General features: G+C 64.8%; 67 protein-coding genes and 1 pseudogene (1 of these 68 running past the window's edge). 59 read left to right on the forward strand and 9 right to left on the reverse strand.

Annotation, left to right across the window (positions count from 1 at the left end; all coding sequences use genetic code 11):
• Nucleotides 1–146 precede the first annotated feature (146 nt).
• Both istA and istB read left to right on the forward strand, forming a co-directional pair.
• Entirely contained in the window at nt 147–1,169 is a 1,023-nt protein-coding gene (gene istA, locus CDN36_RS01695; RefSeq protein ID WP_053299169.1) for an IS21 family transposase, read from the forward strand.
• Nucleotides 1,166–1,951 carry an IS21-like element helper ATPase IstB gene (istB, locus tag CDN36_RS01700; protein ID WP_006397377.1) on the forward strand — a complete coding sequence of 262 codons (786 nt, stop codon included), beginning with the start codon at nt 1,166–1,168 and terminating at the stop codon, nt 1,949–1,951. Before istA ends, istB begins: the two co-directional genes overlap by 4 nt.
• A gap of 53 nt (nt 1,952–2,004) precedes the next feature.
• Here the strand turns inward: istB and CDN36_RS01705 are convergent, their stop codons facing one another.
• The 3 genes from CDN36_RS01705 to CDN36_RS01715 form a co-directional block, all read right to left on the reverse strand.
• Nucleotides 2,005–3,210, reverse strand: a complete 1,206-nt coding sequence (locus CDN36_RS01705; RefSeq protein ID WP_287495863.1) for an IS256 family transposase — start codon at nt 3,208–3,210, stop codon at nt 2,005–2,007.
• A gap of 391 nt (nt 3,211–3,601) precedes the next feature.
• Entirely contained in the window at nt 3,602–4,648 is a 1,047-nt protein-coding gene (locus CDN36_RS01710) for a phage portal protein (protein WP_039220592.1), read from the reverse strand.
• Complete coding sequence (locus CDN36_RS01715; RefSeq protein ID WP_006416670.1) at nt 4,648–6,399, reverse strand: terminase ATPase subunit family protein; 1,752 nt, start codon at nt 6,397–6,399, stop codon at nt 4,648–4,650. The genes CDN36_RS01710 and CDN36_RS01715 overlap by 1 nt, the downstream gene beginning before the upstream one ends.
• A gap of 149 nt (nt 6,400–6,548) precedes the next feature.
• Here CDN36_RS01715 and CDN36_RS01720 point away from each other — a divergent pair, with 149 nt between their 5' ends.
• From CDN36_RS01720 to CDN36_RS01805, 18 genes are all read left to right on the forward strand, one after another.
• Nucleotides 6,549–7,370, forward strand: coding sequence for a GPO family capsid scaffolding protein (locus CDN36_RS01720; RefSeq protein WP_006416683.1), 822 nt, complete (start codon nt 6,549–6,551; stop codon nt 7,368–7,370).
• A gap of 37 nt (nt 7,371–7,407) precedes the next feature.
• The gene (locus CDN36_RS01725; protein WP_006416656.1) at nt 7,408–8,427 is read left to right on the forward strand and encodes a phage major capsid protein, P2 family; all 1,020 of its coding nucleotides are present in this window, start codon (nt 7,408–7,410) and stop codon (nt 8,425–8,427) included.
• A complete protein-coding gene (locus tag CDN36_RS01730; protein ID WP_006416678.1) occupies nt 8,424–9,110 on the forward strand; it encodes a phage terminase small subunit in 687 nt (228 codons plus the stop codon). Before CDN36_RS01725 ends, CDN36_RS01730 begins: the two co-directional genes overlap by 4 nt.
• A gap of 104 nt (nt 9,111–9,214) precedes the next feature.
• A complete protein-coding gene (locus CDN36_RS01735; RefSeq protein WP_105765309.1) occupies nt 9,215–9,691 on the forward strand; it encodes a head completion/stabilization protein in 477 nt (158 codons plus the stop codon).
• A complete protein-coding gene (locus CDN36_RS01740) occupies nt 9,691–9,933 on the forward strand; it encodes a hypothetical protein (RefSeq protein ID WP_006416667.1) in 243 nt (80 codons plus the stop codon). Before CDN36_RS01735 ends, CDN36_RS01740 begins: the two co-directional genes overlap by 1 nt.
• Nucleotides 9,933–10,145 (forward strand): tail protein X, encoded by a 213-nt coding sequence (locus tag CDN36_RS01745; protein WP_006416676.1) that lies wholly within the window; start codon nt 9,933–9,935, stop codon nt 10,143–10,145. Before CDN36_RS01740 ends, CDN36_RS01745 begins: the two co-directional genes overlap by 1 nt.
• Nucleotides 10,146–10,147: 2 nt before the next feature.
• On the forward strand, nt 10,148–10,522 hold the full coding sequence (locus tag CDN36_RS01750) for a putative holin (RefSeq protein ID WP_035952833.1): 375 nt from the start codon (nt 10,148–10,150) through the stop codon (nt 10,520–10,522).
• A complete protein-coding gene (locus CDN36_RS01755) occupies nt 10,522–10,842 on the forward strand; it encodes a phage holin family protein (protein WP_006401820.1) in 321 nt (106 codons plus the stop codon). The genes CDN36_RS01750 and CDN36_RS01755 overlap by 1 nt, the downstream gene beginning before the upstream one ends.
• Nucleotides 10,835–11,635: an N-acetylmuramidase domain-containing protein gene (locus CDN36_RS01760; RefSeq protein WP_006416662.1), complete on the forward strand. Its 801-nt coding sequence runs from the start codon at nt 10,835–10,837 to the stop codon at nt 11,633–11,635. The genes CDN36_RS01755 and CDN36_RS01760 overlap by 8 nt, the downstream gene beginning before the upstream one ends.
• Nucleotides 11,632–12,123, forward strand: coding sequence for a hypothetical protein (locus tag CDN36_RS01765; protein WP_105856146.1), 492 nt, complete (start codon nt 11,632–11,634; stop codon nt 12,121–12,123). The genes CDN36_RS01760 and CDN36_RS01765 overlap by 4 nt, the downstream gene beginning before the upstream one ends.
• Nucleotides 12,120–12,530 (forward strand): phage tail protein, encoded by a 411-nt coding sequence (locus CDN36_RS01770; protein WP_006416691.1) that lies wholly within the window; start codon nt 12,120–12,122, stop codon nt 12,528–12,530. The genes CDN36_RS01765 and CDN36_RS01770 overlap by 4 nt, the downstream gene beginning before the upstream one ends.
• Nucleotides 12,530–12,979 carry a phage virion morphogenesis protein gene (locus CDN36_RS01775; protein WP_006416674.1) on the forward strand — a complete coding sequence of 150 codons (450 nt, stop codon included), beginning with the start codon at nt 12,530–12,532 and terminating at the stop codon, nt 12,977–12,979. The genes CDN36_RS01770 and CDN36_RS01775 overlap by 1 nt, the downstream gene beginning before the upstream one ends.
• 482 nt (nt 12,980–13,461) lie before the next feature.
• Nucleotides 13,462–14,166, forward strand: coding sequence for a phage baseplate assembly protein V (locus CDN36_RS01780; protein ID WP_035952850.1), 705 nt, complete (start codon nt 13,462–13,464; stop codon nt 14,164–14,166).
• Complete coding sequence (locus tag CDN36_RS01785) at nt 14,163–14,540, forward strand: GPW/gp25 family protein (RefSeq protein WP_059939075.1); 378 nt, start codon at nt 14,163–14,165, stop codon at nt 14,538–14,540. The genes CDN36_RS01780 and CDN36_RS01785 overlap by 4 nt, the downstream gene beginning before the upstream one ends.
• Complete coding sequence (locus CDN36_RS01790) at nt 14,537–15,442, forward strand: baseplate J/gp47 family protein (RefSeq protein ID WP_035952854.1); 906 nt, start codon at nt 14,537–14,539, stop codon at nt 15,440–15,442. The genes CDN36_RS01785 and CDN36_RS01790 overlap by 4 nt, the downstream gene beginning before the upstream one ends.
• Entirely contained in the window at nt 15,435–15,989 is a 555-nt protein-coding gene (locus CDN36_RS01795; protein WP_006416657.1) for a phage tail protein I, read from the forward strand. The genes CDN36_RS01790 and CDN36_RS01795 overlap by 8 nt, the downstream gene beginning before the upstream one ends.
• A gap of 2 nt (nt 15,990–15,991) precedes the next feature.
• Nucleotides 15,992–17,602: a phage tail protein gene (locus tag CDN36_RS01800; protein ID WP_006416637.1), complete on the forward strand. Its 1,611-nt coding sequence runs from the start codon at nt 15,992–15,994 to the stop codon at nt 17,600–17,602.
• A 10-nt stretch (nt 17,603–17,612) separates the two neighbouring features.
• Complete coding sequence (locus tag CDN36_RS01805; protein WP_006416672.1) at nt 17,613–18,449, forward strand: tail fiber assembly protein; 837 nt, start codon at nt 17,613–17,615, stop codon at nt 18,447–18,449.
• Nucleotides 18,450–18,492: 43 nt separating this feature from the next.
• Here CDN36_RS01805 and CDN36_RS01810 read toward each other — a convergent pair whose 3' ends face one another.
• Nucleotides 18,493–18,798: a hypothetical protein gene (locus tag CDN36_RS01810; RefSeq protein WP_233622486.1), complete on the reverse strand. Its 306-nt coding sequence runs from the start codon at nt 18,796–18,798 to the stop codon at nt 18,493–18,495.
• A 228-nt stretch (nt 18,799–19,026) separates the two neighbouring features.
• Between CDN36_RS01810 and CDN36_RS01815 the strand changes: the two genes are divergently transcribed.
• From CDN36_RS01815 to CDN36_RS01855, 10 genes and pseudogenes are all read left to right on the forward strand, one after another.
• Entirely contained in the window at nt 19,027–19,233 is a 207-nt protein-coding gene (locus tag CDN36_RS01815) for a Com family DNA-binding transcriptional regulator (RefSeq protein ID WP_209016906.1), read from the forward strand.
• Nucleotides 19,211–19,508: pseudogene (locus CDN36_RS22500) on the forward strand (site-specific DNA-methyltransferase); the annotation flags it as partial. The gene CDN36_RS01815 and the pseudogene CDN36_RS22500, both read left to right, overlap by 23 nt.
• 196 nt (nt 19,509–19,704) lie before the next feature.
• The gene (locus CDN36_RS01820) at nt 19,705–20,877 is read left to right on the forward strand and encodes a phage tail sheath protein (RefSeq protein ID WP_039220631.1); all 1,173 of its coding nucleotides are present in this window, start codon (nt 19,705–19,707) and stop codon (nt 20,875–20,877) included.
• A 29-nt stretch (nt 20,878–20,906) separates the two neighbouring features.
• Entirely contained in the window at nt 20,907–21,416 is a 510-nt protein-coding gene (locus CDN36_RS01825) for a phage major tail tube protein (RefSeq protein ID WP_006401805.1), read from the forward strand.
• 33 nt (nt 21,417–21,449) lie between these two features.
• Entirely contained in the window at nt 21,450–21,761 is a 312-nt protein-coding gene (locus tag CDN36_RS01830) for a phage tail assembly protein (protein WP_006416684.1), read from the forward strand.
• Nucleotides 21,761–21,880 carry a GpE family phage tail protein gene (locus tag CDN36_RS01835; RefSeq protein ID WP_035947244.1) on the forward strand — a complete coding sequence of 40 codons (120 nt, stop codon included), beginning with the start codon at nt 21,761–21,763 and terminating at the stop codon, nt 21,878–21,880. The genes CDN36_RS01830 and CDN36_RS01835 overlap by 1 nt, the downstream gene beginning before the upstream one ends.
• Nucleotides 21,877–24,639: a phage tail tape measure protein gene (locus CDN36_RS01840; RefSeq protein ID WP_287495864.1), complete on the forward strand. Its 2,763-nt coding sequence runs from the start codon at nt 21,877–21,879 to the stop codon at nt 24,637–24,639. The genes CDN36_RS01835 and CDN36_RS01840 overlap by 4 nt, the downstream gene beginning before the upstream one ends.
• A gap of 12 nt (nt 24,640–24,651) precedes the next feature.
• Entirely contained in the window at nt 24,652–25,080 is a 429-nt protein-coding gene (locus CDN36_RS01845) for a phage tail protein (protein ID WP_039220639.1), read from the forward strand.
• Nucleotides 25,077–26,225: a phage late control D family protein gene (locus CDN36_RS01850; RefSeq protein ID WP_039220642.1), complete on the forward strand. Its 1,149-nt coding sequence runs from the start codon at nt 25,077–25,079 to the stop codon at nt 26,223–26,225. Before CDN36_RS01845 ends, CDN36_RS01850 begins: the two co-directional genes overlap by 4 nt.
• 466 nt (nt 26,226–26,691) lie before the next feature.
• Complete coding sequence (locus CDN36_RS01855) at nt 26,692–27,072, forward strand: LysR family transcriptional regulator (protein WP_059940151.1); 381 nt, start codon at nt 26,692–26,694, stop codon at nt 27,070–27,072.
• A gap of 5 nt (nt 27,073–27,077) precedes the next feature.
• Here the strand turns inward: CDN36_RS01855 and CDN36_RS01860 are convergent, their stop codons facing one another.
• On the reverse strand, nt 27,078–27,569 hold the full coding sequence (locus tag CDN36_RS01860) for a helix-turn-helix domain-containing protein (protein WP_059940148.1): 492 nt from the start codon (nt 27,567–27,569) through the stop codon (nt 27,078–27,080).
• A gap of 75 nt (nt 27,570–27,644) precedes the next feature.
• On the opposite strand from CDN36_RS01860, the gene CDN36_RS01865 reads away from it, so the two are divergent.
• From CDN36_RS01865 to CDN36_RS01925, 13 genes are all read left to right on the forward strand, one after another.
• On the forward strand, nt 27,645–27,872 hold the full coding sequence (locus tag CDN36_RS01865; protein ID WP_226823103.1) for a hypothetical protein: 228 nt from the start codon (nt 27,645–27,647) through the stop codon (nt 27,870–27,872).
• Nucleotides 27,873–27,887: 15 nt separating this feature from the next.
• On the forward strand, nt 27,888–28,082 hold the full coding sequence (locus tag CDN36_RS01870) for a hypothetical protein (protein ID WP_006401795.1): 195 nt from the start codon (nt 27,888–27,890) through the stop codon (nt 28,080–28,082).
• Nucleotides 28,083–28,107: 25 nt separating this feature from the next.
• Nucleotides 28,108–28,299, forward strand: coding sequence for a hypothetical protein (locus CDN36_RS01875; protein WP_081068931.1), 192 nt, complete (start codon nt 28,108–28,110; stop codon nt 28,297–28,299).
• 27 nt (nt 28,300–28,326) lie between these two features.
• A complete protein-coding gene (locus tag CDN36_RS01880) occupies nt 28,327–28,575 on the forward strand; it encodes an Ogr/Delta-like zinc finger protein (RefSeq protein WP_006401793.1) in 249 nt (82 codons plus the stop codon).
• Between the two features lie 89 nt (nt 28,576–28,664).
• Nucleotides 28,665–28,859, forward strand: a complete 195-nt coding sequence (locus CDN36_RS01885; protein ID WP_012217443.1) for a hypothetical protein — start codon at nt 28,665–28,667, stop codon at nt 28,857–28,859.
• A 3-nt stretch (nt 28,860–28,862) separates the two neighbouring features.
• The gene (locus tag CDN36_RS01890) at nt 28,863–29,066 is read left to right on the forward strand and encodes a hypothetical protein (protein ID WP_006401791.1); all 204 of its coding nucleotides are present in this window, start codon (nt 28,863–28,865) and stop codon (nt 29,064–29,066) included.
• 42 nt (nt 29,067–29,108) lie between these two features.
• The gene (locus CDN36_RS01895) at nt 29,109–29,303 is read left to right on the forward strand and encodes a hypothetical protein (protein ID WP_012217445.1); all 195 of its coding nucleotides are present in this window, start codon (nt 29,109–29,111) and stop codon (nt 29,301–29,303) included.
• Nucleotides 29,304–29,307: 4 nt separating this feature from the next.
• Entirely contained in the window at nt 29,308–29,667 is a 360-nt protein-coding gene (locus CDN36_RS01900; RefSeq protein ID WP_006416680.1) for a hypothetical protein, read from the forward strand.
• On the forward strand, nt 29,664–29,924 hold the full coding sequence (locus CDN36_RS01905; protein ID WP_039220797.1) for a hypothetical protein: 261 nt from the start codon (nt 29,664–29,666) through the stop codon (nt 29,922–29,924). The genes CDN36_RS01900 and CDN36_RS01905 overlap by 4 nt, the downstream gene beginning before the upstream one ends.
• 2 nt (nt 29,925–29,926) lie before the next feature.
• Nucleotides 29,927–32,722 (forward strand): toprim domain-containing protein, encoded by a 2,796-nt coding sequence (locus tag CDN36_RS01910; RefSeq protein ID WP_039220801.1) that lies wholly within the window; start codon nt 29,927–29,929, stop codon nt 32,720–32,722.
• A gap of 448 nt (nt 32,723–33,170) precedes the next feature.
• Complete coding sequence (locus tag CDN36_RS01915; RefSeq protein WP_175835569.1) at nt 33,171–33,611, forward strand: DUF4224 domain-containing protein; 441 nt, start codon at nt 33,171–33,173, stop codon at nt 33,609–33,611.
• A complete protein-coding gene (locus tag CDN36_RS01920; RefSeq protein ID WP_080594212.1) occupies nt 33,612–34,691 on the forward strand; it encodes a tyrosine-type recombinase/integrase in 1,080 nt (359 codons plus the stop codon).
• A 407-nt stretch (nt 34,692–35,098) separates the two neighbouring features.
• Complete coding sequence (locus tag CDN36_RS01925) at nt 35,099–35,287, forward strand: glycine zipper 2TM domain-containing protein (RefSeq protein WP_150556882.1); 189 nt, start codon at nt 35,099–35,101, stop codon at nt 35,285–35,287.
• Between the two features lie 65 nt (nt 35,288–35,352).
• Here the strand turns inward: CDN36_RS01925 and CDN36_RS01930 are convergent, their stop codons facing one another.
• The gene (locus CDN36_RS01930) at nt 35,353–35,685 is read right to left on the reverse strand and encodes a hypothetical protein (RefSeq protein WP_150556883.1); all 333 of its coding nucleotides are present in this window, start codon (nt 35,683–35,685) and stop codon (nt 35,353–35,355) included.
• A 474-nt stretch (nt 35,686–36,159) separates the two neighbouring features.
• On the opposite strand from CDN36_RS01930, the gene CDN36_RS01935 reads away from it, so the two are divergent.
• The 5 genes from CDN36_RS01935 to pdxY all read left to right on the forward strand — a co-directional run bounded on the left by CDN36_RS01935 (nt 36,160) and on the right by pdxY (nt 42,936).
• Nucleotides 36,160–36,429 carry a MoaD/ThiS family protein gene (locus CDN36_RS01935; RefSeq protein WP_150556884.1) on the forward strand — a complete coding sequence of 90 codons (270 nt, stop codon included), beginning with the start codon at nt 36,160–36,162 and terminating at the stop codon, nt 36,427–36,429.
• Between the two features lie 46 nt (nt 36,430–36,475).
• Complete coding sequence (locus tag CDN36_RS01940) at nt 36,476–37,579, forward strand: WD40/YVTN/BNR-like repeat-containing protein (protein ID WP_287495865.1); 1,104 nt, start codon at nt 36,476–36,478, stop codon at nt 37,577–37,579.
• A gap of 373 nt (nt 37,580–37,952) precedes the next feature.
• Entirely contained in the window at nt 37,953–39,596 is a 1,644-nt protein-coding gene (locus CDN36_RS01945; RefSeq protein WP_287495866.1) for a methyl-accepting chemotaxis protein, read from the forward strand.
• Between the two features lie 239 nt (nt 39,597–39,835).
• Nucleotides 39,836–41,932: an elongation factor G gene (fusA, locus tag CDN36_RS01950; RefSeq protein ID WP_150556887.1), complete on the forward strand. Its 2,097-nt coding sequence runs from the start codon at nt 39,836–39,838 to the stop codon at nt 41,930–41,932.
• A 146-nt stretch (nt 41,933–42,078) separates the two neighbouring features.
• Nucleotides 42,079–42,936, forward strand: coding sequence for a pyridoxal kinase PdxY (pdxY, locus tag CDN36_RS01955; protein WP_150556969.1), 858 nt, complete (start codon nt 42,079–42,081; stop codon nt 42,934–42,936).
• A 62-nt stretch (nt 42,937–42,998) separates the two neighbouring features.
• On the opposite strand, the gene fghA is transcribed toward pdxY, so the two are convergent.
• Entirely contained in the window at nt 42,999–43,853 is an 855-nt protein-coding gene (gene fghA, locus CDN36_RS01960) for an S-formylglutathione hydrolase (RefSeq protein WP_150556888.1), read from the reverse strand.
• A gap of 285 nt (nt 43,854–44,138) precedes the next feature.
• Between fghA and CDN36_RS01965 the strand changes: the two genes are divergently transcribed.
• From CDN36_RS01965 to CDN36_RS02005, 9 genes are all read left to right on the forward strand, one after another.
• Nucleotides 44,139–45,101 (forward strand): winged helix-turn-helix domain-containing protein, encoded by a 963-nt coding sequence (locus CDN36_RS01965; protein ID WP_287495867.1) that lies wholly within the window; start codon nt 44,139–44,141, stop codon nt 45,099–45,101.
• Between the two features lie 84 nt (nt 45,102–45,185).
• Entirely contained in the window at nt 45,186–46,826 is a 1,641-nt protein-coding gene (locus CDN36_RS01970; protein ID WP_287495868.1) for a glycoside hydrolase family 18 protein, read from the forward strand.
• Nucleotides 46,823–47,032, forward strand: coding sequence for a hypothetical protein (locus CDN36_RS01975; RefSeq protein WP_287495869.1), 210 nt, complete (start codon nt 46,823–46,825; stop codon nt 47,030–47,032). The genes CDN36_RS01970 and CDN36_RS01975 overlap by 4 nt, the downstream gene beginning before the upstream one ends.
• 484 nt (nt 47,033–47,516) lie before the next feature.
• On the forward strand, nt 47,517–47,723 hold the full coding sequence (locus CDN36_RS01980; protein ID WP_150556891.1) for a hypothetical protein: 207 nt from the start codon (nt 47,517–47,519) through the stop codon (nt 47,721–47,723).
• 103 nt (nt 47,724–47,826) lie between these two features.
• Nucleotides 47,827–48,015: a hypothetical protein gene (locus CDN36_RS01985; RefSeq protein WP_287495870.1), complete on the forward strand. Its 189-nt coding sequence runs from the start codon at nt 47,827–47,829 to the stop codon at nt 48,013–48,015.
• A gap of 203 nt (nt 48,016–48,218) precedes the next feature.
• Nucleotides 48,219–48,410 carry a hypothetical protein gene (locus tag CDN36_RS01990; protein ID WP_150556893.1) on the forward strand — a complete coding sequence of 64 codons (192 nt, stop codon included), beginning with the start codon at nt 48,219–48,221 and terminating at the stop codon, nt 48,408–48,410.
• A 60-nt stretch (nt 48,411–48,470) separates the two neighbouring features.
• On the forward strand, nt 48,471–48,764 hold the full coding sequence (locus tag CDN36_RS01995) for a hypothetical protein (RefSeq protein ID WP_150556894.1): 294 nt from the start codon (nt 48,471–48,473) through the stop codon (nt 48,762–48,764).
• Between the two features lie 237 nt (nt 48,765–49,001).
• Entirely contained in the window at nt 49,002–49,697 is a 696-nt protein-coding gene (locus CDN36_RS02000; RefSeq protein WP_287495871.1) for a GntR family transcriptional regulator, read from the forward strand.
• A gap of 1 nt (nt 49,698) precedes the next feature.
• Nucleotides 49,699–50,646 (forward strand): AEC family transporter, encoded by a 948-nt coding sequence (locus CDN36_RS02005; RefSeq protein ID WP_150556896.1) that lies wholly within the window; start codon nt 49,699–49,701, stop codon nt 50,644–50,646.
• 20 nt (nt 50,647–50,666) lie between these two features.
• Here the strand turns inward: CDN36_RS02005 and CDN36_RS02010 are convergent, their stop codons facing one another.
• Nucleotides 50,667–51,749 carry a GGDEF domain-containing protein gene (locus tag CDN36_RS02010; RefSeq protein WP_244958203.1) on the reverse strand — a complete coding sequence of 361 codons (1,083 nt, stop codon included), beginning with the start codon at nt 51,747–51,749 and terminating at the stop codon, nt 50,667–50,669.
• A 904-nt stretch (nt 51,750–52,653) separates the two neighbouring features.
• Here CDN36_RS02010 and CDN36_RS02015 point away from each other — a divergent pair.
• Together CDN36_RS02015 and CDN36_RS02020 are read left to right on the forward strand one after the other, a co-directional pair.
• A complete protein-coding gene (locus CDN36_RS02015) occupies nt 52,654–52,857 on the forward strand; it encodes a cold-shock protein (RefSeq protein ID WP_150556897.1) in 204 nt (67 codons plus the stop codon).
• A 156-nt stretch (nt 52,858–53,013) separates the two neighbouring features.
• Complete coding sequence (locus CDN36_RS02020) at nt 53,014–54,009, forward strand: glutathione S-transferase family protein (protein WP_287495872.1); 996 nt, start codon at nt 53,014–53,016, stop codon at nt 54,007–54,009.
• A gap of 84 nt (nt 54,010–54,093) precedes the next feature.
• Here the strand turns inward: CDN36_RS02020 and CDN36_RS02025 are convergent, their stop codons facing one another.
• A protein-coding gene (locus CDN36_RS02025) for a bifunctional helix-turn-helix transcriptional regulator/GNAT family N-acetyltransferase (RefSeq protein ID WP_287495873.1) crosses the window boundary here: on the reverse strand, nt 54,094–54,323 show its end. 751 nt of this gene lie beyond the right edge of the window; the window shows 230 of its 981 coding nt (coding positions 752–981); the start codon falls outside the window, past its right edge; it ends in the stop codon at nt 54,094–54,096.

Below are 54,323 nucleotides of genomic sequence, written 5' to 3' on the forward strand. Positions count from 1 at the left end.
GATCTCATGTCGGTTGCTTGCATGAATCCGAGTTGAGGGTGGTGCAGAAAATTTCAAGTGCGCAAGGGCCGGATCAATAATACTGACCCCTGGCGCCGAGGTAAAACTGACCCCCTGGGCGATGATGGCGGCTTTTGGCCGCCAAGATGTTGACCCAGGAGCAATCATTGGAGATTCGAGTACTGGCCCGTCAGGGCCACGGCATCAAGGCGATCGCGCGAGAGTTGGGCGTGTCGCGCAACACAGTCAGGCGATACCTGCGCGGTGAGGCGACGCCTCCCAGCTACGGCCCGAGGGCTGCGCGGCCACGCAAGCTGGACCCGTACACGCAGTACCTGCGAGATCGCATCGAGGCGGCCCATCCGCACTGGATTCCGGCGACGGTTCTTCTGCGCGAGATCCGTGAACACGGTTACACGGGCGGCATTAGTCAGTTGAAGGCGTTTCTGGCGCCGTTGAAGGTTCGTCCCGCCGAGCCTGTGGTGCGGTTCGAGACCCCACCCGGCAAGCAGATGCAGGCCGACTTCACGACGATACGGCGAGGCCGCCATCCGCTGAAGGCCTTCGTCGCCACGCTGGGCTACAGCCGCGCCACCTTCGTGCTATTTTCCGAGAGAGAAGACAGCCCGGCTTGGCTACGCGGCTTACGTGAAGCATTTGTTTATTTCGGCGGCGTGCCCGAAGAGGTTCTTTTCGACAACGCCGGTACGGTCGTCACCGAACGCGATGCATACGGCCAGGGTCAACATCGCTGGCACCCAGCACTTGCCTCGTTGGCCGATGAGTTTGGCTTTCGTCCCAGGCTGTGTCGACCCTATCGAGCCAGAACCAAGGGCAAGGTCGAACGGTTCAACGGCTATCTGAAGAGCAGCTTCGTCACCCCGTTGGCTGCGACGCTGAAGACGGCCGGCCTGCTCCTCGATGTCGATACGGCCAATGCCCATATCGGCCGCTGGTTGGCAGAGGTGGCGCAGCAACGCATCCACGGCACGACGGGTGAGAAGCCCGAAGTGCGCCTTGCTCACGAGCGACATAGTTTGATGAGCCTGCCCAGGGCGTTCGCTACGCCGCCGGCCGTTACCGTAAAAACTGCAGATACGGTGATTCCGCACGAGAGCCTGCAGCACCCGCTGTCGGTGTACGGCGCCTTACTGGAGCATGCCGCATGAACCTGCAGCACGCACGCATCGCCGAGCTCTGCATCCAGCTCAAGCTCGAGCGCATCGCGGCCGACTGGGCCCACCTCGCACAGCAAAGCGCCGACGAGCAAGCAAGTTTCGCCGATTTCCTGGAGAAGATCCTGAGCGGCGAACACCAGGCAAAACTGGAGCGCAGCCGCTCGACCTTACTGAAGATGGCAACGCTGCCAGCAGTCAAGACGCTGGAGCAATACGACTTCGCCTTCGCCAGCGGCGCACCCCGCGCGCAGATCCAGGAACTGGCCAACCTGGCATTCATCGACCGTGCCGAGAACATCGTCTTGCTCGGACCCTCCGGCGTGGGCAAGAGCCACGTGGCAATTGCCCTGGCATATCGCGCCACCATGGCTGGCGTGAAGACCCGCTTCATCAGTGCCGCCGATCTCATCCTGCAGCTGAACGCGGCACATCGGCAAGGACAGCTCAAGCAGTACTTCAATCGAGCCGTGCTTGGCCCACGTCTGCTCGTCATCGACGAGATCGGCTACCTGCCCTTCGGGCGCGATGAAGCAAATCTGTTCTTCCAGGTGGTCGCCAAGCGCTACGAGCGAGGCAGCATCATCTTGACCAGCAACCTGCCCTTCCCTCAATGGGCCAGCGCCTTCGCCGACGACCAGACGCTCACGGCAGCCATGCTCGACCGCCTTCTGCATCACGCTCACATCGTGCAGATCAGTGGCGAAAGCTATCGGCTCAAGGACAAGCGCAAAGCCGGCAACAGCCCGGCTCGGGCTCGGACTGCTGCCCAATAACCCTTCAACCCCAGGGGGGCAAATTTACTTCGGCGCGAGCGCCGACAAAGGGGTCAGTTTTCAACCGGCGTTGACACATGCGCAGCACTTCCCCAATTCGCGGTGATGTTGCGCAAGGCCAGCCAGATGAGTTTGGTGGCGGCCTCGTCGCTCGGGAAGTGACCACGGGTCTTGATGATCTTGCGCAGCTGCGAGTTGATATTTTCAATCGCGTTCGTCGTGTAGATAATCTTGCGCACGCCCGGCGGAAACGCAAAGAACGGGATCACGCGATCCCAGGCGTTGCGCCACGCGCTGCTGACGGTCGGAAATTTCTGGCCCCACGGCCCATCCGCAAACGCATCGAGTTCGGCCTGAGCCGCTTCCGCGCTGGGAGCGGCGTAGATCGGCTTGATCGCCGCGGCCAAGCCCCGGCGGTCCTTCCAACTGGCGTAATCGAGGCTGTTGCGGATAAGGTGGACGATGCAGGTCTGCAGCGTGGTGGCCGGGAACACGGCGGCCAGCGCTTCGGGCATGCCCTTGAGCCCGTCCGTGACGGCAATCAGGATGTCGTGAACGCCGCGCGTCTTCAGATCGTTGAATACCTTCATCCAGAATTTGGCACCCTCTGTATTCTCGATCCACAGGCCCAGGATTTCCCGCGTGCCGTCAGGCAGCACGCCCAGCGCCAGGTACACCGCCTTGTTGCGCACGACGGCGTCTTCGCGAATCTTGACCCGCAGTGCGTCGAAAAACACGACCGGATACATCGGCTCGAGCGGTCGGGCCTGCCAGGCGGTTACTTCGGCCATGACCTCGTCTGTCACTGAGCTGATGAAGTCGGGCGAGACCTCGGTGCCGTACTGTTCCAGCAAGAAGCCCTGAATCTCGCGTACGGTCATGCCTCGGGCGTACATGGCGACGATTTTGTCGTCGAAGCCCGTGAAGCGCCGTTCGTGCTTGGGAATCAGGATGGGTTCGAAGCTGCCGTCGCGGTCACGCGGCACCTCGATACGGATCGGACCGTCTTGGGTCAGAACCGTCTTGGCCCCTTTGCCGTTGCGCTGATTCGTGGCGTTGGCCGGCTTGGCAGCACCGGGTGGGTAGCCGAGATGATGGCTCATCTCGCCGCCCAGTGCCCGTTCGATCAGCGCCTTCTTGAGCGCCAGCGTTGCGGCATTGATGGCTTCAGCCGTCATCGGACCGTTGCCGAACTGCTCAAGCAGCTCGGCAGGAATCGCCGGCAGAGCCGCCGGCTGGGCTTTCGGTTTGCGAGGCATAAACTCTCCTTGGGAGCATGTTATGCCTTAAACACAAAATTCCTGACAGGCCCAGGTACTCCCGCACACTCATCGCTCGCGGCTGCTGCGAACTACCATCGCTGTTGACCATGTAAATCTTGGCGGTGGCTTGTTCCGCCAGTAGGACGACCTGAACAGTTTTACTGCTGACAACTGTCTGCATGCACACGGTTGTCATTGCTCCCTCCTGGTGAAACCGACTTTACGCTCGGAACAGCATGCTGTTATAACTATGACAAAAGGCCCGGCGTATTATCAATCTTTTGGAGTACCACCTCGAGACCGGCGCGACCTAAGATTATTTTTCTGCCCCTGTCTCTTCAGTAGGAGTGGGGCAAGCGCCCCACTCCTAATATCGGCCACGCAAAAGCTATAGGACCGGCGTGTGCCGGCGAAAGCGGACGACCTCGACGCCTAGCCAGTCGTTCACCTCCTGCAGCCGCGCTTTTAGCGGCTCGATCTCGAGTTCGTTGAACACCTCCGCCGCCTTACGAACGTCACCGAACCCTCCAGCGTTCGACGGGATGATGCCCATCAGCTGCGGCGGCACCCGGTGCGCCGCGAGCTGATCTTCTACCGTCACCTTCTTGATGTTCCAGAATTCGTCCTTCGCCGCGACCTCGCCGATCGGCAACAACTGGATGCCGTCCTTCTTGCCCTTGGGCGCGTACATGAACAGGTTCCGGAAGTTGCCCGGCCCCTTCGCGTTGCGCAATGCCTCGCGCAGATTGTCGACGTCCTCCTGCTTCTCAGCCGCGTCGGTCATGTACAGGATGAATCCCGCATGGCTGCCGTTCTTGTAGTACCGCCGTCGGAACAGTGTCGCGCTCTCGTTTAGCCACGTCGAATTCAGCGCCGAAAGGTATTCGGGCAGCCCGTAAATCTCCTGGTTCAGATCCGGCTCGTATAGGTGATAGACCGCGCCCGCGGGAAACGCGTGCGGCTCGCGCACGTTCGTCACGAACCAGTACTGGCCCGGCTCGATCCCGACCCGCGTGTATTTCGCGAGCGAGCATTTCAGAGCCATCGGCTGGCCGAGCCGATTCGTGCGCAGCTCAAGGTAGCTGTTCGCGAAGACCAGGTACTCGAGCACGAACCGGCTGAAGTCCGCGCGCGACAGCAGCGGATGTTCGATGTAGGACTGCACGAGGATGTTGCGCTTCACGTAGATGGCCGAGCTGTGATGCGGCGCTGCGCGAAACGACCGAGCGAGCCCGTCCAACGGCAGCGGCGGCTCGTACCAGTTCCCCATCTGCATGCACTCGGCGTAGTCGAGCAGCTCACGTCGGTCGAGCACGGCAACCGGGTCACCGAACGAGAACACTTCCGCGTGCGCCGGCGCTGACTGCATGTCGCCAGCCGGCTCGCTGCGAGCGTGTGCGCGGCGCGCGGCGCCGCGTCGATACTTGCGTGACATCAGAAAATCTCCATGAATCCGGTGTTGGTACCTGTCGCCCCCTCGAGCGGCTCGTTCGCGAGCGCGTGCATGCACGCCCAAGCCAAGTCGCCGTGGCTCGCCTCTTCCGAGCGGCTTGCCTTGTACGTGACCTGCAGGCCGCTCGGCGTGATCGTCTTCTTGATCGCCATGAACGACGCGGCGAGATCCTTCCAACCCGAGTCGAATTCGAACCGGCCCTTGCGGATCACGTTCTGCGCCTTCATTACGAGCGCCGTCTTGATCTCGACCGAATAGTGGAACGGCGTCGCGGCCGGGAAGAACTTCGTGACGAGCTGGTAGACGCCCTGCCCGATCCCGGTCGTATCGATGCCGATGTAGGTGACCCGATAGCGCCGGGTCAGCGCCTCAATCTGACCGGCCTGCGCCTCAAAGTCGAGGCCGTGCCACTGGAACCGCTCGAGCACACGAAACTTCCCGCCCGGATATTTCGGCGGCGCCACGACGACGCAGCCGGCGCTGTCGCCTGTATGCGACGGGTCGTAGCCGATCCACACCTCTTCGTCGCCGAATGGGCGCAGATACAGCGGCTTGAAGTCGTCCCACACTTCCCAGGTATCGACCATGCAGGGCTGCAGCGCCGACAGCGGAAACACCGACAGCGAGTCGTCGATGAACTGACACAGCAGCAGGTTCGCGTATTCGTCGGCGCTGTATTCGAGTTTCAGGCGCTCGAGGTCGAACAGGTTGCAGCCGCCGCGCACGGCGTCCTCGACGGTCACGATCTGCCGCCACTGGCCGTCGCCGCACGCGCGGCCCGCAGTGAGCGCGGCATTCGAAATATCGATCGACACGCGCTGATCCTTCGGGCGGCCGCGATTGAACAGCGCGCCAGACCAGAACGGATACGCGTCGTGTGCGAGGCTCGACGGCGTCGAAAAATACGTCTGGCGCCACTGCGAGTGGATCGCCATGCCTGACGCGACCTTGCGCAGGTCCTGAAAGCGCGGCACCCAGAAGTACTCGTCGAAATACAGGTTGCCGTGGTAACTCTGCGCGGTGCGCGCGTTCGTACCGAGGAAGTACAGCGTCGCGCCGTTCGGCAGCACGATCGGGTCGCCCTTCATCTCAACGCCCACCGTGTCTTTCGCGAACTGGACGATGTACTGACGGAATACGTGCGCCTGCGCCTTGCTGGCCGACAGGAAGATTTGATTGCGGCCGGTGTTCAGCGCGTCGAGCAATGCCTCGCGCGCGAAGTACCAGGTCGCGCCGATCTGCCGGCTCTTCAGGATGTTGCGGATCCGTTCCTTGAAGCCCGCGCGATACCACGTGCGCTGATAGTCGAAGATCGATTCGAGGAATGCATCGTTCAGCTTCTCGATCTGCTCGTCGGTGAATGCGTTGCGCTCGTCCGCGCTCCGCGACCGTCTCGCGCTGCCCGCGCTCCCGGATTGGCTCACCTTCGCGTCGTTCGCCGGGCGCGCGCGCAGCCGGTCGAGCTGACGCGTCAGCAGGTCGATCTCTTTGAAGTCGCGCCCTTCTTTCTTCTCCTTCACGACGAGCCGAATCAGCTGCGCCTCGATCGACAGCGCGACGCGATCAACCGGCTCGGTCTCGTCCCATCGATCGCGCCGTTTCCAGCTGTACAACGTGGCCGGCTTCTCACCGAGCATGTCGGCGATGCGCGCGATGCGATAGCCCTGCCAGTAGAGATCACGCGCACGTCGGCGTGGATCAACGTCGGATGAATCGATGAGAAGTGCAGTCATGCGGCAAGGCTACCGACGCGCGCGCGCGAGTCCTACTGCCACCGGTTGTACTCGTTGCATACACAACCAATGTTCATTGCGACGCCACCGCGAACTGCCGACACTGAAATCCCTGAATACAGCTCCCCGCCCTCTCAGAGGTTTCGCACATGGCACAGGACACGAAGAAGACGAAGTTTTTCCGGATCGCGACCGAAGGCGCGACCACGGACGGCCGCACGATCGATCGCGCGATGCTCGAACAGATGGCCCGCTCGTACGACCCCGCGGTGTACGGCGCGCGCATCAACATGGAACACATTCGCGGGCTTTATCCCGATGGCGCGTTTCGTTCGTATGGCGACGTGATTGCGCTGAAGGCCGAAGAGCAGGACGGCAAGATGCGTCTGCTCGCGCAGCTCTCGCCGACCAAGGATCTGATCGCGATGACCACCGAGCAGCGCCAGAAGGTCTACACGTCGATGGAGGTCGACCCGGACTTCGCTGGCACCGGCGAGGCGTATCTGGTCGGTCTGGCCGTCACGGACAACCCGGCGAGCCTCGGCACGGAGATGCTCGCTTTCAGCGCGAAGAACCGTGCGTTCGACACGCGCAAGCTCCGCCCTGAAAACCTCTTCAGCGCCGCGGTGGAAGCCGACATCGAGCTTGAGGACGACGCCCCGGCGCGCGCACGCGACGCGGCGCGTTCGCTGTTCTCCAAGGTCCGCAGCCTGCTCAATCGCAAGGAAGCGTCCGACGATCAGCGCTTCTCCGATCTCTCGCAGTCGGTCGTGGCGGTCGCCGAAAGCCAGAGCCAAGTGCTCGATCAGGTCGAGCGGTTCAGCAACGAGCTGGCCGATGTGAAGCGCGCGCTGAAAGACGCTGAAGCGCGTCATTCCGATCTGGTGCAGAAGCTCTCGCGCACCGATAGCGATCGGCAGCAACGGCCGACGTCGACGGGCGGCGACAACGCCGTGCTGACCGACTGCTGATCGACCTCACCACCCATTTTCGTAAAACGGAGAATCCATGCGGAACGACACCCGCGCGCTCTATAACCGCTACGTCGAGCGTATTGAACAACTGAACGGCATCAGCGATGCGACGAAGAAGTTTTCCGTCGTGCCCAGCGTGCAGCAAACGCTCGAAACGAAAATTCAGGAATCGAGCGCATTCCTCTCTCGGATCAACATCCACGGCGTCGAGGAAATGGAAGGCGAGAAGATCGGCCTTGGTGTCTCCGGCCCGATCGCGAGCCGCACCGATACGACCAAGCGCGCGCGTGAGACGCGCGACGTCTCGGCGCTCGACAACCAGAAATACCGCTGCGAGAAGACGAACTACGACACCCATATTCGCTACCAGCAGCTCGACGCGTGGGCGAAGTTTCCGGACTTCCAGGCGCGTGTGCGCGATTCGATCATTGTGCGCCAGGCGCTCGACCGCATCATGATCGGCTGGAACGGCGAGCGCGTCGCGGCCGACACCGACCTCGCAGCAAACCCGCTGCTGCAGGACGTGAACATCGGCTGGCTGCAGCAGTATCGCAACAACGCGAAGGAACGCGTGTTCTCCGGTGCCAAGGTGGGCAAGGGCGAGGAATTCAAAAACCTCGACGCCGTCGTCACGCTCGCGCGCAACGAGTTCCTCGACCCGTGGTACGCGGAAGACCCGAATCTCGTCGTGATCTGTGGGCGCGAGCTGCTGCAGGACAAGTATTTCCCGCTCATCAACCAGGCGCAGCCGTCGACCGAGACGCTCGCGACCGACATCGTCGTGTCGCAGAAGCGACTCGGCAACCTGCCGGCCGTCACCGTCCCGTACTTCCCGGCTCACGCGCTGATGGTCACGCGACTGGACAACCTGTCGATCTACTGGCAAATCAGCGCGCGCCGGCGCTCGCTGAAGGAAGTTCCCGAGCGCGATCGCGTCGAAAACTACGAAAGCTCGAACGATGCGTACGTGATCGAGCAGTACGGCGCCGGCTGCGTGGTCGAAAACATCCAGCTCGTCGACGACGCACCGGCTGCTGCGCAGGGTGGTGCATGACGAACCCGTTCCGCCAACACTTCCAGCGCACTGTCGCGGCGAAGGCCGCGCGCGGCACGCCGGCGGGCGTCGGCGGGCTGCGCGACGACTCGGCGTACACGCTGATGCTGGCGCAGCTCGACGAGCATCGCCGCGCGCTGAAGGCCGTCGAGTCGCTCGAGCGCAAGGCCGATCTGAAGCGGCAATTCCTGCCGACGTACGACGCCTGGGTCGCGGGCGTGCTGGAGGGTGCCGCCGGCGCGCAGGACGACGTGCTGATGACGATCATGGTCTGGCGCGTCGACGTCGGTGACTTCCGCGGTGCGCTGGAGATCGGCGCGTACGCGCTGCGGCACGGCCTGCCTCTGCCGGACCAGTACAAGCGCAGCACACCGTGCCTGCTCGTCGAGGAATTCGCCGAGGCCGCGCTGCGCGCGCATCGCGCAGGCGAGCCGATCCAGGTCGAGCCGCTGCTCGAAATCGAGCAACTGACGACGGGCGCCGACATGCCCGATGAAGTGCGCGCGAAGCTGCACAAAGCGATCGGCTACGGGCTCACCGCCGCCGAGCCGGCGCGTGCCCTGGACCACCTGCGCCGCGCGCTGCAGCTCTTCGCGAACGTCGGCGTGAAGAAGGACATCGAGCGGCTCGAGCGCGAGCTGAAAAACTCTGCCAGCGGGGGCCAGCGCGGCCCCGATGGCTGAGACCGAGCGTACCCCGCGCACCGGGCGGCACGGGGCCGTAGCCGGCGCTGGCCGCGCGAAAGCCCCGTCCACCGCCTCACCTTTTCAACATGACGAGCCCGACCATGTCCTTTGTCTCGACCCCGCCGCTGGCGCAGCCGCCGCATACGGCGGCGCCGCCGATTGCGAACGACGCGTTCTACCCGGACGTGTCACTCGAACACGCACGCGACACGATGCGCCTCGACGGATCTGTGACCGATGCCCGTTTGCGGCACGAGCTGCTCGCGGCGATCGCGAGCGTCAATGACGAATTGCGCACGGCGCGCACGGCGTGGCGCGATGCCGGCTTCGCCCGGCTCGCCGATGTACCGGCCGACCAGCTCGACGGCGAAAGCGTCCTGCTGCAGCACTACCGGCGCGCCGTGTACTGCCTGGCGAAGGCGACGCTCATCGAGCGGTACCGCGATTACGACACGACCGGCGACGGCGCACGCCGCGCCGACGATCTGGAGCCTCAGAGCGACGAACTACGCCGCGATGCGCGCTGGGCGATCAGCGACATCGTCGGCCGGCCGCGCGTGACCGTGGAGCTCATCTGATGCGAGCAACGTACCGAATCCGTCGCCTGCCGCAGGACCGCGTCATTGATGGCCGACACGTCGCGGCACCGTTGCAAGTTCAGCGCCGCATCGCGGGGCTCTTCTGGCGCGAAATCGCTCTGTGCTCCGACCTCGACACTGCGTCGTTGATGCTGCGGGCCGCAGTACGCGCGCGTCGGCTGGCGTCATTGAAACCGCGGCTCGTCGCCCATTACGGTGCGGACGGTCAGGAGCTGTCCTGATGTGGGTGCGCGCGCTCCAGGGCGAAACCGTCGACGCACTGTGCTGGCGCGTGCTCGGCCGCACGCGCGGTGTCGTCGAGGCGGTGCTCGAGCTGAACCGGGATCTCGCGCAGTACGGCCCGATCCTGCCTCACGGGCTGCTCGTCGAGCTGCCCGACGAAGTACCGCAAGCGGCGCAATCCGGCGCCGAGCGGCTCCAGTTATGGGACTGAGAATGGCTGAACCTATTTCCACGTCGTCCGCGACGGCCGCGGCGCTCGGTGTCGCGACGCTGTCGCTGTTTCCCGGCGTCGACGCGAATGTCGTCATGGGCGCCTTCGCCGGCTCGCTGCTGTTCGTGATGACCGCGGCCGACCCATCGATCCCTAAACGGGTCGCGTTCTTCGTGATCTCGTTCGTGGCCGGATGCCTGACCGCGGACCTGTTCGCAGCCGGCCTCGACGTCGTGCTTCCCGCGCGAATCGTAGTTCACGCCGGCATCGGCGCGCTGATCGCCTCGGCACTCGTCGTGAAGCTGCTGCTGTGGCTGATCGCGCAGGCCGACGCGCCCGACCGGTTGCTGAACGTGTTCAAGGGGAGGGAAAAGTGATGCTCACGGCCGTCTACGTGCTGCTGTGCGCCGCGCTCGCGCTGCGTCTGGTGATTTTTCGCCGCGGCACGAGCGCCCACCGACCGCTCGCGTCGTGTCTCGCCTACGCACTCGCGGTTGCCGCCGGCGCCGCGCCCATTCGCGCCGCGTTCGGCATGCTGCCGCCGGCAAATGTGGCTGACACCGTCCTCGTCGGCGTCTTGTGCCTGGCCGTGTACGGCGTGCGCGGCAACGTCGTCGAGCTGTTCCACCGCGGCAATCCGCGCGACTCGCTGATCGCGCGTGTGCTGCAGTTCAAACCGTGGGGGCGCCATGTATAAAACCCTGCGCCTGGGCGACCGCGGCGCCGACGTCGCCTACCTGCAGCGTCAACTCATCGCGGCCGGCGCGCGCATCAACACCGACGCAATCTTTGGCAGCGCGACGCGCGGCGCCGTGGTTGCATTCCAGGCGTCGCACGGCCTGGTCGCCGACGGCATCGCCGGCCCGAAGACGTGGGCGGCACTGGCAGCCGGCCGGCGCGATCCGCGGCACCTGACTGATGCGGATCTACAGCGCGCGGCCGATCGGCTGAAGGTCGATCTCGCGGCCGTGCGTGCAGTCAACGAAGTCGAGTCGCGCGGCGCCGGCTTTCTGCCGGACGGCCGCCCCGTGATCCTATTCGAGCGGCACGTCATGTATCGGCAGCTCGCGGCCGCCGGCCTGGACGCCGACGCGCTCGCGGCGAAGTATCCGGGCGTCGTCAACTCGAAGCCCGGTGGCTACGCCGGCGGCACGGCGGAATACGCGCGCCTGGCGACTGCGTCGCAAATTTCCGCCGCGTGCGCACTCGAAGCGGCGAGCTGGGGCGGGTTCCAAATCATGGGCTTTCACTGGAACCTGCTCGGCTATCCGGACGTGTTCGCGTTCGTCGAAGCGATGAAGGTCAGCGAAGCCGAGCACCTCGAGGCGTTCGTGCGCTTCATCCTCGCTGACAAGGCGCTGCTCGCCGCTCTGCGCGGCCGGAAATGGGCGAAGTTCGCCGAGCTGTACAACGGCCGCGATTACGCCGATCACCTGTACGACGTAAGGCTCGAACGGGCGTTCGACCGCTACAGCCGGGCGGCCGCATGATGGCCGGCACCCGCATCCTCATCGGCAGCTGCGTCGTGCTGACCGCTGCGTCCGTCGTCGTCACGATTCAGCATGCGCGCCTGGTCAGCGCTGGTCAGCACATCGATGCGCTCGAGCGCGACGTGCGCGAACGGATAGCCGAGCGCGACGCGGCGCGTCGCGACGTGAAGATCGTCACGCGGTACGTCGACCGTGTCCGGGTCGTCCGCGAAAAGGGCGACACCATCGTCAAGGAGGTACCCGTTTATGTGGATCGCGAAGCTGATCGCGCCTGTGTTGCTCCTCTCGGGTTTGTGCGCGTGCACGACGCAGCCGCCGCCAATGTGCCGGTGGGACATCCCGGAAGTACTGATGCGGCCGCCGCGGGCGTTGCACTCTCTGCCGTCGCCGCGACCGTCGCCGATAACTACACCACCTGCCACGAAAACGCCGAACAGCTGATCGCTCTGCAGGCGCGCGTGCGTGACATCGAGAAGGAGGCGCCGTGAACAAACCGAACAGCCTGCGCGCAGCGCTGACGGCCGCCCTGCCCGAGTTCGCGCGCGATCCGGACCGGCTGCACATCTTCATCGAACACGGGTCGATTGCCGTCACCGCAGCGAATTCGCTGTCGTTCGAGTATGCGTACACGCTCGACATCGTCGTGACGGATTACGCCGGACATTCGGATCACCTGATGGTGCCGATCATCGCGTGGCTGAAGGTCCACCAGCCCGAGCTGCTGCTGAACCGCGACCTCTGCCGCGATGGGTTCAAGTTCCAGGCCGAGTTGCTCGACAATGGGAAGTCCGATGTCGAAATCCTGCTGAAGCTGACGGAGCGCGTCGGTGTCGCCGAGCGGCCGGACGGATTCGAGATCCGCCACTTTGGCGAGCCGCCGATCGCGGGAACGTGATGGCCGATCGTCTCTCGCGCGCTGAGGAATGGGCGTCCGGCCTGCTGGGCCAGCTCACGAGTGCGCAGCGTGCGCGCCTAGCGAAGGAACTCGCGGCCGAACTGCGCCGGCGCCAGTCGCGACGCATCGCAGAAGCCCGCAACCCAGACGGCAGCAGATACACGCCGCGCAAGCCGCAGGCGCGGCGCAAGAAGGGCCGCATCCGGCGCGCGATGTTCTCCAAGCTGCGCACTGCCCGCTTCCTGAAAACCGCCGCGAGCGCCGATGCGTCGGTGCTGCATTTCACGCGCGACGTCGAGCGCATCGCACGCGTGCATCAGGAGGGCCTGCGCGATCGGGTGCAGCGCAACGGGCCGATCGTGCAGTATCCGGCGCGCGAGCTGCTGGGTCTCGCGGACGCCGACGTCGAGCGCATCGCGGACATCGTCCTCGATTTTCTGGCGCGGTAGGTTTCGCGCGGTTGCGCAGCGGCGAACCCTCATTGCGCTACACCGAGAAAACATGTTTCATGCTGTCAACGCAAACGCACCCGCATACTTCCGGACTACTCCCGACACGTCGAAAAACGTCTGAATATTGGCGTGCATTACGTGCTCATCTGCAAATACGACGGTGTGATCATGTACCCACACGATTCCATAAAGAAGGACTTAGTACATATCAGAAATGCAATCCGGATTCTTCGCGCGTCACGAAACCAGTTCGCGTCGGAAACCCGGATTGCTGAACCAAAGTACTGGCGCAAGAGGCTCTACGCCATTCGCGATTTGGCCGAATGCCACAATTTGCGAACACTGCAGCTCGAAGCAGACGAACTGATACTTCAGACTGAAGAGCTCGAACGTTAGGTGACGAACAGCAGTGGTTGTCACAGGTTCCTGCACAACATCCAGTGCATGACCATCTCCCGCGCGCGCGGCATCCTTGCCGCATGGATGATTTTGCTGATCTGAATCGCCGCCTCGAAAGCCTGTTGCGCGAGGGCACCGTGATCGAGGTCGACCACGATGCCCGTCGCGTGCGCGTCGAGTCAGGCGGCCTGCAAACTGACTGGATTCGCTGGCTCGCGCAGCGCACCGGCGACAGCATCGTGTGGGATCCGCCATCGATCGGCGAACCCGGACTGCTGCTGTGTCCGTCGGGTGAACCGACCACCGGTCTGTTCCTGCCTGGGGTGTACTGCGACGGTCACGACGCGCCCAGCTCGAATCCGCACGAACACGTGCGCATGTACGGCGACGGCGCACGTATCGCATACGACTTCGCGGCGCACGCGCTCACCGCCACGCTGCCCGCCGGCGCGACCGTGCATGTCGTCGCGCCGGGCAGCGTCACGGTCGAAACCAACAGCGCAACCGTCAAGGCAAAGACCGTCACCCTCGACGCCGACGATACGACCGTGACGGGCGCGTTGCTTGTGAAGGGACCACTCAAATTCGAGTCCGGCGCCACAGGCAAGAATGGAGGCGGCACGGGCACGCGCGCCGTGATCGAGATCGAGGGCAGCGCCCACTTCACCGGCGTCGTGTCAGCAGACGTCGACGTGCAGTCGCAAAACGTGAGCCTCGTGAAGCACCCGCACCAGGCGCAAGGCGAATTCGCGCAGACCTCGAAACCGCTCGCGGGTGGCGCATGATCGGCATGAACGCACGCACTGGCCGCGCGATCGCCGGCCAGGCCCACATTGAGCAATCCGCCGCGGACATCCTGTTCACGCCGCTCGGCACGCGCATCATGCGGCGCGACTACGGTTCGCTTCTGCCTACGCTCATCGACGGGCCGGTTAATCCGCTGATGCGCATGCGGGTGATGGCGGCGTCCGTCATGGCGCTGGCCCACTGGGAGCGGCGGATTCAGGTCAATCAGGTTGATTTCGCCGCCACCGGCATCGACGGCGGTGCCGTGCTGGAGCTGCATGGCGAGCGCACCGACGGCCCGCGCGCCGGCACGCCTTTCTCCATGCGCCTGCCCACGACGAGTGGCCGCATTGCAGGTCGAGGCGCGGAATGAGAACGACGCCGATCGACCTGTCGCAGCTGCCGGCCCCGGACATCGTCGAAGAGCTGGACTACGAGACGATCCTCGCCGAGAAGAAGGCCCGGCTCATTTCCCTGTACCCAAAGGAACAGCAGGACGAGATCGCGGCCGCCCTCGAGCTCGAATCCGAGCCGATGGTCAAACTGCTGCAGGAAGGTGCCTACGAAAAAATGTTGCTGCTCGCGCTGGTGAACGAGAAGGCGCGCGGCTTGCTGCTCGCTTACGCGAAGCGCACGACGCTGGAGCACATCGGCGCGCTGTTCGATGTCGAACGTCTGCTGATCTCGGCCGGTGACCCGGACAACGGCATCGATCCGGTCTACGAGGACGACGACAGCCTGCGCGAGCGCATCCAGCTCGCGCCGCGCGGCTTTTCGGTAGCCGGCCCCGACGATGCGTACGTGTTCCACGCACGCGCGGCGGATGGGCGTGTGAAGGCGGCAACCGCCTACAGCCCGTCGCCGTGCGTGATGATCGTCACGATCCTATCGCGCGAAGGCGACGGCACGGCCAGCGAGGAACTGCTCGGCATCGTCCGGAAGAACCTCGAAAAGAAGCGCCCGCAGGCCGACGAGGTCATTGTCCAGAGCGCGAAGATCGTGCCGTACGCGATCCGCGCGACGCTGCGCTTCTTCAACGGACCGGACCGCGCCGTTGCGATCGCTGCGTCGCGGAAGAACGCCCAGCAGTTCGCAGATGCCATGCACCGTCCTGGTTCCGAGATCACGCTGGACGGCCTGTATGCATCAATGCGCGTGGCCGGCGTCCAGAAGGTGCTGCTCGACACGCCGGCCAACGGCGTGCCGATCGCGATCGACGAGGCGCCGTACTGCACCGGTATCGAGCTGATCGACGGCGGGGTAGCCGATGAATAAACCGACCCGTTCACTGTTGCCGCCGAACGCGACGGCGCTCGAGCGACGCCTGGCCGAAGCCAATGCGGACCTGCTCGACATCCCGGTCGAGCTCGACACGCTGATGGACCCGGACCGGATCCCGCTGCGCTTTCTGCCGTGGCTCGCGTGGCACATGGGCGTGGACACGTGGCGCGACGAATGGCCCGAGCAGGTCAAGCGCGCGCGTGTGAAATCGGCAATTCGCATCGCCCGCAAAAAGGGCACGGCCGACGCCGTGCGCGACGTCTGCGCGTCGTTCGGCGCGAACGTCGTGATGCGCGAATGGTTCGAGATGACGCCGCGCGGCGTGCCGGGCACGTTCGAGATCGTGATGACGGTAGGCAGTCGTGAAGGCGTGCCGGCCACCGCGCAGTACGTCGCCGACATTCGCGCCGAAGTCGATCGGGCGAAGCGGGGAACCGCGCACTACATCTTCAAGCAAGGCTACAGCGCGATCGGCACGCAGCACGTCGGCGCGGGTGCACGCGCCGCGGTCTATCGCCGGCTGTCCCTCTCGGAAACCTGAACATGGCTGGAAACCTCATCAACATTACCGACGCCGGACGCGCGGCGCTCGTCGCAGCTGGCAATACCGGCACGGTTGCCCGCCGCGTGACCGAAGTCGGTCTCGGCACCGCGGCATTCACCTTCGACAAGGGCATGAAAACCATGCCCGCCGAGCGCAAACGCGTGACCACGTTCGGCGGCGAAAACGTCGCGCCCGATACAGTGCATGTCGTCATCCAGGACGACACCGACGATCAGTATTCGCTGTTCGCGTACGGTCTGTACCTCGACAACGGTGTGCTCTTCGGCGTCTACGTTCAGGACACGCCCATTCTGGAAAAGTCTCCGGCGGCGATGATGCTGCTTGCGAGCGACATCGTATTCAAGTCGATCGACGCATCGCAGCTCCAGTTCGGCCCCGCCACGTTCCTGAACCCACCGGCGACGATGGACCGCAAGGGCGTCGTCGAGCTCGCGACGACGGAAGAGGTCGCCGCAGGCACTGACGCGACGCGCGCCGTGACGCCGGCTACGCTCAAGCCACGGCTCGACGCGAAGGCCAATCTTTCCGGCGCAGACTTTACGGGCCGCGTCAGCACACGGGACGTCGTGCATCTCGCGTCCGCACCGGGCGGAACCGGCGCGATTCTCGGCGCCGGCAATGGTGATGGCGCATCCGCCTCGACGACCAACGTCGCGTTGCGGTCGTGGTATGGCATCGGGTTCGCGCCAACGATCGACGGCATGCCCGTACCGCGAACAGAGTTTTCGCACTGGTTCGATACGCGTACCGGCAATACCGGCTTTCGCGGCACGCTCGACGTCGGCGGCCTCATTACGGCGCAAACGCCGCCATCGGGCGACGCATCGAAGCGCGTGCCAACGACCGAATGGGTTGTCGCAGCGATCGCGTCGGCCGGCATCGGCACGATCGTGTTCGAGCCGCGCACCAGCGTGCGCGCCGGCTTTCTGAAATTGAACGGCGCGCTCGTCAACCGCAGCGACTATCCCGCGCTGTGGGCGTACGCACAGGCGAGCGGCGCGCTCGTCGCCGAGTCGGCGTGGGGGCAGAACAATTGGGGGTGTTTCTCGACGGGCGACGGCGCGACGACGTTCCGTCTGCCCGAGCTGCGCGGCGAATTCTTGCGCTGCTGGGACGACGGCCGCGGCGCGGATTCTGCGCGCGGGATTGGCACTTTCCAGAGCTTCCAGAACGCATGGCATGCGCACGGGGCATCGTCGGCAGCCGTCGGCGACCATACGCACGGCGCCTGGACGGACGCGCAAGGCTGGCATGGTCACCACGGCTGGACGGGCGGCGGCGGCGGACACAATCACAACAACGGGATTTTCAGCCGCTTACTGCGGCCGCCTTACGGTGGGTCGCTAACCGGTTCCGACCAGGCCGGTAGCGGCTCCGAGCAGGCGGTCGGTGCAGGCGATTCGGCCGACATCGCGTGGTCCGGCGATCACGCACACGAGTTCAATACCGAAGGCTCCGGCACGCACAGCCATAACGTCGGGATCGGCGGCGCCGGCGCACACGCGCATGCCATTACCGTGAACGGGGACGGCGGCAACGAGGCCCGTCCCCGGAACATCGCCATGCTCGCCATGATTCGCGCTTACTGAAACGACACCTATGCTCATCCATCAATACGACGCCGAAACCGGACAGTACATTTCCAGCCATCTCGCCGACGTGGATCCGAAGAACCCGAATCGCTGGCTCGTGCCAGCGTTCAGTACGCTCGATCCACTGCCGGAGCGCACGCCGCGCACCTGGCCGTTTTACCGTAACGGTGCATGGACTCTCCTGCCTGATCACCGCGGACAGGTTCTGTATCGACAGGACACCGGCGAGCCGGCCGAAATCCTCGCGGCCGGCACGACGCCCGAAGCACAGGGGCTCACCGAAATTCCACGTCCGTCGCCGGAGCACGTGTGGCGCGACGGCGGCTGGGTCCTCGATCCCGCGCTCGTGGCTCAACGAGCACGGGAAGCAGCGATGGTCGAGTTCGAATCACGTATGGCGCGCGCGCGTCAGATGAACGCCGGCAAGGCGGACGCGTATGCGGCAGGGCTGTTGTCGATGGAGGAGGTGTATTACTTCCGCGCATGGTCGGCCTATCAACTCGATCTGGTGCGCGCGATTCAGTCGGACGGCTTCCCCGACACCGTGCATTGGCCCGACGATCCGGTCCCCTTCGAAGTCGCGTGCGAACCGGCGCTTGCGGAATTCGAGGCGCGAATGGCGAAGGCAAAGAGCTTTATCGACGGGAAAGCCGACGCGTATGCGGCAGGCGAGCTGTCGGACGAAGAGCAGTACAACTATCGCGCATGGTCTGCGTATGCCGATCGGCTCACGCATACGCTGAATCGCGAAACGTTCCCGAATGTGGTGTGGCCGAAGGAGCCGGCGCCGTATGTTGCGCCGTCGGTGCCGAGTGCGACTGCTGATGATGAAGGCGTGGCGTAAGCGCTCTGGAAGAGAGGCGGTCGGCGAGTGACGCCCCAAGTCGTTATTTGCCGTTCTTCTCCCACAAGCTTGCCCAGGCACGCATCTCTTCGAGGTTTACGCAAACATCGCGCAGCACGCCGTCGGCTCCCCCGGGATGCAACTGATGCTTGCGCACACTGTAGAAGTCTTTGGCGAGGGAAATAATTTTTGTCGTTCGTTCAAAGCAGTAGCCGCAGTGAAGACGCATGCGGCTATGCAGTACCTCGAGCTGAGCCAAAGCGAGAGGATTGGGCTCTGCCAACTCATTGTTGCGAAAAACATTTTCTATTTCGTTTGCGATTTCACGGATAACTTTCGATGTTTTCATTTCCCCTTCCGTTTATTGCGGAACGCTAAGTTTGTGGCCAAATAGCAGGCAATGTCACGGCACGTCGAGCCGACAGTGATTGTACGTTTCGTTAAGGCTCAGCGCATATGTGTCTTAATTCGCAATCGTTTTACGGACACGTTTTTTTTTAACTTTCTATCCCTTTATCTAACGACGACGTCACCACGCAGTAACAACCGCCGCTGGGAGCACATCCAGACTTGCCAGATGGTCAATCGAAGCGCGTGCCCCATACAGGACATCCATTGCGGAAGCTGTAACCGAAAACTCGGAGCCGGCGAGTACATCCGGCTCACCATCAAATGCCCGCGCTGTCGGGCTATGAACGTGTTGAGGGCCGAGCGCCGCTTACCCGCAGGCCGCCGAGTCTCCGCTACGAGGGGGTCGCTCCATGCAACTACTCATTTCCGCTGACCTGATCAACCGCATTCACCAAGCCGACGCACCGAACGTGCTCGCGCGCTACCTGATAGTTGTGTCGATCTGACCTCCACGGATCCGCCCTACTCGTCCGGCGGCACGACCGGCGCCTCGCGCGGCCAGTCGCTGTCGAGCAAGTACATCTGCGGGGCGTGAAGACGATCTACCCGGAGTTCCAGTACGACAGCAAGGTTCAACGGTCGTGGTCGTTCTGGTGCATGACCCGGCCCGCCGAGGTCTATCGCGTCAGTCGCAATGAAACAGAACTGGATCGGATGTGAGCCGGAGCCCACCTACCACCAGGTCGCGACGCCACGCCTTGCCGGGCTCAACAAACCCACCGTCGCTGCATAACGCCATCCTGCAGCGGTTTCGGTTGTGGCCGACCGCTGCACAACCACGCGGGCGTGATCTGCGCGCGCGCGAACGGCAATCTTTTCGGGAGCCTCACTTCCGGGAGATTGCATGCCCTCTGATTACCACCACGGCGTACGCGTCATTGAGATCAATGACGGTACGCGCCCCATCCGCACGGTCAGCACGGCCGTGATCGGTATGGTCTGCACCGGCGACGACGCCGATCCGACCACCTTCCCCGAAAACCGTCCCACCCTCATCACGGACGTGCAGGCCGCGATCGGCAAGGCCGGCACCAAGGGCACGCTCGCGCGCGCGCTCGATGCGATCGCCGCGCAAACCTCGCCGATGATCGTCGCCGTGCGGGTGCCGACCGGCAAGGATGCAGACGCGACGACCAGCAACGTGATCGGCACCACGACGACCGACGGCCAGTACACTGGCATGAAGGCGCTGCTGGCCGCGAAGAGCCGCCTCGGGGTAAAGCCGCGCGTGCTCGGCTGTCCCGGCCTCGACACGCTGCCGGTTGCCGCCGAGCTCGCCACGATCGCACAGAAGCTGCGCGGCTTCGCATACGTCAGCGCGTTCGGCGCGCAGACCAAGGAAGAGGCGGTCGCCCACCGGGCCAATTTTGGTCAGCGCGAGTTGATGACGATCTGGCCGGACTTCGTGAACTGGAACACCGCAACCAACGCCGAGGACATCACGTGGGCGACGGCGCGCGCTCTCGGCATGCGCGCGAAGATCGACGAGGAAATGGGCTGGCACAAGACGATCTCGAACGTCGTCGTGAACGGCGTCACCGGCATCAGCCGCGACGTGTTCTGGGATCTGCAGGATCCGAATACCGATGCCGGCTACTTGAACGGCCACGACGTCACCACGCTCGTGAACTCGGACGGTTACCGTCTATGGGGATCGCGTACCTGTTCCCAGGACAAGCTATGGGCCTTCGAGAACTACGTGCGCACCGCGCAGGTGATCGCCGACACGATGGCCGAGGCGCATATGTGGGCGGTCGACCAGCCGATGAGCCGCACGCTGATCAAAGAGATCGTGGACGGTGTGAACGCGAAGTTCCGCGCGTGGAAGACGGCGGGCTACCTCATCGATGGCGAGTGCTGGTTTGATCCCGCCGCCAACGAGAAGGATTCGCTGAAGGCCGGCCAGGGCTTCCTCGACTACGACTTCTGCCCGACCCCTCCGCTCGAAGACCTGACGTTCCGCCAGCGCATCACGGACCGCTACCTGCTCAAGTTCGCGCAAAGCATCGCGGTCTGACGTCACGGCACTCACCATAGGGAAATGCAATGGCTCTGCCATCCAAACTGAAGAATTTCAACGTGTTCGAAGACGGTGTCTCGTTCGTCGGCGAAGTGCCCGAAATCCAGCTGCCGAAGCTGTCTCGCAAGATGGAAGCGTATCGCGGCGGCGGCATGAACGCCGAAGTCGACGTCGACCTCGGCATGGAGAAGATGGAGCTCGGCCTCACGATGGGCGGCTTCATGAAGGAGATGTTCAAGACGTGGGGCACGTCGAAGATCGACGGCGTCACCGTGCGCTTCGCCGGTTCCTACCAGCGCGACGACACCGAAGAAACGGACGCGGTCGAAGTGTATGTGCGCGGCCGCTACAAGGAAATCGACCCCGGTAAGGCCAAGGCCGGCGACAACGCCGACCAGACCGGCACGATGTCGCTGTCGTACTACCGCCTCGTCTGCAACGGCGAGACGCTGATCGAGATCGACATCCCGAACTTCGTCGAGATCGTCGGCGGTGTCGATCGACTCGCGCAGCAGCGCCGCGACATCGGCCTGTAATCCTAATCCATTCCCTCTCTCAGGAAACACACCATGCAATCCAAGCAATCCGCCGTCATTACGCTCGATACGCCGATCAAACGCGGCGAGCAGGAAATCACTGCCGTCACGCTGATAAAGCCGCTCGCCGGCGCGCTGCGCGGCGTCGCGCTCACCGACGTGCTGCAGCTGGACGTGATCGCGTTGTCGAAAGTGTTGCCGCGCATCAGCGATCCTGTTTTGACCACGCAGGATGTGCTGCGCCTGGACCCGGCCGATCTGGTGCAGCTCGGCACGGAGGTGGCTGGTTTTTTGGTGCCGAACTCGTCGAAGGCGGACGTCTCCCTCGAACCGTCGACGACGTGATGGCCGACATCGCGCTCGTGTTCCACTGGTCGCCCGACGTGATGGCCGCCATGCCGCTGTCGGAGCTGATGGACTGGCGCGAGCGCGCACGTGAACGCTACGAGCAGGGTAACGAATGAGCGATCGTTCGCTGCGCCTCGAGGTCGTGCTCAAGGCGCTCGACCAGGCGAGCCGCCCAATTCGCGAGATCACCGGGCGCAACCGCGCGCTGGTGAAAGACCTGCGCGACACGCGCACGCGGCTCAAGGAACTCGGCGACACCCAGAAGCGTATCGGCGAGTTCCGGGAGTTGCGTCGCGGCATGCAGGAAACCGAGGCGAAGGCGCGCGCTGCGCAGGAGCGCGTGCGCCAGCTCGCGCAGCAGATGAAAGCGGCCGAGTCGCCAACACGCGCGCTCACTCGCGAACACCAGCAGGCCGTACGCGCGGCGAAGGCGCTTGCCGGCCAGCTCGATCAGGAACGTCAGCGACTCGACGGCGTGCGCTCGAGTCTCGCCGCGAGCGGCGTCAGTACACGCAATCTCGTCGAACACCAGCGGGCGCTACGCTCGAGCATCGCCGAAACGAACGCGACGCTGACGGAACATGCGCGGCGCTTGGACGCCATGAACAACCAACAGCAGCGCATCGCGGCCGCACGCACGAAGATGGGCGCCATGCGTGGCGCCGCGGCTGAGATGGCAATCGGCGGGTATGCTGCGCGCGCAACGGGCCAGCACATTCTTGCCGACCTGCGTGAGCCTCTGGCCGAGGCGAAGAAAATCCAGAATGAGCGCGGCCGCATCCTCGGGCTCGGCCTCGGCGAACGTGCGACGCAGGATGCGGAGCGCTACGTACGCGCGATGCAAACTCCGGGCGTGGCGATCGCCGACAACATGACGCTGATGCGCGACGCGATGTCGATCTTCGCCGACGAGCATCACGCGCAGATGGTCATGCCAACGCTCGCGAAGATGAAGTTCGCGAACGAGGCGATGTTCGGCGCCGACCAGGGGCACGAGAACGAAGAGAAGTTCATGAACATGCTGAAGGTGATCGAGCTGCGCGGCGGCACGAAATCCGAGGCAGCGTTCATCAAAGAAGCGAACATGGTCCAGCAGGTGCTGACCGCGACGGGCGGGCGTGTCGGCGGCGACGAGTGGCGCAACTTCATCCAGACCGGCAAGGTCGCTGCGAAGCAGATGCGCCAGGACGCGTTCTATTACCAGATGGAGCCGCTCATCCAGGAAATGGGCGGTCACGCGGCCGGCACCGGCGTGCAGGCGGCGTACAGCAACCTGATGCAAGGCAAGACGACCGTGCGGGCGGCCAAGCGCCTGGTCGAGCTCGGGCTCGTCGACAAGAAGTCGGTCGAGTACAACACGATCGGCAATGTGAAGCGGATCAAGCCCGGCGCGCTGATTGGCGGCGATCTCTTCAACGCCTCGCCATTCGAGTGGATGGAGAAGGTGCTGCTGCCGAAGCTGAAGGCCAAGGGCATCACGTCGGACGCCAAGATTCTGGAGGAATTCTCCACGATCATGACGAACGGCAACGGCGCGAACCTGTTCGCCACGATGTACATGCAGCGCGAGCAGATTCACAAGAATGAGCGGCTGAACCGCGGCGCGTACGGGATCGACAAGCTGCATGCACTCGGGCAGCAGCAAACCGAAGGGAAAGAGCTGATCGCGCTGGAGAAGGTCCGCAATCTGCGCACCGTGATCGGCGAGCAGGTCCTGCCCGTGTACAACCGCGCGCTCGAGCTGACCACCAGTGTGCTCGAGCAGCTGCTCGGCTTCGCGAAGGAATATCCGACGTTCACGCGCGCGGTGGCGATCGGCGCGGCCGGCCTCGGCGTGCTGCTCGCCGTGCTCGGCACGCTGACGATCACGCTCGCGGCCGTGCTCGGGCCGCTCGCGATCGTGCGCTTCAGCATGTCGATGCTCGGCATCCAGGGCAGTGTCCTGGTGCGCGCGCTCGGCGCCATCGCGCGGACGTTGCTGTTCGTAGGCCGCGTCGCGCTGACGAGTCCCATCGGCATCGTGATCGCCGGCATCGCGCTTGCCGCGCTGCTCATCGTCAGGTACTGGGAGCCGATCAAGGCGTTTTTCTCGGGCTTCTGGCAAGGGCTGGCCGATGGCCTGAAGCCGCTCGCGCCGCTCGTCAGCCGAGCCTTCGGGATACTCGGCGCCGCGTTCGCACCGCTCAAACCGCTGTTCGTCTGGCTGATGGGCGCTGCGAAGGGTGTGCGGGACTGGCTCACACGACTACTGCCGCCCGTCGACGCAAGCAAGGAAAGCCTCGACGCCGCAACGGGCGCCGGCCGAGCCTTCGGCGCCTGGCTGGCCGACATCATCCGCGGCCTCGCTGATGCGTCGACGCGCTTCGCTGAGTTCGGATCGAACCTTATGTCCGGGCTCGTCGACGGGATCACGAACGGCCTGGGCGCCGTGAAGACCGCGATCCAGCGCGCTGGCGACAGCGTTGTCAGCTGGTTCAAGGAGCGGCTCGGCATCCACTCGCCGAGCCGCGTGTTCGCCGCACTCGGCGGCTTCACGATGGCCGGCCTCGAGCAGGGGCTGCGCAACGGCCAGGACGGACCGCTCGCGACGGTGCGCGAACTCGGCAAGCGCATCGTCGCCGCCGGCGCAGGCATCGGCCTCACGGGAGCGGCAATCGCGGGCAGCGCACCGCTTTCCGTCGACAACCGGCCGCCGCTGATCGCCGCAACGGCCGCGCGCGCGCCGGCATCGGCGCCCGCGCCGATCACGATCAACGTGTACGCGTCGCCAGGCATGGACGCGAATGCGCTCGCGCAGAAGGTGCTGCAGGTGATGCGACAGGAGCAAGCCGCGCAGGCCGCGCGTGAGCGCTCGCGCCTGCGCGATCGGGATTGAAGGGGGATTGTCATGATGATGGCGCTCGGGCTGTTCGTGTTCAGCCTGTCGACGCTGCCCTACCAGGAGTTGAAGCGCCGGCGCGGCTGGCGCTACGCGAGCAACAACCGTGTCGGCCGGAAGCCGGCGCGGCAGTACGTTGGCGAAGTTGACGAAACGATCGTCCTCTCCGGCGTGCTGCTGCCCGAACTGACCGGCGGCGATCTGTCGCTGTCGGTGCTCGAGGCGATGGCCGAGCAACACACCGCGTGGCCGCTGATCGAGGGCACCGGCCACATCTACGGCATGTTCACGATCGACGACATCGATACGGCGCGCACGCTGTTCTTCCCGGATGGCGCGGCGCGCCGCATCGACTTCACGGTGGCGCTCACGCGCAACGACGACATCGACATGCTGGGCATTGTGACCGACGCGATCAAGGAGGCGATCTCGCTATGAATCTGGCCGACCTGCCCGGCGCCGAGCTGGTGCAAAAAGCGGCGCTGGCTGACGATCGCGTGCCGCGTGCGATCTATTCGATCACGCTGGCCGGCAAGGACATCACGCACAAGTTCGACGGTCGGCTGATCTCGATGACGCTGCAGGACAACCGCGGCTTCGAGGCCGACCAACTCGACATCAGCCTGGACGACTCGGACGGCGCGCTGGAGATCCCGAGCCGCGGCGTGAGATTGAAGGTGGCCATCGGTTGGGCCGGGGCTGCGAATGGGCTCGTCGATAAAGGCGAGTTCGTCGTCGACGAGGTGCGGCACACCGGCACACCCGATGTGCTGACCATTCGCGCGCGCAGCGTCGATCTGCGCGCGGGCCTTTCGATCAAGAAGGAACGGTCCTGGCACCGGCAAACGGTCGGTGCGATCGTGCGCGCGATCGCGAGCCAGAACAAGGTAGAGGCGCGTGTCAGTCGTGCGCTCGACGGTCAGCTCGTCGACCATATCGACCAGACTGCCGAATCCGATGCCAATTTGCTCACGCGCTTGGCCAAAACGTTCGACGCCATCGCAACCGTGAAGAACGGGAAGCTGCTGTTCATCAAGGCCGGCGAAGCAACCACGGCGAGCGGCAAGCCGTTGCCGCCCGTCACGATCACCCGCGACGTCGGCGATCGCCATGAGTTCGGTGTCGCCGATCGCGACGCATATTCCGGCGTGCAGGCGTTCTACCTGAACACGCGCACCGCAAAGAAGCAGTCGACCACCGTCAAGCGGCGCCGGCGGCGCACCACGAAGAAGAAGCCCATCGATAAGAGCGGCGACGTGCTGTTTGGCACGGCGGAGAACGTGAAGGTGCTGCGGCACACGTACGCGAACAAGAGCAACGCGACGCGCGCGGCGAAGGCGGAATGGGAGAAGCTGCAGCGCGGCGTCGCGGAGTTCAGCATCGTGCTCGCGCTCGGCCGGCCCGAACTCATGACCGAGCTGCCTGTAACCGTGCGCGGTTACAAACGCGTCATCGACGACTGCAAGTGGATCGTCGCCCGTGTTACACATACGCTCGACGGTAACGGCGGATTTACATCAGACCTCGACCTAGAGGTCAAGGCGACCGAGGTGCCGGAGTTCGACACCTCGGATGGAGCATGAACTACTGCATCAGCATGCGGTGGATAGCGGACAGGCTCGCGAGTGAGCTTGTGACGAGCTGCACGAGATCAGCATGCTCGGCAGGGGACAGCGTTCGCAGTCGGCGCCCTGCGCGCTTCTTCCTGGGCGGATCAGCGGAACGCATCCTTTGTGTAGTCGGGTTCGCTTCCGCGCAGCGATCGATGGCCCCGTCGATCGTTGTTTCAATGGCATCGAGTTGGTCTTGCTTCGTGTTACGCACTACGGATACCTCTTCGGATATTGTGAACCACGTTACCGCGTGAAACGACATTCACGCGTCAAGTAACGCGGCCCTATTTTCGTGCGTTACGAATGAAAATGAAACGTAGGGAAAAGGCTTTCGAAAGTTAGGTAAAAACCTACGTCTGCCTCGGTCCCGGCGGCCAGATTGAGCGGTGTTCGCGACACGCTGCTAGATTGCGTCATGCCCACATTGCGCAATCGTATGAATCCGTCCACGAGGCCGACACAATTCAACTGGAACCTTCTCAGGGCCTTCGCGGAGATCGCCCGTTACCGCAGCATCACGGAGGCCGCGCACGCGCTTGGCGTGCAACGGCCGACGGTCAGCCAGAAGATCACCGAGCTCGAAAAGATATTGGGCCTCCCGTTGATGGAGCGGCGTTCCGGTAGCGATGGATTCCACCTCACTCAGTACGGGAGACGACTGCGCATGATCGTGTCCCGCTTCGATCAGGAGTTAGCGGCGCTGCGCGGGCAGCCGGAGTGCTCGCCATCCATGTTGGATGCGGCAGACATTCTGGGGCACGTGGAAGACGCGATGGCGGCGCTCAAGCGCGCCGCGGATACCCTGCGCCGGTCCTAAGTAAGTCAGTCTTGACTGATCTGACCGCGTTTACGAGATACGCGTTGTCGCTTGGTCTGCTCCACACTGGCTTGTGCCGCCTTCACTTCCTCCTCAACGAACGCGTCCAGCTTCGCCATGCGATTCGCCGCGATCCGTGGAATCCGCTTTGAAGGTTGGCCAGACACGGTCATCTCGCCAATGTGCAGGTAACCGTTGATCGCGCCTTGCACAGCGGCGCGGCCGATGTCGTTCAGTTGCAAAAAGCTGTCTACCAGGTCAGCTACGTCAGGCGGCAATTTCGATTGAGTCGCACGCTCGCCAGTAATCACGTACAGCACGTCAACGCCGATCTTGGCGAGCGCCGCCAGGTAGTTCGCGTCTGGTGATCGCGTACCGGATTCGTAGTTCAGTTGCGCCTGCTTTCCCAGCCCACCCAGCGCAGCGAACTCTGCCTGGCTTAGTCCGATGCGCATCCGTTCCTCCTTCAAACGGTCGCCAATCGTTTTCTCTACCATCTTGAAGTTTCGTTTTGAGTACCTTAAACTTCACTCATCCCTAGTGAAGCACTGTCCAAACTGAGTATAACCGCCATGACAACCCCTCAAGGCCCCCGGCGCGCACCGGCCGGCGTCATGTCCAGCAAGCCGGTTTCCCTGCGCCTTCTGCCCGCCGAGCGCAGCCAGCTCGAACAGCTCGCCCGACGTGAGCCTCGCTCTCTTGCGAGCCTCACGCGCCTGATCTATCTCGAAGGGCTGCCGCACTACCTCGCCAAGGTGTCCTCGTTCGAGGACACGTCCGCCAAAGTTTCCGCCAGCTGACCGGAGGTGATCATCATGTATCCCGATCCCAAGCGCGTCCGCGACAACCGCCTGATGCTGCGGTTCGACGACTACGAATACGCGCTCATCACCGCGCTTGCTAACTATCAGGGCGAGCAAACCGCCACGCTGATTCGCCAGATGGTTCTGCGAGAAGCCGCCGAAGCCCTGTTGCCATCGAGCAATGTAGCTCGCGACCAGGCCCGATAGCAGCAGCCTTGGAGCAGCCGATTCAATGCCCGAACTCGAAATCACCTTCACCGAGCAGGACGCCGAATTACTCGAGCGCGTACGGCAACAGCAAGGCCTCGCGTCGATTCAGCAAGCGGCGGAATGGCTCGTGAAGCGACGGCTGCGCCTCGGCGCACGTCGCCTCACCGGACGAGACCGGGCGCTCTACGTCGTCCATAACAACAGCCGTAATTGACGCGGCCATTTCCGACAGGAAGTCACGATGAAATTGAAGTGCCATCACTGCGGCAGCCGCGCCGTCATTCGGACCAGCCGTCCGCTGTCCGTCCTCGTCCGGGAGGCGTACTGCCAATGCACCAACATCGAGTGCGCGACGACGTACAAGATCCATATTGCCGCCGTCCACACGATCGCGCCGAGCCTCAATCCGAACCCGATGGTCTACCTGCCCGTCGGCAAGGTTGACCGGCTACCGCAGGACCCGCGTCAGCTCTCGCTGATCGACGCCTAACCAGTAACCGCAATTCTTGTTTCACACCCATCGCACCCGCCTCGCGCGGGCGCGGGGGACTCCTTTTGCCTGAAATTCTGGAGAGACTCATGCAAACGCCGACTCCCGCCCACGTCACCACCCTCACCTCGTCGCTCGACTTCAACCAGCGCGTCGCCTACCTGCAGAAGCTCTGCGCGACTGACGTCCGCGCCGACGTATTCGTCGCATCCGCACGCGCACTCGGTTTCGCCGTGTCGTGGGATCTCGCGCGCGGCACGCCGCTGCTCGCCTGGATGCACTGACCGATGCGCGCGCCGCTCACCGACGTCGACCTGCGCGCGGCATGGCATCGCCTGCGCATGGTCGGTGATTTCGACACGTCGATCCGCCATCGCGCCGTACGCCTGGTCGTGGAATCTGCGGCGCGTGCGATGCAGGACCGAGAACAAGCCCGGTCGCGGCGCAGCTCCGACGCGAAGCGATGCGCTGCGAACGACTTCGACGAATGACGAATCCGCGCCGATGCCGGCGCACTTACCTGGAGCCAAACCATGAAACCCTACGTTTTCGGCATCAGTGTGCTGCTGATGCTCTCGCTCTCCCTCACCGGTGCGTACTACCTCACCACCGACGTCCTGCGCCTATTCGACGTCCGATACGCACGCCCGATCGCCTTCGTCGGCGGCGTCGCGGTGATGGTTGCGCTCGTCGTCGCGCTCGGATGGTCCGTTCCGCCTCGGGGGTGATGTGATGACGATCGAATCCGCTATCCGCTATGAGCTGCTAACCTCGGCCGGTCTCCGCACCGTCACCGGGGAGCATGTCGTCATTCCGAACGACGTCGGCGCGACTTTCGGCATCCACGCCGAGCCCTATCTGGCCGATGGCCATCCGGAAAAGTGGGTCGTCACGCACCTGGCCTCGGGCATGCAAGCCGGGACGGGCACATCCCGCACCGCAGCCATCACAAACGCGACGACGAACGTCGAACGCAATCGGCCCCGACTGCGCACTATGCTCGACGAGGCGACTGCAGCCCGCACCGATCTGCAGTTCGCCACCTATCAGCTCGCGCGCAATCGGCTCGCGATCCTGGGGGAAGCCGCATGAGCCGCCTCGATGCTTCATCGCACGATGCGACGCTCCGGGCCGCGATCGTCGCGGCCGCAAATCCTCTGCACTTCAACAACCGCCCCGGCAGCGTCGCTCGCCAGTGTGCGCTCGGCCTGTTCGTCGCGGCATTGAGTGATCGCCTCGCGCTCGACTTCCCCGAGTCCGCCGACGCGCTGCGCGCGCTCGTCTTCTCGCCCGCGACGCCGGACAACCCGGCTGTCAACACCCCGCAGCAACCTGAACAACAGCAATAACAATGGCCTCGATCGACGAACTGAAACAACGCATCGACCTGCACGACCTCGCCGATCGCCTCGGTCTCAAGCGCGGCCGCGGCGGCAACAAGGCGCTCTACCACTCGCCGCAGCATGAGGACAAAAACCCGTCCCTGTCGATCTACGTGAATCACCCGAAGCATGGCACGGGCTGGCGCGATCACAGCGCCGGCGTCGGCGGCTCGTGCGTCGATCTGGTCATATATGTGCGCGGCGGCACCGTCTCGGACGCTGTGCGCTACCTGCACGACGCGTACGGCATTCCGCTCGACCGGCCGACGCCGACCGAGCGCCGTGAGAAAACGACCGTCGAATACATCGCCGATCGGTGCTTCGCGGAGCGCGACCAGGTCCGCGAATACCTCGGCGGCCGCGGCATTTCGGCCGCGGCGATCGACGCCGCGATCGCCGCACGCACGCTCGGCTTCAACACGTGGACGAGCTCGAAAGTTGCCGCCGGCGAAGTCGGGCACGGCGGGCCTGCCGCCGCGTTCATCGTGCGGGCGCCGGCCGACGGCCGCGTCGTCGCCGTCGACATGCGCTACGTGGATCCCGCGCTCAACGGCGGCGTCAAAACGCAGACGCAGGGCGACAAGGCGGGCTACGGCTGGACCGCGGATCCCCGGCGGCTGGAGAAGGCGAAGCGCGTATTCATCGTCGAAAGCGCGATCAACGCGCTGTCGATCGACACGTGTGCGCTGCCCGGCGCGGCCGCGCTCGCGCTGCGCGGCCTCGGCAACGTTGACACGCTGGATTTCACTCCGTTGCGAGGCAAGCAAGTTGTGATCTGCATGGACAACGACGAGCCATTCGCTGACGGTCATCCGCGCGCCGGTCACCGTCCCGGCCCCGAAGCAGCGTGGGCGCTCTACGAACGGCTCACCGCCTTGAACATCAGCGCCGTGCTCGTCGACCAGGCTGACTGGCTCGCGGACCTCGCGGACGGCGAGAAGCAGCAGAAGCCCATCAACGACGTCAACGATTACCTGCAGCTGCGCGGCCCGCTCGAACTCGCGCGTGCGCTCGAGCAGCTGGAGCCGTGGCTGATCGCGGGACTCGCCGGCGACGCCACGCGCCGCGGCCGGCCGCGCATCTTTCTGCCGCCGCACGACTTCGCACAGTACTGGCGCTTCCGCGTGCGGCCCGACTTCACCAGCTACATCACGAAGATGGACCGCAACGAGGAATCGGGCGTCGAGACACCGGTGATGACGGATCTGTGCGGTTTTCGCATCGCCGGCATGAGCCGCGTGTCGGTCGCGAGTGCGACGTCGACGATGACGGGCGACGCCGACCAGGCGCCGACCGTGTATTTCGCCGTGTCGGTGCAGGCGCCGCGCCACGGCGCGCAGCTCATTCGCCGCGTGATGCTCGACGACCAACTGCACAACGTCGACCAGTGGGCCAAGTTTGGCCCGATCTGGGCGCCCGCGCCGTTCAAGCGCATGGTCAATATCCTCGAACGCGGCGCCGACCTCGGCGCGCGTCAGGCGGCAAACTTCGTGGGGCTCGCGTGGCGCGACGGCCGGCTCATCGTCAACGAAGGCCCGGATTGTTACTTTACCGAAGCGGACAAGCAGTGTCCGTATCACAACCTCACGTTCCCGAGCGGCCCGATCAGCGACGCGCGCCGCGTCATCAGCGCCTACCAGACAACGTTCAAACAGAACGCCGCGACGATCCCGCTCGTCTGGGCTCTCGGGGGCCACCTGAAGGCGCTACTCGGCTTCTGGCCGCACATCACGATCCAGGCGAACAAGGGCGCTGGCAAATCGACGCTCATCAAGCGTCTGGAACGGTCGCTCGCGTTCACGATGTTCTCGGGCCAGTCGCTGCAGACCGAGTTCCGCCTGCTGACCAGCATCAGTCACACGAGCCATCCGGTCGGCTGGGAGGAGCTGTCGGCACGCCGGCAGGACGTGATCGACAAGGCGGTCGGCCTGCTGCAGGAGAACTATCAGTACACCGTCACGCGCCGCGGCGCCGACATGACCGAATACCTGCTGTGCGCGCCGGTGATGCTCGCCGGCGAGGACGTGCCCGTGCGCAGTCTGCTCGGCAAGCTCGTACGCACGACGCTCACCGGCAAGCGCGGCCCGCTGCTGCCCGACGACCTGCCGCGCTTCCCGGTACGGCAGTGGCTCGAATTTCTCACCGGGCTCGACAAGCGCGCCGTGCTCGACCAGTACGCGACGCTGCGCGACAAGGCGCTGGCCAACTGCCGCGCGAGCGGTGAGGACGACGGCGCGAAACGCATGGCCGGCAACTATGCGGCCGTCGCGCTCGCGTGGCGCTACCTGTGCGAGTTCGCCGGCATGGATCCGACGGAAGGCGACTTCCCGCGCGATCTGCTCGCTGAAATGAACGGCCACATCGCCGAAACGAGCGCCGATCGGGAACCGTGGGTCTGGATCATGGAAACCGTGCTGTCGGAAATCGACGGCGGCAACTACAAGCACCCGTACACGTTCGACATGGTCGACGGCGAGTTCTGCCTACTGCTGCGCACCGGGCACGTGATGGACCACATCGCGCACACGAGCGCGCTGCGCGACAAATGGAACGCCCTGCCGGTGAAGTCGGACCGCGTGTTCAAGGCGCAGCTCAAGCACGCCGGCGTCGTGGTTGGCGAGAAGGAAGTCGAGCGGCGCATCTATACCCGTCGCGTGCCGTACCTCACACCAATCTCGCTCGAGCGCCTGGTCGGCTTCGGGCTGCACGTGTCGGTTCGCGAAGATCTGGCGACCGACGCGGCCGAGCAGCGAGGCCGCGCATGATGCCCTCCCAGCCAATGCGACCGCCGTGCAGCACGCTGCCCCCCGTGTCCGTCGCAAGTCGAACCTGCCGGGCGAAAGCGCCGGCCCCGATGAAAGCGGGCCGCGCGAGCCGTTTTTTCCATCGGGAAGGGGCAGGCAGCGCACGCGAATCGTGGTTTTCGAGGGCGTCCGTTCGTAAGTCTTTGATTGTTGAGAAGAGTACCGCCATGTGTCGCCCTCCATTCGCCATTAGTCGGGGCGTTTTTGCCACTAGTCCGATTTTCGCGCCGGCGCCCCTCGTGCCTTTCTCTCTTCTCTCTAATTCATTGAAAAAGAAGAGAAAAGAAAGCAGGGAAGAAGCAATACAAGGCCTGAATCGAGCGCCACGAGTCTTGGGCTTTTTGCCACGGGTTTGCGCCTGTGCCTATTTTTTGAGCCACGAGTTTTCAGGCGCATCCACGGGTAACTCATGGCAATTGATGGCAAAAAATCTGCTTATAAATCAGCGCGTTACACCAAAAACGAGCGCAAACCACGAATCCACGAGTTGCGCTGCGTGTGGTTCCTTTTTGTGACAGTGATTGCGATGCAGAATCTTGACCAGACACCGTCGAGCCCTCGCTACGCGGCGGCGAACGTGTTGCCACCTTTCCTAACGGATGCCGAGCTACGCCGAATCGCCGAGCCGCTGCGCCAACCGGCCGCGATCATGCGGTGGTTCAGACGAGCGGGTTTTGAGGTGAAAAAGAAACCGAACGGAATGCCGCTCGTATCGCGCGCGCATTTCGAGCAAGTCATGTGCGGGCGAGCAGTCGCAAGCGATATCGATCGCGGAACGGGTGATTGCTCGCCGGATACCGCTGCATTGCTACAACGGTTCGCACGCAGCAACAAGAAGAAGGCAAATTAAATGGGGCGCAAACGAAAAAGTAACGAATTGGGACTGCCCGACCGCGTTTACCCGAAACATGGCGCGTTTTACTACGTGCATCGCGACGGGCGCTGGGAACGCCTTGGTACTGACCTCGCTGAGGCGAAACGAAAAGGCAACCTGTACAACGACCCTGATTCGACCTATGGCACGATGTCTTACTTCCTCGACGAATTCGTCGTCCACTGCGAGAAGCGGGTACAGCTGGGCTACCTCAAACCCCGGACATACGAGGACTATAAGCGGGATGTCGAACCGCTGAAGGTGTACTTCGGCCGTATGACGCCGGCCAGCGTCGAACCGAAACACATCGGTGCCTACCTAGACCTCTGTGCGGAAAACGGTCGGCCCGTACGCGGCAACCGGGAGAAGGCATGCTTGTCGTCATGCTTCACATGGCTTATTCGAACCGGCAAGGGGAGCGTTAAGCTGAACCCGTGCCTTGGCGTCAAACGAAACAAGGAGACGAAGCGGGAAAGGTATGTTGAACACGACGAGTATCGCGCCGTGTGGGCGGTCGCGGCACCTCAGGTACGCGGCCTGCTTGATCTGACGTATCGGACGCTGCAGCGCCCAGAGGACATTATCGCGTGGGGACCAGCAAACATCGTTCAGAAGCGCGAACCTGACGGGTCAGTACGCCGTGTAATCCGCAACGACCAAGGGAAAACCGGCGCCATCGTCGATATCGCGGTAACACCCGAAATCGATGCAATTCTGAACTATCTGAAGGCTACCGGTCCCACCCCCGGGCCTGGGACAACGTGGATTCGCAAGCGCAATGGCCAACCTTACAGTTACTCCGGGCTCACATCAATGCTGCACCGTTATATCGGGAAGGTGAACCGCGCTCGCGAAACGAAGGGGCTTACTCCGTTTCAGTCGTTCGGACCTTACGACATGAAAGCGAAGGGGGCAACAGATATGTGGCTCTCTGGCGTGCCGCTCGAGCGCATCCAGGTGTTGTGTGGGCACGACTCTGTGACGACTACCGAAATTTACGTCAAGTGCCGATGGCGAGGCACGATCGAGCCCAACCGGCAGCAGGCTGCCGTCTAATAACGCGGGACAAACCGCGTCAGAGCAGGCCCCAATTGGCTCCGACGCGGCTTGATTATTAGACAGGCCACGAACGTAAGCCGTTGAAAAAAAAAGAAATTTGTTACGAAACGCAAGCGGGACTCTTAATCCGTAGGTCGAGTGTTCGAGTCACTCACGCCCCACCAGAGGTAGCGCAAGGGCCGCACGACGTGCGGCCCTTGTTGTTTCCGCCCGCACTCGTGCATCTTCCTCCCCCGTCACCACGCACGGACGCCGCCCCCCATGGTGCGCGGCGGCGCGCCAAACTGTCGTCCAATTCCTACACCCGATTCAGTCGTGGCCGATATTGCGCCTCCGGTGCGCCCGCTAAGCTGGACTCATGCCGGCGTGCGTCCCACGTCGGTCCTCGCAACAGGAGACTCATCATGAAAGCGACGAAGTCGATTCTCGTTGTCATTACCGCGCTCGTCATGGGTTCGTCCATCTTCGGCTGCACACTCGGCGGCGCCGCGGCCGGCGGCTACCTCGGCCACGAAGCGACCGGCGGCAGCACGGCCGGCACTATCGGCGGCGCCGTCGTGGGCGGCGTGATCGGCCACGAACTGGGCAAGTAAGCTGCAAGTCAATCCCTGGTCTGCCCTCCCCCACGGTATCCGGCGCGAACGCCTCGTTCGCGCCGTCACTTCCCCACGATATAAAGCGGCCAGTTCGGGCCATATCCGTACATGATCAGCACGTCGCCCGGAATCGCCTCGGCCGCTGCGCGGGCCTGCGCCACGCTGTCGTAGCGTTTGGCCTGCGAGGTACAGGTCACGTAGTGCCGTAGCCCGCCTCTGAGCGTGCCGTCGTCGCGGCCGATGAACGCTGCCTGCCGCAACGTCCACACGAAGTGCCCTTCGCACTTCGCCCGCTCCGGCGGACGCGCCACCTTTGGGTCGTCCGTCTGCGACGGCTCGCCCGCCTTGTGCAGCTGCATCTGCCGCCGGATCGCCGCGTCAGACCAACTCCCCATGCCAATGTCTCGCCCCTTGCCCTTCGCCATGGTCTCCTCCGAGTGATCGCCTGCGGCACTGCGCGCGCGGGCACTCCGATAATGGTGAACAATAACGAGGTGAATGGGATTGGGGAGTGTCCGATATGCGATACCCCACCCCACGACGACGCTCCACGGGCGCCGAGACTCGCAGCTCGTCATGCAAAGGGCGCCGAATCGCGTCTTGCGCATCGGGAGATCCGCCAACGGCGTGGGGAGCCAAGCGCCCCGGCGCATCTTCGATGCACCGCACCATGCCTCACGGCGCGCGCTGTCGTGCGGAACATGCCGTAGGCCGCACGGGCGTTATCCCCGCCGCGACATAGCGCAGCAAGCGCGCAACAGTGGTGCAACGCCCAGTGTACGAATGGTCCTCATTGTCTACACTGGAAGCCTTACGCTCATCGGAACGCACAGACCCGGTTGCCTTCATGGCAATCGCAACGCAAGGGCATGGCCACCGTCACGTTTGCACCCGCGATCCAACGACACGTGCCGATCGACGAACAACGCGTCGACGGCGCCACGGTGCACGACGCGCTCGCGCGATGCATCTCGCGCGCCCCGGCGTTGCGCGGATATCTGTTCAACGACCAGGGCCGGCTGCGCCCGCACGTCGCCGTCTTCGTCGACGGCAGGCTGATTCGCGATCGCCGGGCATTGAGCGACGCACTGGGCGATGCAAGCCACGTCTACGTGGCGCAGGCGCTCTCGGGGGGATGACCGCGCGGGTCTCGAAGCAGACGCGAGCGAGCCAAGGAGAAAGACCGTGGAGCACATCAACGGCGCGACCCTGCTGGTCGCCACTCGCAAGGGATTGTTCACCTGGCGGCGCGAAGGTGATGCGTGGCACATGGCGTCGAGCACGCCGGACTTTCCGGGCGAACCGGTGAGCATGGTGCTGCACGATGCGCGCGACGGCACCGACTACGCCGCGCTCAACCTCGGGCACTTCGGCGTCAAGCTGTGGTGCCGCGGGCGCGAGGCGAACACCTGGACAGAGCTCGCGCCGCCCGCATTCGATCCGCAGACGCCAGTCCAACCCGACACGCCCGCCCCGTCCGTCGACCTGCTGTGGTCGCTCGAAGCAGCCGGCCCCGACGCACCCGGCGTGTTGTGGGCAGGCACGATCCCGGGCGGACTCTTTCGCTCCGGCGATCATGGTCGCAGCTGGCAACTCGTGCGCAGTCTGTGGGATCGTCCCGAGCGCGCCGAATGGATGGGCGGCGGCTACGACCACGCCGGCATTCATTCCATCTGCATCGACCCGCACGATAGCCGCCAGGTGATGGTCGCGGTGTCGACCGGCGGTGTCTGGCGCACGCGCGACGACGGCCGGACGTGGACGCTCGCGGCCTCGGGCATGGAGGCGGACTACATGCCGCCGGAGCGCCGGCTCGACCCCAACGCGCAGGACGTGCATCGGCTCGTGCAATGTCGCGACGCCCCGAATGCCTTGTGGGCGCAGCACCACAACGGCATCTTCCGCTCGCTCGATTACGGCGCGTCGTGGCGGCGCATTCATGCGTCGCCGTCGAGCTTCGGCTTTGCGGTCGCCGTGGATCCGCACGACCCCGACGTCGCCTGGTTCGTGCCGGCGCAGCGCGACGCCTGCCGCATTCCGGTCGACGCACGTCTGGTCGTCACGCGCACGCGCGACGGCGGCGAATCGTTCACGTCGCTCTCACAGGGACTGCCCGAAGTGCCGTCCTACGACCTCGTCTATCGCCACGGCCTCGACATCGACGCCACAGGCCGCCGGCTCGCCATGGGGTCGACGACCGGCGCGCTGTGGATCAGCGAAAGTGCAGGCGAACGCTGGCAATGTGTGTCCGCACATTTGCCCCCCATCTACGCCGTCCGCTTCGTCTGAGTCGCCTGAGTCGCCTGAGTCATCTGAGCCGGCTCGCTCGTCCGACACACCCGCCGCGTCGGATTCGCCCGCTGTCTGTGTAGGAATCCGACGCGTCCGTCGCGTCGGACTTCCGCTCGCCGCCCCGTCGGAGACCTTCAGATATCGTATTCCAAGTCGTATACGAAGGTAGACGGACAGGCTTTATCGAATCCCCGTCACGCGTCGCCGGGCACCTCCAACGTATCGAACTCGGCGCGTGGGCCAATGGCGCGTCGTGCGTCACTCCTCGTTTCGACGCGTTGCACGGCAACCGGCGACCACTCCGCAACGCCGGCGACGTCACGTCTCGCGTGTCGTCCCGGCATCAAACCACTCAATGGAGTCTTTGCTCATGCGAATCGCCGACCTGAAAATCCGGACCCGACTGTCCATCGGATTCGGTACCTTGCTGATCCTTCTGCTTGCCATGCTCGCCATCACGCTGGTGCGCTTCGTCGCCATCGAGCGTGCGAACGAAATGCTCATCACGAGCGCCTGGGCCAAGGCGGACGCCGCGCACACCATCAACGCCATGGTGCGCAGCAACGCGCGCCGTCTGCTCGAGGCGGTCAGCGCGACGCACGCCGCACAGCGCGACGCGTTCGATCGGCACATCGACGAGAACCTGGCGGCCATCGGGCGCGCCCAGGGCGTGCTCGACAAGTACGTGAGCTCGGCGCAGGGCAAGGAGTTGCTCGCGGCCATCCGGCAACACAACACGACGTTTCTCAAGGCACGCAACACCGTCATCTCGCAACTGAGAGCGGATCAGCGAGAGGCCGCGCTCGCCACCGCGGAAAAGGACGCGCTGCCCGCGCTCGACGCGATGCAGGCGGAATCGGTCGAACTCGTGGCGCTGCAGCAAAAGATCGTCGACGCGACCGGGGCCTCGACGAGCGCCGACATCGCGTTCGCCAAGTGGCTGCTCGCCGCCATTGGCGGCGCGGCGGCTGTCGTCGGCATCGGTGCGGCGTGGTCGGTCACGCGCAGCATCACGCGCCCGATCGCCCACGCCGTGCAGGTGGCCGAACGCGTGGCGCAAGGCGACCTCACGAGCCGCATCGAAGTGACGAGCCGCGACGAGACGGGTCAACTGATGGCCGCCCTCAAACACATGAATGAAAGCCTCGATCGGATCGTGCGGCGCGTGCGCAGCGGCACGGCGGCGATCGCCTCCGCGTCCGGAGAACTGCTTGCGGGCAACACGGATCTGTCGGCGCGCACCGAGGAGCAGGCGGCCTCGCTCGAAGAGACGGCGTCGTCGATGGAGGAGCTCACGGCAACGGTGCGCCAGAACGCCGAGAACGCGCGTCAGGCGAGTCAGCTCGCGATCAATGCCTCGGAGATCGCCGGCGAAGGCGGACGTGTGGTCGAGCGCGCGGTGACGTCGATGCAGGAGATCGCGGCCAGCTCCGCGAAGATCAACGACATCATCGGCGTGATCGACGGCATCGCCTTCCAGACGAACATCCTTGCCCTCAATGCGGCCGTGGAAGCCGCACGCGCCGGCGAGCAGGGTCGCGGCTTCGCGGTGGTCGCCGGCGAAGTGCGCACGCTCGCCCAGCGCAGCGCTGCCGCCGCCCGGGAGATCAAGGCGCTCATCGAGACGTCGGTGAGCCAGGTCGAGGACGGATCGTCGCAAGTGCGCAATGCCGGGCGCACGATGACCGATATCGTGCAGGCGGTGCAGCGTGTGACCGACATCATGGGCGAGATCTCGGCCGCCTCTGCCGAACAGTCGGGCGGCATCGAACAGGTCAACACCGCCGTCATGCAAATGGATCAGGTCACGCAGCAGAACGCCGCACTCGTGGAAGAGGCCACCGCGGCGGCCGGCTCGCTCGAAGACCAGGCGCGTCAGCTGCGCGAGGCGGTTGCCGTCTTCCGGCTGGCCGGCTACGACGAGGCGCCGGCTTCGAACGAGGGCGACACGCAGGCCGCCCGAGGTCCGCGCGGCGCCGTGCTCGACTTCGCGCGTCCGCGCAACGCCGCCTGAGAACGGCCGGCGGCGCGCACGGACGCACGCCCATGCAGGCGTGCATGCAGGCGGTCCATGCAGACGCCAGTGCGGCGCCGCCGCCACCACGCCGACGCGCCGCGGCGCCGCCAGCACGCGCCGAAAACCCCGTGGCTGCTGGTCTTGGGGGCGATGCCGAGCCCAGCGCGGCATTGCGACATTGGAGTATGATGGCTGCTGCTATGCTTTTTCCCCACCGTCTGGAAAAGAGGTGTACTGTGGCCCGAAAGACCCCCATCGAGCGCTACCGAAACATCGGCATCAGCGCTCACATCGACGCTGGCAAGACGACGACGACAGAGCGCATCCTGTTCTACACCGGCGTCAACCATAAGCTCGGCGAAGTCCACGAAGGCGCTGCCACCATGGACTGGATGGAGCAGGAACAGGAGCGCGGCATCACCATTACGTCGGCCGCGACCACCTGCTTCTGGCGCGGCATGGCCGGCAACTATCCCGAACATCGCATCAACATCATCGACACGCCGGGCCACGTCGACTTCACGATCGAGGTCGAGCGCTCGATGCGCGTGCTCGACGGCGCGTGCATGGTGTACGACTCGGTCGGCGGCGTGCAGCCGCAGTCGGAAACCGTCTGGCGCCAGGCCAACAAATACAAGGTGCCGCGCATCGCGTTCGTCAACAAGATGGACCGCGTGGGCGCCGACTTCTTCCGCGTGCACAAGCAGATCCACGAGCGTCTGCGCGGCAACGCCGTGCCGATCCAGATCCCCATCGGCGCCGAGGACAACTTCCAGGGCGTGGTCGATCTCGTGAAGATGAAGGGCATCGTCTGGGACGAGGCGTCCAAAGGCGTGAAGTTCGAGTACATCGACATTCCCGAGAACCTCAGGGATACCGCGCAGGAATGGCACGAGAAGATGATCGAGGCGGCGGCCGAGGCCGATGAGGCGCTGCTCGAGAAATACCTCGGCGGCGACACGCTCAGCGAAGCGGAGATCAAGGAAGGCCTGCGCAAGCGCACCGTGGCGGGCGAAATCGTGCCCATGCTGTGCGGCACCGCGTTCAAGAACAAGGGCGTGCAGGCCATGCTCGACGCCGTGATCGATTACCTGCCCTCGCCTGTCGACGTGCCCGCCATTGCCGGCCACGACGAAGACGACAAGGAAGTCGAGCGCCATCCCTCCGACGACGAGCCGTTCTCGGCTCTGGCCTTCAAGATCATGACCGACCCGTTCGTCGGCCAGCTGATCTTCTTCCGCGTGTATTCCGGCGTGATCGAGTCGGGCGGCACCGTGCTCAACCCGCTCAAGGGCAAGAAGGAACGCCTGGGCCGCATTCTGCAGATGCACGCGAATACGCGCCAGGAGATCAAGGAGGTGCGCGCGGGTGACATCGCCGCGGCCGTGGGCCTGAAGGAAGCCACGACCGGCGACACGCTGTGCGATCCGGCGAACGTCATCATTCTGGAGAAGATGGAGTTCCCCGAGCCGGTGATCTCGCAGGCCGTGGAGCCGAAGACCAAGGGCGACCAGGAGAAGATGGGCCTCGCGCTCAATCGTCTGGCACAGGAAGATCCGTCGTTTCGCGTGCAGACAGACGAGGAATCGGGACAGACCATCATCTCCGGCATGGGCGAGCTGCATCTGGAAATTCTCGTCGATCGCATGCGCCGCGAGTTCGGCGTGGAGGCCACCGTCGGCAAGCCGCAAGTGGCCTATCGCGAGACGGTGCGCAAGAAAGTCGAGGACGTGCAGGGCAAGTTCGTCAAGCAGTCGGGCGGACGCGGCCAGTACGGCGACGTGGTGATCACGCTCGAGCCGGACCCCGAAAAACCATACGAGTTCGTCGACGCCATCAAGGGCGGCGTGGTGCCGCGAGAGTACATTCCGGCCGTGGACAAGGGCATTCGCGACACGCTCAACAGCGGCGTGGTGGCAGGCTACCCGGTCGTCAACGTGAAGGTCACGCTCACCTTCGGTTCCTACCATGACGTGGACTCGAACGAAAACGCGTTCCGCATGGCCGGCTCGATGGCGTTCAAGGAAGCCATGCGCCGCGCCGACCCGGTGCTGCTCGAGCCGATGATGGCCGTGGAAGTCGAGACGCCCGAGGAATTCATGGGCAACGTGATGGGCGACCTGTCCGGGCGTCGCGGCATCATGCAGGGCATGGACGACATCGTGGGCGGCGGCAAGATCGTGCGCGCCGAAGTCCCGCTGTCCGAAATGTTCGGCTATTCGACGTCGCTGCGCTCGCTCACCCAGGGCCGCGCCACCTACACCATGGAGTTCAAGCACTACGCCGAAGCCCCGAAGAACGTGGCCGACGCGATCATCTCGGCCAAGAAGTAAGCGGCCGAACGGCGGGAGCGTCGCGGCGTCGCACACGCCGGACATTCCCGCCGACGCGCCCCACGACGCCCGCGCCCGGCACGGCCTCGTCCTCGGATGGGAACGCGCCGCTCGCGGGCGTCAATCTTTGCCTCGCTCTCGTCATGATGAAAAACATCCTCAGCATCCAATCGCACGTGGTGTTCGGCCATGCCGGCAACAGCGCCGCCGAGTTCCCGATGCGCCGTCTCGGCGTCAACGTCTGGCCGATCAACACCGTACAGTTCTCGAATCACACGCAATACGGCAAATGGACGGGCCAGGCGCTGCCCAGCGACGAGATCCTGCGCCTCGTGCAAGGCATTGCGGACATCGGTGAGCTGGGCAATTGCGACGCCGTACTCTCGGGCTACCTGGGCGCCCCCGAGCAGGCCGGCTTTGTGCTCGCGGCGGTGCAGCGCGTCAAGCAGGCCAATCCGGCGGCCATCTACCTGTGCGATCCGGTGATGGGGCATCCCGAGAAAGGATGCCGCGTGAAGCCGGGCATCGAGCAATACCTCGTCGACCACATGCCCGAGGCGGCCGACATCATGGCGCCGAATCACCTCGAGCTGGAAAAGCTCGCGCAGCATCCGGTCAATACGTTCGACGACGCCGTGCTGGCCTGCCGCGCGCTGCTCGCGCGCGGGCCGAAGGTGGTGCTCGTCAAGCATCTCGAATTTTCGGGCAAGCCGGCGGATCGTTTCGACATGCTCGTCGTGACCCGCGAAGAGGCGTGGCACGGCTCGCGCCCGCTCTACCCGTTCGCGCGCCAGCCGGTGGGCGTGGGCGACCTCACCTCGGGTATCTTTCTCGCGCGGCTGCTCAGGGGCGACTCGATTCGCGCCGCGTTCGAGCACACGCTCGCGGCCGTCGACGCGGTGCTCAACGTCACGCATCTCGCCGGCCGTTACGAACTGGAGATCGTGCAGGCGCAGGACCAGATCGTCGCGCCGCCGCGCCACTACGAGGCGCGGCCGGTCTGAACCGACGCTGCGTCGCCTGGAGGCATTCCGGGCAGAAGTCCGGGCGCGCGCGCCCCGGCCGGTCAGTACGCGCGCAGATGTTCGGCGTGATGCGAGAGATGATCGGCCATGAACGTCTGGATGAAGTAATAGCCGTGGTCGTAGCCGTCGTGACGGCGCAGATTGAGCGGTTGCCCCGCCTCGCGGCATGCACGCTCGAAGAGGTGCGGATGCAGTTGCGCCTCGAGAAACTGGTCGTTGAGTCCCTGATCGATCAGAATGCCGCCCGGGAACACCGCCCGCCCCGCCTGCGCGATCAACTCGCTCGCATCGTACTGGCGCCAGGCCTCGCGATCCGCGCCGAGGTAACGCGTGAATGCCTTCTCGCCCCACGGACACTGCATCGGCGCGGCAATCGGCGCGAATGCCGACACGGAACGGAATTTGTCAGGATTGCGCAGGGCGAGCGTCAGCGCGCCATGGCCGCCCATCGAATGACCGAAGATGCCAATGCGTTGTGCATCGATGGGCAGCGTGCGCGTCACGAGCGCGTAGAGTTCGTCGGCGACATAGCTGTACATGCGGTAGTGCGTCGACCACGGCGCCTGGGTCGCATCGAGATAAAAGCCCGCGCCGACACCGAAATCCCAAGCGTCCGTCTCGCCGGGAACACCCGCACCTCGCGGACTGGTGTCCGGGGCGATCAGCGCCACGCCATGCTCGGCGGCGAGCCACTGGGCGCCGCCTTTGATCATGAACGTCTCTTCCGTGCATGTGAGTCCCGCGAGGTAGAACAGCGCCGGCACCGCGCGGTCGTCGCGCGCTTGCGGCGGCACAAACACCGAAAAGCGCATTGGCAGGCCGATGGCTGTCGAGTCGTGACGATAGAAACGTTGCGCGCCACCGAAACAGCGGTGTTCGGAAATGAGTTCGAGCATGGCGAAGTCCGGGAGTGTTCGAGAAGTGGGTCCTCAGCGCCTTGGTCGCAACCTGCGTGGCAGACGGTGGTGGATGGCGCCGGATGGCGTCTATCTTACCTCGCACCGCGGCGCGTGACACCGCCCGGCACGCGACGAGCGAGGCGTGCGCGCCATCGCCGCTGCGGCACGTTCGCCGCGGTCAAAGGCACGGGTCGCGCGTACCTTTGATGCGCTTGTTGCCTTGCGACAGGCGAACGCGCATGGCTACGGTTGGCCTCCCGGATTCCCGACAAGGAGCGCGCCATGCCGATGTCACCTTTCAATCTCGACGAAGTCACCAATCTCGTGCAACGCGACGGCATCGCGGCACGATTGTCCGAGCAGGAAAAGCGTCTGCTCTTGCTGCTCTCGGCGCGCGCCGGCACCGCATGGGGCAAGCGTGCGCTGATGGAGGCGCTGTGGGGTCGCCGTGCGCAATGGATGGAAGACGCCGCGCTCGTGCAGCTCGTCTCGCGCCTACGACGCTCGCTCGCCCCGCTCGGCCTCGAGCGCACCATCGTGACCGTCGCGCGCGTGGGCTACCGCTTCGACGCGCCGCGCGCGGATGGGCGATCGCACACGTCGCCGGCGCGATGCCCCGCTTCCGGTGTCGCCGCAGACGGTGACCGGCACGATGCCCTGCACGACGGCTCGGCTCGGCCCGATCACCGAACCGATCACCGAACCGACCACCGGACCGACCATCGGACCGACCGGCGGCTCGACCAGTGGACCAACGCGCGGGCCGACCCGGGGGTCGACCCGCGGGCAGACCATTTCGCGACGGCGTCGCCTGACCATGCGCTGCAGCACTGCGTGGCGCGCGACGGTCACGGCGAAGTGCATCGTCACGGCGTGGCCGTGCGCATTCCGCAGATCGAGTACCGACTATGGTGCGCGCTGCACTCGCCGCCCGGCGTCGTGCATGACAAACGTGCGCTCATCGCGCTGCTCTGGCCCGACCGCCCCGACCAGGACGACACCAATCTCATGCAGGTCGTGTCACGGCTGCGCCGCAGGCTGATCCCGCTCGGTCTGCAGCGGCACATCGTGACGGTGCCCCGCCGGGGCTATCGCTTCGTGCCCTGCAACGACATGGCTTGTGCCGCCGCGCCTGTCACCGGCGCCCGCGAGCCGCGCCGCCTCGTCTGGCTGCGTACCTGCCGGCGCTCGGCAAGCGCGTGGCTGACGTGCCTGACACGCCGTTTGCGCTGGCCGGGGCGCTGAACCGCCGCGACGCTGATCGTGCCACTGCCGCGATACTTGCGCCGCGGCCACGGCGCCGATCCACTCACTCTCAGGAGTCATGCCATGTCCGACACCACGATGCAGGGCCGCCCGCGTGCGGCCACCCTTGCCGACACCGTCACCAACAACGTCACCGGCACCGCCGCACCGCTCCCCCCGCAGCCCCCGCTGCGCGGCGCAACGCCCGGCGAACTCGTGTACGCCGCCGATCCTCACGATGGCGCCACGCAGACGACTTACGCACAAAACGGCTTCGATCCGTCGACGAGTACGACACAACTTTCGTACACCTCCGCGCGCATGGCGCGCCGCGTCTACAACCGCTACTCGAAGAACGCCTTCGAGCTGTCCGGCTACTACACCGACTGGTCGCAATACGACGGGCGGCTCGACGGCGACTTCAGCAACGAAGCCGCGGGCCGCGGTGTCGACCTCATGCTGCTCGACCCGTTCGCATACGACCGGCTGATCGTCGGCTTCGCCGGCATTGTCGGCGACGCGGGCGAGAAGGCGCAGACGATCGCGCGCGCCGCCGTGGATTTTTCCCGTCGCCCCGATCAGGCGACGTTCGTCGACAGTTGGGGCGACGTGCTCGCCTACCGCAATTGCGGCTTCTCGGGCTGGGTCGGCAACGACGTGATGCCGATGTTCCAGCAGTCGCGCGCCCAGGGCGTGCTGGGCGGGCTGCGGCTGCTGCACGCGAAGAACCCGGCGCTCAAGCTGGCGCTGGCCATCGGCGGATGGACGATGAGCCAGGCCTTCCACGGCATGGCGGCGAGCGCTTCGCGGCGCAAGACGTTCTGCGCGAGCGTGGTCGACCTGCTCAAGCGCTTTCCGATGTTCAGCGAGATCAACCTCGACTGGGAATACCCGGGCTCGCCAGGCAACACGGGCAACGTCTACGACGACTCGGACGGCGCAAACTACGCCGCGCTCGTGGCTGACCTGAAGAAGGCGCTCACGGCGGCCGGCCGCAAGGACGTGCAGATCTCGATTGCGGCCTCGGCGAGCGTCGCCGACATGGAGAAAGCGAACTTGCCGGGCCTGCTGGCCGCAGGCGTGTCTCGCATCAACCTGATGACCTACGACTTCTTCGGCACGCCCTGGGCGCCGACGCTCGGGCATCACACCAATCTGCACGACACCGATCCCACGGCGGCCGACCGTTTCTCGATCGACCGCGCGGTGAACTGGCTGCGCCAGGCCGGCGTGCCGCTCGCCAAGGTGCACATCGGGTACGCGGCGTACTCGCGCAACGCCTGCCAGGCGCAGATCGCGCAGGTGTCGCCGCTGGCCGGGACCTACTCGCCCGGGGACGGCATCACGACCGGCACCTTCGAATCGGGCTCGACGGAATACTACGACGTGCTGACGAACTATCTCGATCTCGAAGGCGGGGCCGCGCGCAACGGCTTCGTGCTGTACACCGACACGATCGCCGATGCGGACTTCCTGTACCAGCCCTCGAGCGGGCTGTTCATGTCGCTCGACACGCCGCGCACCGTGCGAGCCAAGGGAGAATACGTTCGCCGCAACGGGCTAGGCGGTCTGTTTACCTGGACCATCGATCAGGACAACGGGGTGCTCGCCAACGCGGCACACGAGGGTCTGGGCCAGCGCGCGAGCGTCTCGAACATCGACATGTCCAGGTTCTACTTCAGCGGCAGGACCACGCTCGACGCGCCGCCGGGAGACGGATCATGAGCTTCATTCTCTCGCGGCTGCTCGAGCCGTCAACCTGGGCGGGAATCACGGGACTGGCCGTCGCGCTCGGCACTTTGCCTGACACGATGCATGAGATCGCGCAGGCCGCCGCGGCGCTCGCCTCGCTGGCCGCCGTGGCGCTGCCGGAGAACGCCCGGCGGCGCGGGTCGGGCGCGCGCGCCGATGGCGTCTCGCCCCAACCCTGACCCTGAGCTGTAAGGCGGGCCGCTCTCCGGGAGGTTCCGGCGGGCGGCCTCGCCTTTCGCGACGGCGCTGGCGCCTCGCGTTCGCCCGGCTTTCATCTTGCGTTCGTCCTGCGTTCGCCGCGCGGCCGTGAAATGAAAAAAAACTGTCACGATTTCTAAACTTTTCGCGGCGGGCGTCGCTATACGTTAAAGGGCGGGATGCCGTGGCGACCTGAGCGTTGATGAAATTTTTTACCGCCACCAGCGCTGTCATAATCGCCGGCTATGATGCGTCGCGCATGGCAGAACGCCGCGCAGCCGACGCACCGGCATTCGCCCGGCCACGCCACTCTGTAGTCCTGTAGTGCAGTCCCGTAGTGCGGTTCCATTCGTGCAAAAACAGAAGCATCGCGCCATCGCCGGCACGCTCGCCGTTTCGAGAGCGGCCAGGACGAGGGCGATGCATGACATCGATCAGATACCAGAGATTCACCCGGGGGCCTTTATGAAGCTGATTCTGCTGGCGCTTGCCGCCTCGCTGTTTACGCTCGTCATGATGGTGCAGGCGCGCAGCGAAGCGACCGGCGCCGCTATCCCGTCCGCGCACGCGCAGCCCGCGGATATGAGCGTGAACGAGCGCGTACCGACGCGCAAGGACATGGCCATATGGAACGCCCGGCGCAAGATGCACGCCGTGCGGCAGGACGACTGACGCGTCATTGGCGGCGCCGCAACATGCTGCACAGCACCAAACTTGGGCATCCCTCGCTGCCGTCCTATAGTGGAATGGCAATTCAGGCGAGGAGACAACAAAGATGCCCACATTCCACTTCAATCTTTACGACCTGACGTTGTTCCTGCCGATGGCAGTGGCCGGTGCGCTACTGGTCGGCGGTATCCCGGCCACCACCCGTGCAACGCGCTACAGCCTGCGGGCGGTGGGCGCGATGGTCGGGGCTCTCGTGGCCTTGCTGGTCGTGGAAGCGCTGCCCGTGCTCGTGTAGCCTGCGCACGCTTGGACGCACGTCGACTAACGGAATGGCTGCTGGCGGGCGCACCGGGCGCACCGGGCGCACCGGGCACACTGGGTGCTTTTTCCGAAAAATGTCGCGGCATGCGAACGGCCCCGCCGAACCCCGGCCCGGCCGCCCGAGCCCCTCCCCCCGAACAGGCTTCGTGCGGACGGCAGCGTCCCGACCCGACGGTCATGCCGCTGTCATCACCCCGGCCTAAGCTGATCGACGGCAACTTCGGTTGCGCTGTCACCCTCTCTGTTGCGCCGCCGACCCCGCTCGGCGGCATTTTTTTACGTGACGAACCCGCCAGTGGCCGTCATCGTTTTATCCGGACGCCCCGCGCGCGCATCGCCTACAATCACCGGAAGTACAACGCCATGTGAGTGCCGTCGATTTGCGACTTGCCGCCGGCATTGCGCACCGCCGTCAGAGGAGGCTTTCGCATGTCCGACGCGTTCTCCCGCGCCTTCGCCGTCGTCATCAATCAGTACCGCTCGCCACGTCAGTACACCGTGTCGGTCGAGCGCGCAAGCGAGATGATCGCCAAGAACATCGGCCTGTTCTCCGACGGTTTTGCCGGCGAGGGCCACCTGGTCGTCGGCCTGTTCGAGCGCGAGGCCGACGCCTGGGCGCTCGCGCACCGGCTGCAACGCACCCGCACGACCATGCAGGCCTTGCTTCAGGTTCCCGCGCGCGCCGCGCCCATTTCGCCGCCGGAGCTCGATCCGAGCGAGTAATCCGCCGAGCGAGTCATCGCAGCAAAGCGAGGCGTCGCGACTCGTCCGCCGCCCCCACGGTCCCGCCGTCTTTCCCTTCTCGCAAAAAATCGTCCGGTTTTTCGTCTATCGGCGTAGAATTCGGAATTCCAGATATCACACCAACCGGCGGACTGCCGGCCGCCCATGTCAAATCCCGCGCCCGCCGACCCTCTCCCTGTCGATGCTCCTGCCGCTTCGCTATCTCCGCTCGAGCCCTTGACGCCGCTAGCGCCGTTGGCGAGCACGCCGGTCCTGATCGACCAGGTGTACGCGCGCCTGCGCGACGCCATCGCCGATCTCACACTGGCCCCCGGCGAGCGCATCCGACAGGCCGAGCTGGCCGACTCGCTGGGCGTTTCGCGTCAGCCGGTCAGCCATGCGTTGCAATTGCTCAAGCGCGACGGCCTCGTGTGCGACAGCGGTCGCCAGGGCCTCGAAGTGGCGCCAATCGACGCCGACCATCTGCGCGCGCTCTATCAGGTCCGCACGGCACTCGACGGGCTGGCAGCGCGCCTTGCGGCCACACGCATGGCGAGCGGCACGCTCGGCAACGCGGAACTGGACCGTCTGCGCGCCGCGGTCGCCGCCGGCATGGCCGTGACGCGAGGCACGCCAATGGCCAATCAGGTCCGCGTGGAAGTGGCTTTCCATACCGCGCTGCACGACGCCTCGGGCAACCCGTTGATCGCGCAGACGCTCGCGCCGCAATGGCCGCACATCATGCGGGCCATGGCCGCCACGCTCGACGCCATGCCGATGCAGGAGGTCGTCTGGCACGAGCACGGCGAAATCGTCGCGCGCATTGCGGCAGGCGACGTGCAAGGCGCCGAGACCGCGGCACGCGAGCACACCGAGGCCGACGGCGGCAACGCACGTCGCGAATGGCTCGCCCGCCTGGCGGAGTCACGCTGACATGCAAGCCGTCATCTCCGCCGCCCTGCCCGTTTTCGGGTTGATCTTCCTCGGCTACGTGTGCGCGAGACGCGCATGGCTGAGCGAGACCGCGCTCGACGCGCTTAACCGTTTCGTCGTCTATCTCGCGCTGCCCGCCGTGCTGTTCCAATCGATGGCGCAGATCACGTGGGCCGAGCTCGTGAACCCCGGTTTTCTCGGTGCGTTCGGCGGCGGCATGGCCGCCACCTTCGCGCTCTCGTTCCTGCTCGACCGTGCCGTGCGCGGGCGGCTGACGGACGCCAGCATCGAAGGCATGGGTGCGGCCTATCCGAACGCGGGCTTCATGGGACTGCCGCTGTGTCTGGTGGCGTTCGGACCTGCGAGCGTGCCGGCGGTCGTGGTGGCCATGCTGCTCACCGCCACCGTACTCTTCGCGATCTCGATCGCAATCATCGAGACGGATCTGCAGGCCACGCCGAACTGGCGTCGCACCGCGGGCTTCGTCTCGCGCGCCCTGGCGCGTAACCCGCTCGTGGTCTCGCCGCTTGTCGGCATGGCGGTGGCGGCCGTGGGCATTACGCTGCCCGATTCAGTCGTGCATTTCACGACCTTGCTCGGCGGCGCGGCCAGCCCCTGTGCGCTGGTTGCCATCGGCATGTTTCTAGCGCAAAGCAGCGGCGCGGCCCGGCAGCCGCGCGTCTCACGGGCCGTAGGGCGGCTCGTCGGCCTGAAGCTCGTGTTTCAGCCCGCGATCACCGCCCTGCTCGCGTTTCGCGTGTTCGATCTGCCGGCGGTGTGGGCGCATAGCGCGCTGCTGCTCGCGGCGCTGCCCATCGGCACGGGGCCTTTCATGCTGGCGCAGTTGTATGGGCGCGAGGCGGCCGTCGCATCGCGCGCGATTCTGGTGTCCACGGTGCTCTCGGTAGTGACGGTGTCGCTGCTGATCGGCTGGCTCAGCACGCAATAGCGGCGCGCCGGGGGCGCGGCTCAGCGCAAGCTCGCCGCCGATGCGACGACGACGCGATCGCGCCCGCCGCGTTTGGCCGCATACAGGGCCGCGTCGGCGGCGCCGAGCAGGCGCATCGGAAGACTTTCGGGGTCGGCGATGTCGCGCGGGTCCACGCTCGCCAGTCCGATGGAGATGGTGAGCGGCACGAGCGCGCCTTCGTCGTCCGGCACTTCGAGACGCTTGACCGCGCGGCGCACACGCTCTGCCACCGTTCCCGCCCAGTTCTGCTCGGTCTGCACAAGCAGCGCGGCGAACTCCTCTCCGCCGTATCTCGCGAGCGTATCGGTCACGCGCAACTGCGCCCGCATGCACACGCTCGCGGCGCGCAACGCACGGTCGCCCGTTGCGTGGCCGTGGCTATCATTGACTCGCTTGAAATGGTCGATGTCGATGAGCAGGCACGCCAGCGGCGCTCCATAGCGCGCGCCGCGCACCACTTCCTCACGCAGACGCTGATCGAAATAGCGGCGGTTCGACAAGCCGGTGAGCGGGTCCGTGAGCCCGATGCGCTTCAGGCGCTCGCGGTTCCACATGTTCTCCAGGCACACCGCCACGACAGCCCCGAAGCGCTCGAGGAAGTCCGTGGCCATGTCGGGAGCGAAGCGTCGCGCATCGCGGCTGCCCAATGCGATCACGCCCATGCAGCGGCCATTGCGGGCAAGCGGCATGACCACGGCGCTCGCGGGCGGGCGCGCGCCGAACAAGGCCGCGTGGCGCTCGCGCGGGGCACCGATCCAGAGTTGCCCGTCGCCACATACCGCCTGGAACGTGTCGGGGTCCTGGGCGATGCACAGGCCGGCATCGAGGGCGCGGGCGCCCTCGGCCGTGTCGATGAGGTCGCGCAGCGTGTCGTCGACCTCGGCGAGCATCAGCCATACGCCCATGAGGTCGAAGTCGTGACGCAGACGATTGAGCACCACTTCCAGGAACTGGCCGAAATCCGGCGCGCCCATCAGGGCCAGTTCGATGTCCTGAAAACGTTTTAGCGAACGCTCGTTGCGCTGAACCGTCGCCAGCAGCGATTGCAGAGAGTCGAGCGTCGGTGCCTGGTTGGTTGCCACGGAAGGTCTCGGAAGACGCGCGGCACTTCGCGGCCGCATCGCGTGCTTGCCCGGCATCGTGCTTTTGCACCCAGTGATGCCCCGGGTCGCATGCACCGGACCGGAAGACACGCGCCGCGTGCACTCCTGCCCGAGATGAAGCCATGAGGCCGTTAACGGCATTGGCTCACCGAATTTAAGGGTCGCGAGAAAGCATTGTGCCGCCCGCAAATCAAGTCGTGGCGCGGTTTGCGCCGAATCCTAGGGAAAATACCTACGTTGCGTGTACGCCGCATGAAACGGGTGCCGCATCGCACAAATCTCGTGCCGCCCGCTCACCCATGATGCGCCGTCTGCCGCGCGCTCGGCCGACGGCTTGTCATGACGCGCGAGCGCGCGCATGAAGTTGTGCCGCGTCATAGTGAACCACGGCTGCCCCATCGCCACGCCGTGACGTCACCCGCCGATTTGCGACTGGCCGCGTGGCGCAGTGACATCTCGATGGAACTCCGGCAAGTCGTTGTGCGCGTCGTCGGGATCGGCGGCATGCTGCCCGACAATGGGCCTGCGGCGCCCGGCATCACATGGCGCCCCGTTCCGGCACATCGGAAGCGATGCGAACGCCTAAACGTCGTGCATGACATCTCGATGTCGGCAAGACCGGTCGTCCGGCAATACCAACTGAATGTCGCATTGCAGCGAAAGATGGCCGGAAACCGGCGTGGATCAAGGATTTAAAAGTTTCCCTGCTTGACACCTTCCCACCTTTCCCGTAAAAAAAGGGGGTGCATGAACGTTGTATGGCGAGTCTTGTGTTCATCTAATGTCGCCCTCTGCGTCGCCTCGGTTGTACCTGATCAGCTTTAATGTCATGCGCTCGCTGAGCTTCTCGCTCGCTCATTTGAAAACTTTAAGGATTTAAGAAATGGCAACTGGTACCGTCAAGTGGTTTAACGACGCCAAGGGTTTTGGTTTTATTACGCCGGACGAAGGGGGTGAAGACCTCTTCGCACACTTCTCGGAAATCCAAGTGAAGGGCTTCAAGTCGCTTCAGGAAAACCAGAAGGTGAGCTTCGAAGTGAAGATGGGACCGAAGGGCCGCCAGGCCAGCAACATCCAGCCGCTGTAAGCCTCGGATGATTCGCTGAGCGGTCGCGCTTGCGACCCATGCACCTCGGACAGCGCCTCGGGCGCGTCCGAAATGAAAACCCCGCTCAGGCGGGGTTTTTTCGTTTACGGGTATGCTGAAGCCTTGTCTCTCTGTGCAGCCATCCGGAGGTACGCAATGGGTTTGTTGGTCGATGGACAGTGGCACACCGACGGATACGACACGCGCGCGAGCGGCGGGCGCTTCGAGCGCCGCCCCGCCACCTTCCGGCGCTGGGTCACGCCCGACGGCGCACCCGGTCCGAGCGGCGACGTCGGCTTTCCCGCCGAGCGCGATCGCTACGTACTCTACGTCAGTTACGCCTGTCCCTGGGCGCATCGCACGCTGATCATGCGTGCCCTCAAGGGCCTGCAGGACATGGTGCCCATCGCGGTCGTGAACTGGTTGATGCTCGACGACGGCTGGACGTTCGACCCTGGCCCCGGAGTCACCGGCGATCCGGTGCGCAATGCCCGTTTCCTGCGCGACATCTACCTCACCGCGGACGCGAGGTTCACCGGACGCGTGACCGTCCCGGTTCTGTGGGATATGCGAAGCAGCACGATCGTGAGCAACGAATCGTCCGAGATCCTGCGCATGTTCAACAGCGCATTCGACGGTCTCGGCGCCATTCCGGGCGATTACTACCCGCTCGCCTTGCGCGAGGAAATCGACGGGCTCAATGCACGCATCTACGACGCGCTCAACAACGGCGTCTACAAGGCCGGGTTTGCGACGACGCAGGCAGCCTATGAAGAAGCCGTCACGCCGCTCTTCGAGACGCTCGACTGGCTCGAGGCGCACCTCGCCACGCGACGTTTTCTCACCGGCGAGCGCATGACCGAAGCGGACATCCGTTTGTTCACCACGCTGATCCGTTTCGATGCCGTCTACGCCGGTCACTTCAAATGCAACCTGAGACGGATCGCGGACTACCCGAATCTCTCGGCCTACACGCGCGACATCTATCAACAACCCGGCGTCGCCGCCACGGTGAATTTCGCGCACATCAAGCGCCATTACTACGAGAGCCATCGCGCGATCAACCCGACCGGCATTGTGCCCACCGGACCGTTGCTGGACTTCGATGCGCCCCATGGCCGCACGCAGATGATCACGATGGAGCGGCCCTGAGACAAGACGCCGCGCCAGCAGGCAGCACCGCTCATGCCTTCGCAAGCCCGGACGCGGCGACTTCGCCGGGCGATGGCGCCTGAATTACGGCCGGCCCCTTACAAAACGCTGTTCCAGCACCGCCTTGCCCCATTGCTCGCCGGCCTTCTCCTCGACGAGCACAAAGCCCCTCGTCTCGTAGAGATGTCGCGCCGCATGCAGACCGGAGAACGTCCAGAGATGCGTCTGCGCAAACCCCTTCTCGTCGACGAACGCCATTGCGGCGTCCAGCAGCTTCTGCCCCAGCCCCGCGCCGCGCGCGCCGTCGTCGATGA

The sequence above is a fragment of the Pandoraea sp. CB10b_02 genome (genome assembly GCF_002216225.1).
Classification (GTDB): domain Bacteria; phylum Pseudomonadota; class Gammaproteobacteria; order Burkholderiales; family Burkholderiaceae; genus Pandoraea; species Pandoraea nosoerga.

Coding starts and splice junctions, on each gene's coding strand:
- istA (WP_053299169.1), top strand. CDS start 147: ATGTTGACCCAGGAGCAATCATTGGAGATTCGAGTACTGGCCCGTCAG.
- istB (WP_006397377.1), top strand. CDS start 1,166: ATGAACCTGCAGCACGCACGCATCGCCGAGCTCTGCATCCAGCTCAAG.
- CDN36_RS01705 (WP_287495863.1), bottom strand. CDS start 3,210: ATGCCTCGCAAACCGAAAGCCCAGCCGGCGGCTCTGCCGGCGATTCCT.
- CDN36_RS01710 (WP_039220592.1), bottom strand. CDS start 4,648: ATGTCACGCAAGTATCGACGCGGCGCCGCGCGCCGCGCACACGCTCGC.
- CDN36_RS01715 (WP_006416670.1), bottom strand. CDS start 6,399: ATGACTGCACTTCTCATCGATTCATCCGACGTTGATCCACGCCGACGT.
- CDN36_RS01720 (WP_006416683.1), top strand. CDS start 6,549: ATGGCACAGGACACGAAGAAGACGAAGTTTTTCCGGATCGCGACCGAA.
- CDN36_RS01725 (WP_006416656.1), top strand. CDS start 7,408: ATGCGGAACGACACCCGCGCGCTCTATAACCGCTACGTCGAGCGTATT.
- CDN36_RS01730 (WP_006416678.1), top strand. CDS start 8,424: ATGACGAACCCGTTCCGCCAACACTTCCAGCGCACTGTCGCGGCGAAG.
- CDN36_RS01735 (WP_105765309.1), top strand. CDS start 9,215: ATGTCCTTTGTCTCGACCCCGCCGCTGGCGCAGCCGCCGCATACGGCG.
- CDN36_RS01740 (WP_006416667.1), top strand. CDS start 9,691: ATGCGAGCAACGTACCGAATCCGTCGCCTGCCGCAGGACCGCGTCATT.
- CDN36_RS01745 (WP_006416676.1), top strand. CDS start 9,933: ATGTGGGTGCGCGCGCTCCAGGGCGAAACCGTCGACGCACTGTGCTGG.
- CDN36_RS01750 (WP_035952833.1), top strand. CDS start 10,148: ATGGCTGAACCTATTTCCACGTCGTCCGCGACGGCCGCGGCGCTCGGT.
- CDN36_RS01755 (WP_006401820.1), top strand. CDS start 10,522: ATGCTCACGGCCGTCTACGTGCTGCTGTGCGCCGCGCTCGCGCTGCGT.
- CDN36_RS01760 (WP_006416662.1), top strand. CDS start 10,835: ATGTATAAAACCCTGCGCCTGGGCGACCGCGGCGCCGACGTCGCCTAC.
- CDN36_RS01765 (WP_105856146.1), top strand. CDS start 11,632: ATGATGGCCGGCACCCGCATCCTCATCGGCAGCTGCGTCGTGCTGACC.
- CDN36_RS01775 (WP_006416674.1), top strand. CDS start 12,530: ATGGCCGATCGTCTCTCGCGCGCTGAGGAATGGGCGTCCGGCCTGCTG.
- CDN36_RS01780 (WP_035952850.1), top strand. CDS start 13,462: ATGGATGATTTTGCTGATCTGAATCGCCGCCTCGAAAGCCTGTTGCGC.
- CDN36_RS01785 (WP_059939075.1), top strand. CDS start 14,163: ATGATCGGCATGAACGCACGCACTGGCCGCGCGATCGCCGGCCAGGCC.
- CDN36_RS01790 (WP_035952854.1), top strand. CDS start 14,537: ATGAGAACGACGCCGATCGACCTGTCGCAGCTGCCGGCCCCGGACATC.
- CDN36_RS01795 (WP_006416657.1), top strand. CDS start 15,435: ATGAATAAACCGACCCGTTCACTGTTGCCGCCGAACGCGACGGCGCTC.
- CDN36_RS01800 (WP_006416637.1), top strand. CDS start 15,992: ATGGCTGGAAACCTCATCAACATTACCGACGCCGGACGCGCGGCGCTC.
- CDN36_RS01805 (WP_006416672.1), top strand. CDS start 17,613: ATGCTCATCCATCAATACGACGCCGAAACCGGACAGTACATTTCCAGC.
- CDN36_RS01810 (WP_233622486.1), bottom strand. CDS start 18,798: ATGAAAACATCGAAAGTTATCCGTGAAATCGCAAACGAAATAGAAAAT.
- CDN36_RS01815 (WP_209016906.1), top strand. CDS start 19,027: ATGGTCAATCGAAGCGCGTGCCCCATACAGGACATCCATTGCGGAAGC.
- CDN36_RS01820 (WP_039220631.1), top strand. CDS start 19,705: ATGCCCTCTGATTACCACCACGGCGTACGCGTCATTGAGATCAATGAC.
- CDN36_RS01825 (WP_006401805.1), top strand. CDS start 20,907: ATGGCTCTGCCATCCAAACTGAAGAATTTCAACGTGTTCGAAGACGGT.
- CDN36_RS01830 (WP_006416684.1), top strand. CDS start 21,450: ATGCAATCCAAGCAATCCGCCGTCATTACGCTCGATACGCCGATCAAA.
- CDN36_RS01835 (WP_035947244.1), top strand. CDS start 21,761: ATGGCCGACATCGCGCTCGTGTTCCACTGGTCGCCCGACGTGATGGCC.
- CDN36_RS01840 (WP_287495864.1), top strand. CDS start 21,877: ATGAGCGATCGTTCGCTGCGCCTCGAGGTCGTGCTCAAGGCGCTCGAC.
- CDN36_RS01845 (WP_039220639.1), top strand. CDS start 24,652: ATGATGATGGCGCTCGGGCTGTTCGTGTTCAGCCTGTCGACGCTGCCC.
- CDN36_RS01850 (WP_039220642.1), top strand. CDS start 25,077: ATGAATCTGGCCGACCTGCCCGGCGCCGAGCTGGTGCAAAAAGCGGCG.
- CDN36_RS01855 (WP_059940151.1), top strand. CDS start 26,692: ATGAATCCGTCCACGAGGCCGACACAATTCAACTGGAACCTTCTCAGG.
- CDN36_RS01860 (WP_059940148.1), bottom strand. CDS start 27,569: ATGGTAGAGAAAACGATTGGCGACCGTTTGAAGGAGGAACGGATGCGC.
- CDN36_RS01865 (WP_226823103.1), top strand. CDS start 27,645: ATGACAACCCCTCAAGGCCCCCGGCGCGCACCGGCCGGCGTCATGTCC.
- CDN36_RS01870 (WP_006401795.1), top strand. CDS start 27,888: ATGTATCCCGATCCCAAGCGCGTCCGCGACAACCGCCTGATGCTGCGG.
- CDN36_RS01875 (WP_081068931.1), top strand. CDS start 28,108: ATGCCCGAACTCGAAATCACCTTCACCGAGCAGGACGCCGAATTACTC.
- CDN36_RS01880 (WP_006401793.1), top strand. CDS start 28,327: ATGAAATTGAAGTGCCATCACTGCGGCAGCCGCGCCGTCATTCGGACC.
- CDN36_RS01885 (WP_012217443.1), top strand. CDS start 28,665: ATGCAAACGCCGACTCCCGCCCACGTCACCACCCTCACCTCGTCGCTC.
- CDN36_RS01890 (WP_006401791.1), top strand. CDS start 28,863: ATGCGCGCGCCGCTCACCGACGTCGACCTGCGCGCGGCATGGCATCGC.
- CDN36_RS01895 (WP_012217445.1), top strand. CDS start 29,109: ATGAAACCCTACGTTTTCGGCATCAGTGTGCTGCTGATGCTCTCGCTC.
- CDN36_RS01900 (WP_006416680.1), top strand. CDS start 29,308: ATGACGATCGAATCCGCTATCCGCTATGAGCTGCTAACCTCGGCCGGT.
- CDN36_RS01905 (WP_039220797.1), top strand. CDS start 29,664: ATGAGCCGCCTCGATGCTTCATCGCACGATGCGACGCTCCGGGCCGCG.
- CDN36_RS01910 (WP_039220801.1), top strand. CDS start 29,927: ATGGCCTCGATCGACGAACTGAAACAACGCATCGACCTGCACGACCTC.
- CDN36_RS01915 (WP_175835569.1), top strand. CDS start 33,171: ATGGCAATTGATGGCAAAAAATCTGCTTATAAATCAGCGCGTTACACC.
- CDN36_RS01920 (WP_080594212.1), top strand. CDS start 33,612: ATGGGGCGCAAACGAAAAAGTAACGAATTGGGACTGCCCGACCGCGTT.
- CDN36_RS01925 (WP_150556882.1), top strand. CDS start 35,099: ATGAAAGCGACGAAGTCGATTCTCGTTGTCATTACCGCGCTCGTCATG.
- CDN36_RS01930 (WP_150556883.1), bottom strand. CDS start 35,685: ATGGGGAGTTGGTCTGACGCGGCGATCCGGCGGCAGATGCAGCTGCAC.
- CDN36_RS01935 (WP_150556884.1), top strand. CDS start 36,160: ATGGCCACCGTCACGTTTGCACCCGCGATCCAACGACACGTGCCGATC.
- CDN36_RS01945 (WP_287495866.1), top strand. CDS start 37,953: ATGCGAATCGCCGACCTGAAAATCCGGACCCGACTGTCCATCGGATTC.
- pdxY (WP_150556969.1), top strand. CDS start 42,079: ATGAAAAACATCCTCAGCATCCAATCGCACGTGGTGTTCGGCCATGCC.
- fghA (WP_150556888.1), bottom strand. CDS start 43,853: ATGCTCGAACTCATTTCCGAACACCGCTGTTTCGGTGGCGCGCAACGT.
- CDN36_RS01965 (WP_287495867.1), top strand. CDS start 44,139: ATGCCGATGTCACCTTTCAATCTCGACGAAGTCACCAATCTCGTGCAA.
- CDN36_RS01970 (WP_287495868.1), top strand. CDS start 45,186: ATGTCCGACACCACGATGCAGGGCCGCCCGCGTGCGGCCACCCTTGCC.
- CDN36_RS01975 (WP_287495869.1), top strand. CDS start 46,823: ATGAGCTTCATTCTCTCGCGGCTGCTCGAGCCGTCAACCTGGGCGGGA.
- CDN36_RS01980 (WP_150556891.1), top strand. CDS start 47,517: ATGAAGCTGATTCTGCTGGCGCTTGCCGCCTCGCTGTTTACGCTCGTC.
- CDN36_RS01985 (WP_287495870.1), top strand. CDS start 47,827: ATGCCCACATTCCACTTCAATCTTTACGACCTGACGTTGTTCCTGCCG.
- CDN36_RS01990 (WP_150556893.1), top strand. CDS start 48,219: ATGCCGCTGTCATCACCCCGGCCTAAGCTGATCGACGGCAACTTCGGT.
- CDN36_RS01995 (WP_150556894.1), top strand. CDS start 48,471: ATGTCCGACGCGTTCTCCCGCGCCTTCGCCGTCGTCATCAATCAGTAC.
- CDN36_RS02005 (WP_150556896.1), top strand. CDS start 49,699: ATGCAAGCCGTCATCTCCGCCGCCCTGCCCGTTTTCGGGTTGATCTTC.
- CDN36_RS02015 (WP_150556897.1), top strand. CDS start 52,654: ATGGCAACTGGTACCGTCAAGTGGTTTAACGACGCCAAGGGTTTTGGT.
- CDN36_RS02020 (WP_287495872.1), top strand. CDS start 53,014: ATGGGTTTGTTGGTCGATGGACAGTGGCACACCGACGGATACGACACG.